The organism is Fibrobacter sp. UBA3629 (assembly GCF_002374005.1).
In the GTDB taxonomy this organism is placed as follows: domain Bacteria; phylum Fibrobacterota; class Fibrobacteria; order Fibrobacterales; family Fibrobacteraceae; genus Fibrobacter.
In genome coordinates, this window is sequence record NZ_DFLC01000004.1 from 1 (window position 1) to 56,974 (window position 56,974).

Sequence of the window (56,974 nt, forward strand, 5' to 3'; positions counted from 1 at the left end):
TCCAACTTTCGGGGTTCACATCACATGTCCGGGGGCTTTTGCTTTAATGAAGGAGTGGGTTAAAGTTCGCTAGGGGATTCCTTGGCCTTTTCCGCTGCGATCTTTCGGGCTTTTTCGATTAGGTCGGCTGGCGCACCAAGTGACTCTAGAATATCGATTGCCTCAGCACGGCCCTCGGCCAACCCTTCGGCACGGGCGTGCTTCTTTTCCACGTACATTTCGTATAGGCGGTCGCTCATGTTCATTGCCTCGCTTACCAGGAACTCTTCGGTAAATATACTCAATTTGGCCTTCTCCTGCAAGCGGGCGAACAGCGAACCTTCGGGCACGGGAACGGGATTTTCTTCGTTCAGGCCGTCGATCACCCGGAGCCACTGTGCCAGCATGCTGCTGTCGGAACTGTAGCCCCCCTTCAGGAACTTGGGGATTTCCACAAGGGTGATGGTCTGCTTCTTGAAAAATTCGTCGTTCTCCTGGTTCTTGAGCCGGATGCTGTGCCGGTAGTTCCTGGATTCGGGGAACCCGTCGAACATCTGGAGACTGATGAGGTTCAGGTTCCGCAGCCAGTAGCTTTCGCCGTGGGCCTTGCTTGCCACGGTATGCTTTGCGACATAGTACACGAGCCTGTCGCTGTAGGTGTCGTCTTCCTTGTGCTGTACTTCTAGCACGATGCGCTCGAGGTATTCGTTTTCGATGACCACGTCCGAGATGACCTTCTTGCTCAGGGCGCCTTCTACTGCCGTATTTACGAAGGTGAGTTTGTCAATGCAGTCGCCTCCGTCCAGCTTGAGTATGGCGTTGAGGAAGCTTGCCGTGAACTCCATGTTTTCGGGGGTGCCGAATAGGAGCTTGAATATGGTGTCGTTGTAGATGTAGGCGAATTTGTATCGCTTTCGGTATTTGGCGATGCAAGCGGCAGTGTCGCCTCCGGTCTTGTGGGTCTCGCTGATGTCGTGCAGCATTTCGGCATACTGTTCTTTGGTCATTTCGTATTTCTCTTGTTTCCGGGAACGCGCCCGCGATGGCAGATAGAGAGAAAATCCCCTATCTATATACAAGAACGGTCGAAACTGGCAAATGTTCCAAAATGAGCCAAATAAATTTTGTTTACGTGCATTTTTTACATTGCGGAAACAAAAAGATCCCCGACCAGGTCGGGGATGACAATAGAGCTACGCTGTGGCCAGTTCTTTCGCGGCTTGCCGTTTCAGCTTGACCACTTCCTGCTTTGGGAGCTTGGTAACACGGACAATTTTGTCAACAGAATCGCCTTCGGCAAGCATCGCGAGGGCTATTTCGTTTGCCTTGTCTTCGCCGCCCTGCAAGTAGGAACCCTGTTTTTCGTAGATAATGTTCGTCATCCCGTCAACCTCGTTCAGGAGAATTTCGTCGGTGTACCCCACTAAAGATACATCTTTCATAAAGTCCTTGTCAAGCAGTTTCTTCAGCTTTTCCTCAGGGATGTCCTTTTCTTCAAGAACATCGCGGAACAAACGCAGCATCTCGGCCCTATCGGTCGCTTCGCGCTTGCACGGTGAGGTGCGCCTGTCGATGGCGAAGAACTTCTCGATTTCGACCAGATAGATATCCAGCTTATTGTAGAAAATGCACCGGTTGCGCACGATTTGCGCATGGTGCAGGTAGGTGTCCGGTTCCTTCGGGAACTGGTTCTCGGTCAAAAGCGAGAGCACGTAGATGTGCGGCAACTTGTAGTTCTGCGACTTCTTGACAGTCCGCGAGTTATGCGTCCGGCGAGTCGATTTCCTTCTTGAGTTCAAGGACGGTAGACTGGGGAAGACCCGTATTGCGGGCCACCATTTCGATAGGAAGTCCGTCCAGAAGGAAGTTCTTTGCGACTTCCTTCTTCGCTTTCCGGGCCGCACCGTATTCCCAGTACGACTTGTCGATGTCTTTCATGATGTTGCTGAGCATATACCTTGCACTAAAATTACACAATTTTACCTCGTTTTGCAATACCCTGAACACGGGGTCACCAGCGAATTCGCTGAAATCAGCCTCGCGATTGAGGGTGTCGATGGCGCGGAGCCACTGGGCGATGCGACTGCGGTCGCCGGCGAATTGCTCAGCATGCTTCAGGAACTTGTTCACCTCGATGAGTGTCACGGTTTGCCGTTCGAAATACACGCGCTGTTCCTGATTGCGCAACTGTACCGTGTGGAGGTAGTTCGGCGAACCCTTGAAAGCGTCAAAGAACTGAAAACTTACTACGTGCAGGTTCTCTAGAGGGGTAAAGTCGCCCGGTTTCTCCATGCTGCCTGTAAGGCGCGCCACGTAGAGAACTAGGCGGTCGCTGTACAGCGAATCGTTGTTCTCGTGCTGGACGTCGATGGAAATGCGGTCGCGGGGCACGCCGTTACCGCGGTCGTTGGTCAAAAGCAAATCGGGCTCGATGCCGCGGTACCCAAGTTCGCCAGGGACATACGGGTTCATGAGTTGCGGATTTTCGATGCGGTCCGAACCCACGAGATTCAGCGCCGCGTTGATGAGGTCGGTAGTGAGCGTCAAGTTCTTCTCGCTGGCGAGAATCTTCTTAATGCATCCGTCGTTGTAGAAATAGACGTTGCGGTGTTCGTATTCCTTGACGATTGTATCGACATCCTGTCCGTTGTCGTTTGCGGCCTTGAGTTTCTTGAGAAAGATTGCGAATTCCTCTCTTGTCATTTTATTCCGTTAAATGCGGGAACGCCCCCGCGATGGCGGATAGAGACTCCCCTATCTATATACAAGAACGATTGAAACCGGAAAATGTTCCAAAATGAGCGAAAATTTTTTTCTTTACATGCGCAAGCCTTTTCTGGGAATAAAAAAACGGCATCCGTGAGGATGCCGCAAACTCGCAGAGAATCTAAGTATTAGAGTCTTGTCTTGAAAGTCCTGTTTCCGACCTTCACGATGTACACGCCCTTCGCGCCGGTGTACACTTTCTGGACATAGCCGAGACCACGCGTTTCGCGGACCTTGTGGCCGAGGCTGTTGAATACGGAGATTTCCAGGCCCTGTGCGCCAGAAACTTCGATGTAGTTGTCGGCGGTCCTGTAGACGGCGACTGCGGCGAGGCTTGCCGGATCGGCAGCGATTGCTGTGGTAGAGGAAGAACTCTGCGTCCACGGTCCCCAGTGATGGCCCGAAGACGAGGAGGATTCCGGATTGGCGGCGCTGCTGGAAGATGCCGGCGGTTCGACGCTAGAAGAAGACGGCGGGGGAGTTGCGCCTCCGGAAATCACGATTTCGCCTGCGTTCGGCACGGCGTCGAAGTACACATAGCCGCCGTCAATCTTGGATTCAAGCTTGGCGCCCGCCTGTGTCACCTCGGCCTTGGAGCCGTCGTACTTGACCTTCAGGCTAAGAGGGTAGTCGTACTTGGAAATGTTGTCGGCGATGCTGTGGGTGAGCTTGACGGTGATGTTTCCACCGCTGCTGCTAGCTTCGGCCTTCGATGCCTTGCGTTCCTTGAGATACATGGCGACATGGCCCATCGGGGCTACCCAGATGTCCTTATCGTTCTGCTGGGCCCACTTGAGGGCTCCATCGATGGCGTTGATATCCGTCGGCGAGTAGTTGGCGTTGCCATTTTGCTTGCCCTGGAAACCGTGGGTGAGGAATGCCGCCCAGCCGTTGCTTTGGATAACTTTCTGCATTCTGCCGGTAAAGTCGTTCGTGCTCTTGAGCTGGCCTTCGGCACCGGTCATGGTGGCGGGAACCTGAGCCCAGTTGGAGGGACCGTCCTTGCCCATTTCATCGGCCATGCCCTTCCAGCTGCCGTTGCAGATACGGCCAACGATGTAGTTCTGGAGAACGGCGCTTTCGTTAGGCACGTTGCAGTTCGGGTAGGCGACCGTGATGACGCCGTACTTTTGGTTGATTTTGCCTTCGATGGACTTTTTCGAAGAGGCTTCTTCGCCGCTCATGTTATTGCCGTGGCTATTGCTGTGGCTTGCAATTTCGTGCCCTTCGTCGGCCAGGCCCTGGAATCCGCTCCAGTTGGGGTTCCAGTTCACCACCACGTTGAAGGTAGCCTTGTAGCCATACTTCTTGAACATCGGACCAGCGTCGGTCACGTGGCTCGGAGCGCCATCATCGAAAGTAAACGAAGCGGCGCCCTTGCGGAAGCCCGACCAGGTTGCGATTTCGACACTCTGCGCGAACGCGGAACCCACCGCGAACAACCCAACCGCAGATGCGGCAAAGAGAACCTTTTTCATAAAATATACTCCATAATCATGTTTTATACCATTAAATTATCTTTTTGCCGGGTTGATTGCTTATGGGGCGGGGTGTTTCCGTTGTATAGGTTAGCAACGCGAAAATGGCGAATTTAGGCCGGAAAAAGCGTTTTTTGAGGGTGTTGTTAAAATTTTACAGGGGGTGCGGGGTGGTTCGCCTCGCGTTTTCTATCATTATGCACATGATTTTCGACGATATTGTGAACGACGCCTACGAGGAACGCGAATACCCGGCCCTTTTGGCCCTGGCGCGCGAATGGGAGGTCGCGCGCCCTTTTGACGGTCTGCGCGTGCTGGTGGCGACACCGGTTTTTAGGAATACGCTGCTACAGTACCGTGCGCTTATCGCGGGCGGCGCGGATCTTGTCGTGGGTGTGGCAGGCGGGATGCCCTGCGACCCGGGTATCGTGGAAGTCTTGCGCGGGAACGGGATTCCCGTAATCGGGTTGCAAGAGGCCCTCGAGATGGAGGCCCGTTGCGCGGAGTCGGGTGATTGCGCGTTCGACCTGATTCTGGATTGTGCGGGCCAGTTTTCGGCATGCCACCCGCGGTTCGGGTTTGTGGAACTCACGCGCAGTGGAGTGCAGTTTTACGAGAAGTGCGAACATCCGGTGTATGTGGCCGATAGCGGTGTGGTAAAACGCATCGAGACCTGCCTCGGGACGGGCGAGGGCTACGTGCGGGCGCTCGCGCAACTCGGGTACGATTTTTACGACGGCAAGAAGTTTGTCGTGTTCGGGAGCGGAAAGGTGGGGCAGGGAATTGTGCTGCAGTTGCTGCGCTCCGGTGCCAATGTCCATGTGGTCACTGACTGCTCGCGAGGTGCAAACCCGTTCCTGGATGCAAACGAAGTTTCGGTCACGGACTGCAACGACCTCGATGCGGTGGCGTCGCTCGTGCGCGGTGCCGACTTCGTGGTGACAGCGACCGGCGTGAAGGGCGCGCTTGACCGCCCGCAGGTCGTGGAAGCTTTGCTCGCCTCGGGCGCCGTGCTTGCCAACATGGGCGTTGAGGACGAATACGGGCCGGGCGTCCCGGCTAGTCGCGTGCTCGCCGAAAAGAAACCGCTGAATTTTATTCTGGAAGAGCCGACGCATCTCAAGTACATCGATGCGTCGCTCGCGCTGCATGCCGCCCTCGGGGAACAGCTCGTGCGCGAAGCCGCCGCAAATAAAAACGCGGGCCCCATGGACCCGCCAAGCGAATTGGAACAGCGCATCCTCTCCATGACCATGCAGGATGGCCTCATCGGCGCCGAAATCGCCGAGATGATGGGCTGGTAGATATTACTTCTCTTTTTCGAGTTTGATGAAGAACTTCTTTGTCTCGCGGGCGACGATGCCGCTAAGCAAAACCAGCGCCACGAGGTTCGGGAATGCCATGAGCCCGTTGAAGATGTCGGCGCTAGTCCACACGGCGCTCACCGTGAGGTAGGGCCCGATGAACACCGCGGCCACGTAAACCCAGCGGTAGGCGAGGATGGCGTTCTTCTTGCCGCGCCCGATGAGGTATTCCAGGCAGCGCTCGGAGTAGTATGCCCACCCGAGGATGGTGGTGAACGCGAAGAACACGAGTGCCACGGTAAGGATGTACGGGGCGATGGTCGAGCCGCCCGGGAAGTTCGTAAGCCCGCGGCAGAACGCTTCCATGGTGATGTTCACGCCCTGTAGCCCAAGTTCCGGAGTCCAAGCGCCGGTGACTACGATGGCAAGGCCCGTCATGGAGCAGATGACGATCGTGTCGATGAACGTGCCCGTCATGCTTACGAGACCCTGGCGCACCGGTTCCTTTGTCTTGGCCGCTGCGGCTGCAATCGGGGCCGAGCCGAGGCCCGCCTCGTTACTGAAGATGCCGCGGGCGATACCCTTTTGCATTGCGATGAAGATGGTGCCTACCACGCCGCCCGTGACGGCGCTCGGGTTGAATGCCGCCTGGATGATGGTCTCGATGGCGCCCGAAATCTTCGAGAAGTTGAAGCCCAGGATGAGCAGGCAGAAGAGAATGTAGAAGATGGCCATGAACGGCACGATGTAGAGGGAAACCTTCGCGATGCGCTTGAGCCCGCCGATGATGACGCAGGCGGTGAAGCCCGCACAGAGCAGGCCCGCGATGGCCGTGGAGTAAGAGACCGAGTTGCCGGCGAGGTTGATGAATTCGCCGGTGGGGATGACTGTCGCGACCGCCGAGGTAATGCCGTTCACCTGTGTGATGGTGCCGATGCCGAGCAGGCCCGCAAGCACGCCGAACACCGCGAACAGCACGGCGAGCCACTTGAAGTTGAGTCCGAAACGTTCCTTGATACCCGTCTCGATGTAGTAGAAGGGGCCGCCCAATACCTTGCCGTCGGTATCGACCTTGCGGTACTTGACCGCGAGCAGGCCTTCGGAGTATTTTGTGGCCATGCCGAAAAAGGCGGCAACTTCCATCCAGAAGAGAGCGCCCGGGCCGCCGGTACCGATGGCGGTCGCGACACCCACGATGTTACCCGTGCCGACGGTGGCCGCAAGAGCCGTGCAGAGCGCCGCGAAGCTCGAGACTTCGCCTTCGCCTTCCTTTTCGCTGTGGAGCATGTATCGCAGCGCGTTGCCGAGGTTTGTCACCTGCAAAACGCCGAGGCGGCTGGTGAGCAAAATTCCCACGAACAGGATTACGGCGATGAGCGGGATACCCCACACGTAACCGTCGATGGTATCGAGAATAGCGTTTAAAGTTTCCATCTGAAACTCCCTAATGTTGAATGGCTTGTACGCAAGTCGCGTGCCGTAACTCGTTGATGGGCAAAAAGATATAAAATTTCCCGCCTGTTGACATTCTATCCATGCTAACTGTCGTGCGTATACGCCTTTTCGGTTCATCAAAAGATATTTTATAGGTGTTGTTGGTGGGATACAACAAGGAGTATGAAGATGTTTGGTTATGGTTTCAGGCGTGTAGCCTGTTCTGTTCTTGCTGCAACCGCACTTTCGGCAGTGAGTTCCTTCGCCGTCACGAGCCAGTTCCGCGGTGTAAACTGGGCGGACAAGCGTGACAATTTCGTGTCTGACGTGCTTGTGCTTTCGGGCATGAGCCTTTCGGACAATTACCAGTCTGCATCGGTTGTTGCTGACCGCGTTATTGGGCAGTTCCAGGAACTGTTCGGTACCAACAGCGTGCGCATCCCGGTGAACGAGCCCACGGTTCTCAAGTTCTGGGATACCTACACGGGCGTTATCGACATGGGCCTTTCCAAGGGCCGTATCGTGATGGGTTACTGGGGCCCCGCACAGCCTTCGGGCCCGAAAAATATGAATGATTGGTGGAGCATGTGGGCAAAAATCGTCGAAAAATACGGCGACCACCCGAATGCCTATTTCGAGATTTTCAACGAACCGCATATGTACAGCAAAACGGAACTGCGCGACCTTTACGCCCAGTGGCTGAGCAAGTTCCCGAATGTGCCGCGCGACCATATTCTGCTCGACGGCTCGGGCCTTGCATGGAACGTGCCTGACATTGCCGACGACCCGCGTTTCGAGGGCTGCCTTTTCGCGGTGCACGAATACACGTTCTGGAACATGAGCATCACCACCGAGCAGGGCTGGAAAAACAGCTTCAAGGGCAAGGTGGGCAAGTACGCCGACCGCACCGTGTGTACAGAATGGGGCGGTGCCATGAGCCCTGGCGACAAGGCTGGCGTGCATTACGACTACATGGACTACAATTCCACCCCGACCAACTACTTCATGGCCTACATTCGCGGCATGTCCGACCAATTGCGCGAATGGGAGATGGGTAGCTTCTACTGGCCGGGGCTTCGCGACGGCGACTGGTACAGCATGACCAAGCGCACCGGCGAAGGCGCGAACATCAAGCTCGAAATCGTGAACCAGTCGGGCGTGGACCGTATGAAGATGGCTTGGGCTGATACGGTCGAGACGACTCCGCTCGTGCGCGAAGCGTATAACGGCGAACCTGCGGCGATTCCGGGTATAATCGAGGCGGAGAATTACGACAAGGGCGGCAACCGCTTCAGTTTCTATGACAAGGATGCAGCCAACAAGGGCGAAACCTACCGCGAAGACGCCGTGGATGTCGTTACCCTCGATGGCGCAACCTGTGGCGGCGAGGCCTGCAAGGGCTATGCCGTCGGGTACACGGAAGCGGGCGAGTGGCTCGAATACAGCGTGAAGGTCGCCACGAGTGGCAAGTATGCAATTCGCGCGAACGTGGCGACCGCGTCCGAGACCTCGAAAATCCAGCTGTTTGTCGATGGCGAGGCGATTGGCGATACGGTGACTTTCGAGAAGGTCGATACCACGTGGAATGTGTACAAGGAAGTCGATGTCGGTGTTGCGAACCTTACTGCGGGCGAACACATCCTGAAACTTGCCATTGCGGGTAGCTACGTGAACGTGGACTGGCTCAAGTTCTGCGAAGGCGAGGCCTGCGAGGCGACTACGGGAATCCGCGAAATTATGCCCGCCTCCGTTACCAAGGCTTCGGCCCCGCGCCTCCGCAAGCAGGGCGGCCAGCTGTTTGTCGAAAGGAACGGCATGCGCTTTGACTTGACCGGACACCGCATCAAGTAAGGGACGGGCTTGCTCCCGCTTTTCAATCGGATCGGCGTGATGTAATTTTTTCTATCTTTGTATTCGTATGAATACGAAGATTTATTACACGCTTACTGACGAGTCGCCGTTCCTGGCGACTCAATCCCTGCTCCCCATCGTTCGCGGTTTTGCAAAGGCCGCCGATATCGATGTGGAAACCAAGAACATCTCGCTGCCGGGCCGCATTCTGGCCGCTTTTGGCAAGGCGAGCGACGACCTAGACTTTTTGGGTAAGCTTACGCTTGAACCGGATGCAAACATCATCAAGCTCCCGAACATTTCGGCTTCTGTGCCGCAGCTCAAGGCCGCCATCGCGGAACTCCAGAATAACGGCTTTGACGTGCCCGACTATCCGGACGCTCCGGCTACTGAAGAAGAAAAGGCAATCCGCGCCAAGTACGACAAGGTGAAGGGTTCCGCCGTGAACCCGGTGCTTCGCCAGGGCAACTCCGACCGCCGCGCTCCCAAGGCAGTGAAGAACTTTGCCCGCAACAACCCGCATAGCAACGGCAACTGGAACACCTCCGTAAAGACCCACGTGGCAAGCATGCAGGCCGACGACTTTTACGGCAACGAAAAGTCCATCACCATGGCCGACGCCGACACGTTCAAGATTGAATTTGTCAATGAAGCAGGCGAAGTTACGGAACTCCGCGCCGCAAAGCCGCTCCTGAAGGGCGAAATCATCGACGCTACCGTAATGCGCATGGCGTCGCTCGAAAAGTTCATCGCCAATGCCATGGCCGAAGCGAAGGCGAAGGGCCTGCTGTTCTCGGTGCACCTGAAGGCTACCATGATGAAGGTCTCTGACCCGGTGCTGTTCGGTGCGTTCGTGCGCGTGTTCTTCAAGGACGTATTCACGAAGTACGCCGACCTGTTCAAGGAACTCGGCATCGATGCCAACAACGGTCTGGGTGATTTGTACAAGCGCCTCGAAGGCAACGCAAAGGAAGCAGAAGTCAAGGCCGCTATCGATGCAGCGCTCGCTGCGGGCCCGGATCTCGCCATGGTGGATTCTGCCAAGGGCGTTACAAATCTGCATGTGCCGAGCGACGTGATTATCGACGCCTCGATGCCTGCGATGATCCGCAATTCCGGCTGCATGTGGAACAAGGAAGGCAAGTTGCAAGAAGTTGTCGCTTGCATTCCGGACCGCTGCTACGCAGGCATTTACGATGAAACGATTGAATTCTGCAAGCAGAACGGCGCCTTCGACCCGAAGACGATGGGCACTGTGCCGAACGTGGGCCTCATGGCTCAGGGCGCCGAAGAATACGGTAGCCACGACAAGACCTTTGTCGCAAAGGGCAAGGGCGTCATTCGCGCCGTGAATAGCAAGGGCGAAGTGCTTTTGCAGCAGAATGTAGAAGCGGGTGACATTTTCCGCATGTGCCAAGCCAAGGACGCTCCGGTGCGCGACTGGGTGAAGCTCGCCGTCACGCGCGCCCGCCTCAGCAACACGCCTGCGATTTTCTGGCTTGACCCGGAACGCGCTCATGACCGCGAAATCCAGAAGAAGGTGGAAGCCTACTTGCCGGAACACGACTTGAACGGCCTCGACATCAAGATTATGAGCCCGCGCAAGGCGATTGTGGAAACCATGAAGCGCGCGAAGGCCGGCCTCGATACCATCGGCGTCACTGGCAACGTGATGCGCGACTACCTCACCGACCTCTTCCCGATTCTTGAAGTCGGAACGTCTGCAAAGATGCTCAGCATCGTGCCCTTGATGGCGGGCGGCGGCCTCTACGAAACGGGTGCAGGTGGATCTGCCCCCAAGCAGGTGCAGCAGTTCCTCGCCGAAAACTACCTCCGCTGGGATTCCCTCGGTGAATACTTCGCACTGGTGCCCGCCTTCGAGCAAGTCGCGCTGAAGGACGGCAACAAGAAGGCGAAAGTCCTCGCCGACACGCTCGACGAAGCGAACGGCAAGATTCTCGAATTCAACCGCACGCCGGCCCGCAAGATTGGCGAACTCGACAACCGCGGCTCACACTTCTACCTGGCCCTCTACTGGTCGCAGGCTCTCGCCGCCCAGAAGGACGACGCGGAACTTGCCAAGAAGTTCGCCCCGGTTGCGAAGGCCCTCGCTGAAAACGAGCAGAAGATTGTCGCCGCATTTGCCGCCGAACAGGGCAAGCCTGCCGATATCGGTGGTTACTACCTGCCGAAGGCCGAACTTCTCAAGAAGTGGATGCGCCCTGTCACAGAATTTAACGAAGTCATTGACGGCCTGTAGTCCACGGACGCAAAAAAATATATGTTTAGCCTTAGAACCGGAGGCTGGATATGAAAGCTCTGTTGAAAAATTCGCTGTCGGCTGCGGCCACTGCCGCTGCAGTTCTGTTCTTTGTCTCTTGCACGTCTGACTTGCCTCCGCAGGTCATTACGGCGAACGGGGACTCCTATTCCGAAAAGGAGTTCGAGTCGCTCAAGGATGCCGGGCTTGTCGACGAGATGGGGAATGTCATCGATACGACGCTCACCAGGAAAGTATCCAGTTCTTCGACTGCAACAGAGGCGAAATCTTCAGGATCCAAAGATTTCAGCTCCTCGGCTGCGGCAAGTTCCGCATCTGAAAACGTGAGCTCCTCATCCGGGGATGTGAGCTCGGATTCCGAACCCGTAGAATCCAGTTCGTCCGAAGAAGAGGAGGATGACGAAGAATCCTCTTCCTCGGTTGCCGAGGAAAGTTCCAGTTCGTATGAGGCCGTTTTTGGTTCCGGCGTGGTCGGTGAATCGATAATCGCGAAAGACGGGGTCATCAGCATCGGGACCGATGCCATGGTCGAGGTCGACGATGAAAACAAGGATGCGCTGGATGCTGCGAGGGCAGCCCTTGACGAAGGGGAGGACTTGCCGGATGGTTTCGGCAACCTGGGTGTCGAAACGACCTTCGAGGATTTCAATTACGAAGCTTTCATCGAAAATGCCTTTTTCTGCTTGACCGAGGACGATTCCTGGCTCGAAATTTCGAGGTCGGAACTGGCCAAAAATATCCCGCATTTCAAAAATGGGGCGGATTTGGGCCCGCTGGAGGGCTTCGCCGTCCGGTTTGCGGATGCCTGCAAGGCAGTTGTTTCGCTAGGGGAATAGTGGACGGGTGGGGCCGGTCGGCCTGTTTCCCCCGAAAAAAGATGATTTGACGCTCCATTTTTTGTTCCGGGGCGTTTTTTCTATGTATATTAAAATAGTAGTCTATTCGGCTGTTTTTTGTAAGTTGGAATGGAAATGAATACGATGGTATTGAACATCTTTGTGGCCGTATCCTTGGTTCTCTTGTGTATGAACATCTGGACGACCAACAGGCTGTTGCGTCGCGATGCCACGGCGAGGTGGCTGGGGGCTAGCGGAGTTTTTGCCACCGTTTGTGTTGTCACCTACTTTGTGACAGTCTTTACGGATTCGGTTTCGGTCTTCGCCTGGATGACGACCGTGCATCTGATTGCCGTTGCCATTGGTTTGTTCTGCGCATGGGTGTTCTCGTACCGCTATGTGAGGCTTGAATCTTTCCGTATTATAAAGATTATTTCCAGAATCCTTGTTGCGCTGGTTGCGGTAGACATCATCGTTCTGTTGATAAATCCCTTCAAGAATATTGTCTTGGAGTTTGCGCTCCGCACTCCGGAATCCCTTTTTTCCAAGTTTATCTATGCGGCGCAATATCCGCTGTACTACATGCACATGGCGATCGCCTACCTGCTTATCGTCGGTGTCCTGCTTCTCCTTGGACATGGGCTTGCCATGGTCCCGAAGGAGTTCGGGAGGCAGTTCCTGTACACGATGATTGCGCTGGCTTTTGTCCTCGTGTTTAATATTGTATCGGTCTTTGTCCAGGACAACAAGAACTTCTTGAATTATTCCATAGGCCTTTATTCCATCCTTCCGGTTATCATGTATGTGTTCGCGTATAAGTTCTCGGACTATATCAAGATTGACTACTTCAAGGATAGCGTGTTCGAGAATGTATCGCAATCCATTGTCCTGTTCGATTTCCGCGGCGAGATGGTGATGTGCAATTCCAAGGCCGTCCGGCTATTTTCGATGATTGACTTCTCGAAGAAGCCGTTGCGCAAGGAGTTCGAAAAGATCTGCAACATAGTGATTGTGGGCGAAAAGGATATCGATACGGCGTCACTGCAGTGTTTTGTGCGTCAGTCTTCGGGACGGATTCCGCTGCGTTGCGATTTCCGCAGGCTCAAGAACGAACACGGCGCACTTGTCGGCTACCTGTATGTGTTTGCGGATATCGGCCTCGAAACGGATCCCGTGACGGGCTATCAGGAATGGGATGGATTCAAAAACTTTGTCTTGGAAAATTCAGAGACGTTTGCCCTGCCCCTGACTGTCATCGTTTCCGACATCAATAACCTTTCGGTGGTCAACAGTGTCGGTGGCCGCACCCGTGGTGACCAGATGCTCAAGGCTTTCGCCCATCTCCTGCGAAAAGAATTTGTCGAAAATTCTTACTTTGTCCGTGGCGAGGGGGCGAATCTTGTTGTTCTTGCCTATAACCGTTCGAAGGAAACGGTCGCCAAGGCCATGGAATCCGTGAGTGCCGCATTCGGGGGGCAATTCCTCTATGCGACGGAACAGGTCCTGGATTTTCAGACAGGAATCCTGCAGGCTATCGAGACGGCGTCCAAAGTCCTGAGGCAAAAGAAGCTTCTGGATACGGATTCCAAGCATTCCGAGATCCTGGAAACGCTCAAGCAGGCTTTGCTCAAGAACGACAGCCGTTTCGAAGAGCATGTCGCGAAGATGCAAAAATTCTGCGATGCGCTGGCGCCTCGTCTCGACCTGACCGAAAGGCAGCTGAGTGACTTGAAGCTACTTTGCACCTTGCACGATGTGGGCAAGGTGGCCATCCCTGTCGAAATCCTGCAGAAACCCGCGAAGCTGACTCGCGAGGAATATCGCCTGGTGCAGTCGCATGTGGAAAAGGGCTACCAGATTGCCAAGAGTTCCAAGGAATTTGTCGGCATTGCCGACTATGTGCGGCACCATCATGAACGCTGGGACGGAACCGGCTATCCTGACGGCATCAGCCGCGAAAGCATTCCGCTCCTTTCAAGGATTATCGCGGTTCTCGATTCCTATGATGCTATGACGAGTCCGCGCCCCTACCGTGCCGTGATGCCGAAGGAATACGCGCTCAACGAGCTGCGCTCCTGTGCGGGAACCCAGTTCGATCCGACAGTTGTTGCCGAGTTCCTGCAGGTGCTTTCGGAAGAAACCGAGGATGCCGGGACTGAAAAGAAAGCGGCCGAGTCTTCGCAGGTGCCGTCGGCTTCCAATGTCCATGTGCCTTCCGCAGAGGCGCTCGCTTCGATGAAGGATGTCGTGCAGAAGATGGACAAGCGGGCCCCCTGCATTCACCGCGTGCAGTTCTGCCGTTGCATTGTCGATGCTGGCAACAAGATTGTGTCGGTAGACGAAAACTTCGAGGGCATGACTGGGTATTCTCGCGAGGATATCCGTCAGATGAATTTGAGCCTGGAATCCCTGATTCCGCCGGAAGATTTGACGGAATACCTTTGTGCGACTGCCGATCTTGCCGCGAAGGAACAGGTCGCCTATTTCGAACACCGCCTGCGCTGTAGAAACGGTTCTGTCCTGTTCGTGTTCGGTGCGTACAAGGTGTTTTACGATTCCGCTTCGCGAGAGAACCGTTGCGAGGTGATTATAGCCGATAGCTCCAGCACGACTGCCATGACGATGATGGCCCGTGACGAACAGGTGAAGGCGGCTCGACAGTTGCGCCAGTGGGAAGATACCTATCGCAAGGATTCCCTGACGGGGCTGTTGAACCGGTCGGCCTTCCAGAGCGATGTGGAAGAAAAGTTGCTCGACAGCGAGACCAAGGTGATGCTCCTGATGATAGATGTCGATAATTTCAAGAAGTACAACGACACCTATGGCCACCGCGCGGGAGACGAATACCTTGTCTTTGTGGCAAATACGGTCCGCGGTTCCTTGCGCGATAGCGACCTGGCTTGCCGTATGGGCGGTGACGAGTTTGCCGCAGCGCTCTTCTTCAAGAAGGAGAACGATACGGAATTCATGCATTCGCGCGCTCGCCAGATTTTTGACCGGATATCGAATAAGTTGGCGGCGGCAGAACACCCGACCGGGCTTTCGATGGGCGCGGTTGTTACTGAGCACGAAAATATGACGTTCAAGCAGGTCTACGAGGCTTCCGACAAGGCCCTGTACAAGTCGAAGAAGGATGGCCGCGGCAGGCTGTCTGTCGAATCCGCGACCCTGTCGTAAGTCAAAATTCATAGTCCAAGTTGGAATGTAGGCGCGTCTAATTTTGCGCCTTTTTCGCGGGTTGCTTGTGATATACGGCAAAAAACGCTTTTTGGGGCGGCATGGACGATGAAAAAAAACGAATTTTTTATTTATTTTAGCACGAAAAAAGGTGGCAATATGAAGAATATACGTACGAAGTTTGCCCTAGTCGCTGCGCTCGCCTTGGTGGTGGGCGCGGGACAGTCGTTTGCCGCATGGGACGGCAAGTCCATGGAAAAACCGGAAATCCAGAAGATTGACGGCAAGGTTTTTTACCTTATCGGTAACGAGGCGAACCTTGCATGGTTTGCTGATTCCGTTAACAAAAATAAGGGGACTATTGCATTGAACGCGAAATTGGTCCAGTCGCTTGACCTGGCCGAAAAACTCTTTATGCCGATTGCCGCAGGGAAGGGCGATACGCAATTTGGCGGCGTGTTCGATGGTGACGGATTCACGATATCCAATCTTTATATTGATGCGGCGAAAATAGGCGAAATCCCTAATCCGAACTGCGATACCTCGAAATCGTACTGTAACTCTCAAAATCCTGGGTTTATTGCCGTGCTAGGCGGAGGTGGCGTTGTCAAAAATTTGAATCTGGAAAACGTGTATATTACGGCATCGACCAATGCAGGCGAAATATTGGATGTCGCAAACCCGATTTCGGTGGGAGGAATAGTAGGCTGGCAGACGGGTGGTTCCATCGAGGGATGCTTTGTTTCGGGCAAGATCTTTACAAGTGGAGCTGGCAATGCCGTTGGTGGTGTTGTAGGAACAGCGCGAGGAGGCTCGATTAGAAATACTTTGAGTACGGTTTCTGTGTATGCTAGCGGGAATTCGACATATGTGGGAGGCATAGTAGGGTTTGTCAGAGGGGCGACAAGTATCGAATACAGTGCGTACGATGGAGCCGCGCTCATAAATAACGGTGACGGAAAGCGGGGAGGCATCCTGGGCAATTTTGAAATTGGAACGGCTAAGGTCGAGATTGCCTATTTCGATGGAGATGTTGTCTCGGAGGGTATTGGTGCCAAGACGGATTCGCTCGAGGTGGATGGCACGACGGTGAGTGAAGAAGAACTGAATGTCGGCAAGGTTACGTGCGCGTTGAACGGTGGCGAACTTAAGGATGGTGCCTGCGATAAGGATGGCGTGTGGTCGGTTGGCGAAACCCACATTGTCGTGAACGGCGTGTCGCGTAACGAGAGCGGTGCGCTCATGTTCGAAGTCAAGTTCGATGCTAATGGCGGCGTGTTCCGCGATGGCGACAAGACAAGCAAGCTTTTGAAGGTCGGCGACAAGATTACGGCCACAGAAATTATCCCGCCGACCCGCGGCGATACCGTATTTGCGGGCTGGGCTCTTGCCAAGGATGCTGAAACTCCGGACGAGGACCTTGGCGCTGCCGACAGGGCGAAAACGGTTTATGCCGTGTGGAAGAAAATGTTTACCGTCAAGTTCGATGCGAACGGAGGGACCTTCCCGGATGAATCTACGGAAAAGTCGAAGGTTGTCGCGGATGGCGCTGCCATAGACGTGAGTGGTTTCGATGTCCCACAGACCTACACCTCCGAAGAAGAAGTCAAGTACTACTTCTCGGGCTGGGCTCTCGAAGCCGATGCCGAGGCTGCCCTCGAAACGCTTGGCTCTGCAACCGATAACGTGACGCTTTATGCGGTATGGACGGAAGCTCCGACATTCACGGTCACCTACGATACGCGCGGATTCGGCGTGACTGTCGATTACGTGCAGGAAGGTGAAACGACGACTCTGCCCGAGACTCCGAAGGCGGATGGCTACAAGTTTGTCGGCTGGTTTACCGATTCCACATTTGCGGAAGGTTCCGAATTCGACTCCGAAACGCCGATTGCAGAAAATGTTGTCGCATATGCCAAGTGGGACATCGTTGAATATGAAATTGTCTATATCATGGGCAAGGGCGCGAACAACGAGGCGAACCCGGTTTCTTATACGGTCGAAACGCCGACCATCAAGTTGCAGCCGCCCACCAAGAAGGGCTACCACTTTGACGGCTGGTACTACGATGCGGATTTTGTGAATACGGCGACGCAGATTACCGAAGGCTCCACGGGAAAGGTGAAGTTGTATGCAAAGTGGGAAATCAAGACGTTTACGGTCACCTACATGGCTGGCGAATTTGCCCTGGAAATCGTGGAGCCCGATGTCAAGGCCTACGGCGATACGATCAAGCTCAAGGAAGCCTCGTTTACCCGCTACGGCTACCTGCAGGACGGCTGGTCCACGAAGGATGGCGGCAAGAAGAAATACGACCTTGGTGCCGAATATGCCGCCGATGCGGATGTCGCCCTTTTCCCGCACTGGGTAAAGGACCCGACTGCTATTCCTGTCGTAGCGAAGGCGGCCGCACGCTTCGGTGTCGTGGCGAACGGAAGGACTCTTGAACTTTCCGGCGTGCGCTCCGGTACGCCTGTCGCCGTGTTCGATATGCGCGGGCATGTCGTGGCGAAGGCTACGGCAAGTGCGGGCTCGTTCAGCATGGGGACGTTTGTGCCGGGAATGTACCTGGTTCGCGTGGGTAGCGAAAGCCGTCGCGTGCTAGTGCGCTAGCTTGAATTTGAAATACCCTGCAATCTGTAGCGGATGGTTGAATGTGCCATCCGCCATTTTCTTTTGCAGATCCTCGTCGGAGAGTTCGAGAGACTCGATGTCCTCGGTGCTGTCGAAATGCGTGCTGCCGCTCTTGACGACGCCGTCAATGAATACCACGTGAAATACGCCGCGGTGCCTGTCCGGATTCACCGGGAACTTGCCGAGGTAGCGGATTGCCTTGCCTTCGTCATCCTCGCTATACGATACTTGGCAACTTGTTGCCATAGTAGAGTTATCCTCTTTGGGGAGCAGGCGAGGATCTATGCAGTACCCGCATTCTTCCTGCAGTTCGCGGAGCGCGGCCTGTTCCGGCGTTTCGCCCTTGTCGATGATGCCCGCGGGGAATTCGAGCGCGATTTTTCCGGTGCCGTGGCGGTACTGTTCTGTCATGACCCACTTGCCTTCTGCGGTACGCGCGAGAATCAGCACCCAGTCGGGTTGCCATAGCGTGTAGAAGTCGTCGATGACCTTGCCGTTCGGGAGTTCGCAGGTTTCCTTCGCGACCTTGAGCCAGGGGGCGTCTACCAGGTATTCCGTCTTGAGCAGTTTCCAGGGGTTCATCGCTATCCTTCCAGCTTGTTCTTCAGGTAGTGCCTTGCGGTCCACGTGAAATATAATATGTCGGCGATTACAAGTGCGACGGCGCAGGTGAAAAATACCTGCTGGTGCATGCCGAAATGCCCCGCCATGGAGCCGCCCGCTAAAATGCCCGCCCCGATACCGATGTCCCAGCCGCTCAGGTACGTGCTGTTCGCGGTACCGCGCTGGTCGTGGCGGGCGAGGTTCACGCACATCGTCTGGTAGCCGGGGAAAATTAGCCCGAGGCTTGTACCGATGAGGAATGCCGATGCGAAGAAGGTGACAGGCGAGTGGCTGAAGGCGAGCAAAAAGTAGGCGACGATATTGAGCGTCATGCCGGTGCCTACCAGGTGAATCAGGTAGCCGCGGTCAATCAGGCGCCCGGTCATTACGCGGTTCAAGATGAGCCCTGCCGCGATGAGCGCATAGAACCAACCGGAACCTCCGATACCCAGTTCCTTCGCGTAGAGTGCGATGTAGTTCGTGACGGGCCCGTAGGCGAACCCCACGAAGATGAAGTTCACGAACTGCGGGATGGCGCGCGTGAGGAAGAACCGGTCGAGCGAAAGCGGTGCGTGCGGCTTTTTCTCCTTGCGGGGAACGTTCAAGGTCTGCACGAGAACGAGCCCGATGATGCAGAGCGCGATGGAAATGATAAACACGATGGTGTCGCCGAAGGCCTCGTACAGGAACATGCCCGTCATCGGGCCGGTCGCGAACGCGAGATTCACGCTAATCCCGAAATAACCGATGCCTTCCCCGCGGCGGCTTGCGGGGAGCGCGTCGATGGCCACCGTGTTGCTCGCGGTACTCGAAATCCCGAAGAAGAGACCGTGGGCAAAGCGCACTGCGGCAAGAATCGGCAAAAAGGCCACCGTCTTGTAGCCCAAGAAACATGCGGTGAACGCGAAGAACGTCCAGAAGTAAAGCGGCTTGCGGGAAAGCGTATCCACGAGGAAACCCGCGAAGGGCCTGCAGGCGAGTGCTCCGATGGTGTAGAGCGAGATGATGAACCCTGCAGTTGCGTTGTCGGTTTGGAACTTCTCGATAATGTAGAGCGGCAGAATCGGCAACAGCTGGTAAAAGCTGAAGAACAGCAAGAAGTTCGCGGCGGCGACCGTCACGAAGTTGCGTGTCCAGAGTGCTGGCTTTTGGGTTGCATCCGTCATATCAAATATCCCGGAGGCCAAAGATAGAAATTACTTCCCGAATAAAATCTTTCTTAAAAACGGCTGGTCCGGATTATTTCGTAAATCATTTGTCAAGGTCCGCCCACATCTCGTTCATATCCGTATAGCGCTTGGTCTTCGGGTCTGCTTCTAGTCGCTTTGCTTCTTCGATTGTGTCTAGGAGTTCGCCGGAACGTTTCGGGTATTTCACTTCAAAGGGGAGGCCTTGCTGTAGCACCACCTGCCGCAGGAACATAGAAATCGCCTGAGACATAGAAAGCCCCAGCCCCTCAAGGAGCTTGTTGGCCTGGCTGCTCAGCTCGGAGTCGATGCGGAAATTTTTAGCTATGGTGCTCATGAACATAAATATACCTCATTTTGATTGCAAAAGCAAGTGAATGATTGTGTATTCTTGCGAATGCTATCAGAGTTGTGCTTTCTGAAGTCTTTTATGCTACACATTTGTGCATTATAATATAATTTTAGGAGTGGGATTTGTCAATAGGCTTGAGTATTTTTTTGAGGAAAAGGTTATATTCAGATTAGAGGTATTTTATGGGACTTTTAGATTCGTTCTTAAATAAGCGTATTGGACCGGTATTCTTAAAAGAATCTAGTGACGCTGAAAATTTCATTGTGAAAATGAATTCGTTACTGGCGAATGCTACCGGTGGTATTAAAGAAAAAATTGAAGAACAAATAAAATATGCCGAAGCTGGTTTGCTTGGTGAAAAGCAGATTGCTTTTGAGTTGAAGAACAGTGGAATAGACATGTATGTTCTTCACGATATCTATCTTGAAAAGGGTGATTTGTCGGCGCAGATTGATTTTTTGCTGATTACAAGACGGCATCTCTATGTTATAGAATGTAAGAATCTATTTGGAAATATTGAAATTGATGCAAAAGGCAATTTTATTCGCCAATTACGCAAAATCAGCGCCACTTGAATGTTTTGAAAGAAGTCCGTCGAGAGGTGAAAACTGGTAGTTTTTTGGGCTTATCTGAAAAAATATTTGATAATACTTTTGCAGAAAATTATCAGTCAATTGTTGTCCTTGCGAATCCTAAGACGGTGTTGAACAATAAGAACGCGCCCAAAGAAATTAAGAGCAGGGTTATTCGTGCCGATCAGCTAGTAGCTTTTATCAAAGCGAAAGATGACGCTTCGAAGGATGTTTGTTGGACTGATGCTGATATGCGTGAAACGATTCAGTATTTCCTTGACAAGAGCCTTCCCAATAAATCGGATTATTCGAAAAAGTACGAAGAGATGCTTGCTGAATGCAAAACTCAAGAGGCAAAGCGCGTTCTAGAAAAGAAAACTGAATCTGCCGAAAAAGATGGGACGTCAAAGACTTGTCCTCGTTGTGGAAAAGCCTTGGTTTTGCGGATTGCTAAAAAAGGGGAGAACGCTGGCAACCAATTCTGGGGATGCAGCGGTTATCCAAAATGCAGGTTTATTGAAAAAGCGTGATTCACTCCTCAGGATGACGCTTCGAGCTATTTCCTCTCCAGCATCACGATGGTTTCGAGGTGCGGTGTTCTCGTACATATTGGCTCCGACAAGGGCGGTCAATGGGTACTTGCCTAGAATCCCAAAAGGATTAATTAGTTTTTTTTCTTGATTCCTTTGCTTGATTATATACTAAGAGCGGCCAAAATAAGCTGCCGGTATGTAAACGGCAAAATGCGTTTCTCTCTGTTACATACCAGAATGTGGAAAATTGCATTTTGGTATGTAATAACGGGACGTAAATCGGATTGGAAAGCGGGGAAACGGCCTAGTTGTATGCCTTGGAGTGCGAAATCTGCCTTGGTAGGGCTTTTTTAGTGGCAGGTTTACATACCAAATGTCCCCCAAAGGCTTTCTAGTATGTAAGGCCCAAAAAGCATTTTGCTCAATTACATACTAAAAGAGGTGGAAAGGCCTGTTTGGTATGTAATTTAGGAACAAAATATTGCCGAAAGCCCGCTATAGGCGATTGATTCGGCGTTCCACGCCTCAGGATGACGCTTTGCGTCACTTTCTCTCCAGCATCACGATGGTTTCGAGGTGCGGGGTGCCGGGGAACAGGTCGAGCGGCTGCACTTCGCGCACGCGGTAGCCGTAGCGTTCCCATTCCTTGAGCGAGGCGGGAATTTCGTCGGTGCCGCAGAACACGTGGCATACGCGGATTGGCTTTCTCATCGCGAGTGCGTGAATCACGCCCGGTTCGCAGCCCTTGCGCGGCGGGTCCAGCAGGATTTTTTCCGGTTCGTTCACGATCGGCCGCGGCAGTCGCGTCTGCACGAACATCTCGTCGATCTTGCCCGCGATAAAGCGGTAGTTTTTCTTCAGGTGCTTTGCGGAAGCCTTCGCGCAGTCGATGGACGGGCCTTCCCATTCCACGCCCAGAACGTCCTTGGCGGCTTCGCCGAGCGCAAAACTGAACAGGCCGTAACCGCAGTACAAATCCAGGAAGTGGTCTTCCTTGCCGAGGCTGAGCATGCGGCTCGCCGCCTTGATGAGGTTGTGAATCTGGCTTTCGTTAATTTGGCTGAATCCCGTGACGGGGTAACGCAGGCTAAAGTGCCCGAGATTCAGGCTAAGTTCGCGCGGGCCGTAGAGTTGCTTGAAGTTCAGGCCTTCGGTGGGGCGCTTGGCTTCGAGGTAGTAATCCGATTCGGTCGTGTCCACGTAGGCATGCGCCGCGGTCACGTGGAAGGGCGATTTTTGCAGTGCGTCGGCAATCAGCTTGAGCTTGCGCACGATGCTCGCGTCAATCTTCTTGATGTTGAAAATCACCACGCGGTACTGGTACGTGCCGCGGATAATTATCCAGTTGAGCGCGTAGGCGAGCGGCTTGTACGCGGGCGTAATCAGCTTCTCGAACAGGAAGTCGTAAATCTTGTTGTGTTCCTCGGGCTCGAGCATGGATTCCTGGCGGTCAAACTGCAGATTGCCCGGCTGCATGTACACGCGGCGCTTGCTCGTGGTGCGGTACCCGCGGGGCATGGGGCTTGCAATTATCTTCTGCGGGTTGCCGGCAAGGCGGTTCACGTCCCAGAATTCCTGGATGGCGTCGTTCTTGACCTTCAGCTCGTCCCTGTAGTCAAGCATGGCGAGCGATTCGCCGTGGAGGGAGTCGGCCTCCTTGGTGTAGCCCGGAATCTGGTGTGCGATGGCTTGTTCGAAAAACATGATTGCCTCCATGTCGGCCGTTTTTACAGGGGCAAATTTAGAAAAAATAGAATCCCTAATCATCGTCTTTTCGGCAACGGACGGGGCGCCCGGTATTCTTACTATTACCATGGATAAAATATTTATGGAGACATTTCCTGTACTCGGCTTGCTGCTCCTCTTGCACCTCTTGTTTGGGCTCCTCTAGCTTGGATCGACAGGCCCATGATATCGGATAGGCTTCCACGGCGTAATAGAGAGTATCGCCCGTTAATGCTGATTTGATGGACTCTTCAGTGCTGCTCCAAAAACTCACTAAATCTCTGAAAACCGCGTCATAAAAGTCACCTATTGCATTTTGGCATCGAACATCGACATCGCAGTCAGTGGTATCTTGTGGATACGCTTTGGCGATGTCTTCCCGCCGGATTATCTGGAATTCCGCGTAAAGGTCTGGTGTTATGAGTGATTTGATTAGGGAAACAAATTCTTCTTCGTTGGGCACGTGCCATCCATCAGGACAAATCCCCTGCACCACGTCAGGTAACTTACCCCTGCAACTGTTGTTTTCGCCACAGTCCAACGGGTTATCCACATCGGTTGCGAATTTTACGGAATCGATCGCTGCAGTCCATTTGTAAAAGCAGCCGAACGCGTAATCACTTCTGCACCCAAATTTGCCCCTCATGCTCGGATAGCTTACGGAATCTTTGTAGGCAAGGTTCTCGGCCATCCATATCTGCGAGTTTATTTCGATGGTTCTGTAAACATGCCCGTCCCGAGGGTCGGTCATGGATCCGACCAAATCCTTTGGCGTCTTCCATTTGCCTGACCTGCAGATAAAATAGCGGTCGTAATTGCGTATATTGTCGTGGAAATCTATCTGGGAGGAATCCTCGAGAATGTTGATTACCCGGACGGTATCTTCGAGAGCCTTGACGCATCGGCCCAATTCCTTTTCGGTGGGCGAGAGCGGGCGCCAAATGGTCTCGTCAAAAATATAGAGGCTGTCGGTGATATCACCCTTCTTTATCGCCCCATCGGTAGTATCCTTCCAGCCGTAGGTATCCTTCTCGAAGTCGTTCGCTATGTTCCATACGCCACTTCTGCATATAAAGTATACGGCGGCGTTTTTGCTCTTCTTGTTTGCGTTTTTCTGTACTTCGCCTTCACGCTTTGCGTTGCAGCTGCCGAGCCTAAAGTTATTGTACCAGAAGTTGTTTACGTACTTTTCGAATGCGGGGATGTCGGCCGATATTTCCCAACCGGCGATGTTTTTGCCGATGGCCTTGAGGCTGTCGTTCTTGTTTGTTTCGAAGGCCCAGTCCGCAATGACGGTTGCAGCCGCGCTGTCATTCCAGGAGCCGTCTTCTTCAATGTCAGATGCGTAGTTGGCCAGGCGCTCGCTGAAGTCGGCTTCATCAAGGTCTCCCTGCATCAGCACGCTAATTGCGAGGAGCGCGGCGCTGCCGTCGCTCTCCCCGAAAATGTTCAGGTCTTCGGAGTTGGCGAATTCACCCTCGATTCCGAACGATGCCAGTACTTCCCGCTCTGCCCGTTCCTTTGCGGTGGCGACATCCATGGAATCGGTCGCTGCCAGGTAGACGGAGCGCTCGTATTCCAGGTGCGTAAGCAGGTTTACGTTCGCCACCTCGCGTTTACTCAGATCTATAATGGCGTAAAGGGTAATCGGCGATTGCGATTTTTTGCCGGAGACTTCGTTCCGGTAGAACCCGTTTGCCTTCAGGAGCGCAAATGGGGATGCCTGCTTCGCGACCTTTACCGAGAATTCGCCCTTGTCGTTCTTTGTCTTGCCCTCGTAGCTGTTGCCTGTCTGGGAAAGAGTCTTTTCGTCGAGCTCCTGTATCGTGATGCTGGAGCCGTGCAGGAACGGCCCCTTTTGCGTTACGCCCGAGATAGTCTTGTCGGTGATGGCGATGACTTCCTGGTCCTCGACGGAACCGCCGGCCGATTTTTCGGCGTTGCTACAGGCAGCAAGGAAGTATGCGGGTAGGAATGCCGTGGCGAGAATTGTGCAGAGTCTATTCATCTTTTACTCCCTTGCTGGAGGGTGGATCCTGTATAAAACCTTCTTTGTGCATGTCGCTTAGCGGGAACAGCTGCATGTTCAGGCGGTAAACTTCTTCGGTCCTTGCGCTCTCGGTAGCGATTGCCACGATGCGTCTGCGGCACTCGGCCAGCTCCTCTACAATCTGGTCGTACGCCTCGCGGGTGATGCCCAGCGTGAGGCCCGTGATGTTGCGGCCCTGTGCGGGGTCGTTCTTGAGTGCGTCTGTGGCGAGTTCCGCCATTTGCACCTGCAGGTCGTGCGCGATTGCCTTCTGCACGGTCTTGCGCGCGCTGTTGCCGTCTGCCTTTCCCATGCGGAGCGAACGGTCGACCTGCCGGTAGTTCCCTTGCGCGTCCTGGGTGAGGTAGCCCGCCTCCTGCAGGAATTCCAGAATCTCGCGGACTTCGCCAGTTTTTACGCGGTAGCGGGTGGCCTTCGAAATCTCCTTCGGGTTCGCGCCGTCCATGCAGGGCGCAAGTTCGCGGATAAGCGAGTTCTTCCAGGACTTGAAAAACTGGTATTCCTCCGCGGTAATCGGCTTTACCTTGTGGACGCGCGCCAGTTCGGCGATGCTCTCGAGAATTTCTTTCTTGTCGCTTTCACTTTTCGCGTTATCCAGGGCCACCAGCTTACAGAAGAACGTGGATTCGAATCCGGCGAGCCCCATGGCTTGTGCCACCTGCGGAGCCGTGCGTTCGCCCAGGTTTTTCTTGCCTTCGCAGACGTATTGCAAGAATACGGGGGACTTGATGCCGGCGCTCTCGGCAAAGGAGGCCCACGAGAGGGCCTTGCGGGCCTTCTGCTCTTCGTAGAAATCTCGGATGCATTCCCGGTAACTGATGTACTCGATGACGGGTCTCATGGTTTCAAATATACACTGTGAAAAGTTATTTTGCAATAGTTAGAATATAAAAAACTTTAAAATTTTTAGAAAATCACAATATTGTCCATATTTTGATAAAAATTTCTATTAAATTGGAATATATATCGCTGCGAAGGCTGGCTTTGGAAACAAAAAAAGACCCCTCGAACGAGGGGTCTAAGAGCGGCGGACCGGGATCGAACCGGCAACCATTAGCTTGGAAGGCTAAGGCTCTACCATTGAGCTACCGCCGCGAGCAAGTCCAATTATACAAAAATCGGGCATTTTTTAAAGGGTTTTGTCGAAAGATATTTGAAATTTACATAAAACTTGCTAAATTTTCGCCCACATTAACAATCATACCCAAGGAGTATACTTGTTCCCTAATCCGCGCGATCGCCGCATGCCCAACCGTCCCAGCGATGGGACCCGTACCAACGAAGATATCCATATCTCCCCGATTCGTCTTGTGAAGGAAGATGGCGAGGCCATTATTATCGAGACGAGCAAGGCATTGCAGATGGCAAAGGACGCCGGACTGGACCTGGTGGAAGTGTCTCCGAATGCAAAACCGCCCGTATGCCGCATCATCAACTACGGCAAGTACAAGTTCGAGCAGGTCAAGAAGGCCAAGGCCGCTAAGGCCAAGCAGCACGTGGTGAAGCTGAAAGAAATCAAGATGCACCCGAAGACTGCCGAGAACGACTACCAGTACAGGATCAAGCAGGCGGCCGAGTTCTTGCAGGACGGTATGAAGGTCAAGCTTATCATGCAGTTCCGTGGGCGCGAGATGGCGCACATGGACTACGGCAAGCGCCTGATGGAACGCGCCAAGGAAGACCTGGCTCCATTCGGCGATTTGGAAATGGACTCCAGGGTGGAAGGCAACACAATGCTTTCTATCTACGGTCCTAAACGTGGTGCGGGTTCTGCCAAAAAGCAGGACCAGGCGCCAAAGCCCGCAACCGAGCCAAAGGCAGCAGGTGAGGCTTCAACTTAATAACCGAAGAGGTAAAAATGCCTAAGATGAAAACACACAGCGGTGCTAAGAAGCGCTTCCGCGTGACGGGTTCCGGCCACGTCAAGTTCAAGCGCGCTGGTATGCGCCACATTCAAGCCAAGATGACCACTAAGCGTAAGCGCAACCTTCGTAAGGGTGCACTCGTCAAGAAGGTCGATACCTATCACGTCAAGCGTCTGCTTGTAGTAGCATAAGGAGAGTAAGAATGCCACGCGCTAAAACCAGAGTTCCTTCCCGCGAACGCCGCAAAAACATCCTCAAGGCCGCCAAGGGTTTCTATGGCCGTCGCAAGTCGAACCTTCGCCTTGCCATTGACGCCGTAGCCCACGCCGGTCAGTATGCCTACGCCCACCGCCGTGACAAGAAGGGTGACTTCCGCTCTCTGTGGATCACTCGCTTGAACGCAGCAGTCCGCGAACATGGCATCAGCTACAGCCAGTTTATCTTCAAGCTTTCCAAGTCGGGCATCCAGCTGAACCGCAAGGTCCTCGCTGACATGGCCGTCGCCGATCCTGAAGCTTTCGCCAAGGTCGTGGAAGTCGTGAAGGCTGCCTAATAGCTGCATCTTTACGCGAGAAATTCGCCCTGCTCCTAACCGAGCGGGGCGTTTTTTTAGTGCCGGAACATTTCCCTTTGCAGGAGCTTCATCTGGTTTTTCAGCTGGGTCCATTCCGCGTTCCACTGTTGTTGCAGCAGGGCGCACTTTTTTTCGAGCCTTTCGATGACGATGGCCTGCGCCGCGGCTGGGCCGGCGAATTGCGGGTGGGCGGAGGCGACAATCTGGTAACAGCGCGTGGCGGTTTGCTTATATTGGTTCATCAGCGTGGCGATGTTTCGTATCCTAACGGCTGCGCTGTTGCTTAGCAGGCGACTGCTCCGTTGCCAGAGAATCTCTATCTTGTCTATCAGGTTCCCGAAAAAGAGCACGGAACTTTGGGCGTTTTCCGTTTTCAGCTGCACGGCGAGGATTGACGAGGCGTATTGGTCTGCTTCCAGGATGCAGCCTGCGAACGCTTCCAGTTCTTGAAACAATATCCATGCGGATTGTCGCTTGTTGCAGTCCTGCTCGAATTCCTTTAGGAGCTTGTCCCTTTGCTGGTCGTGGCTTTGCTGGTCTTTTGCCAGCTTTTTCCTCATGCGCCAAATCAATAGCCCGGCGACAATTCCTCCTGCCACCGCTCCGACGAGCGCCGCCGAAAAAAGATTCCATATGATTTCGTTCGTAGCCAAAAAAGCTTGCATTCCATAACGCCAAATTGTTAATTTGGTCGCAAATATAGATAAAGGTAAATTCCGGTGTCAATTCTTTTGGAGGCTATAACAAAAAGGTATTTGTTTGTAAGAATCTTGACATCTGTTTTTAATGCCGTGTCTGGATGTCCTGGCCCAAATCTAATCCCGGAATCTGAATTTCCAGTTCCCTGGCCTGTGCCATGCGCTTTTTCGCGAATTCCGTTGCGATGTCGGAATCCGCGTTCATGATGCGGTGGTTTGCCATCTTCATGAATTTTTCGACGCGGGCGATGTCTGCTCGGGTCCTTTCGCTGCAGTAGGTTTCTGCCATGCGTTCGAAGATATATTCTTCTGCGGCTTTGGACAGGTGGATCATGTCATCGGCATAAAAGCGGTAGTCGCGCAGTTCGTCCATCACGATTTCGTAACTCGGGAAGTAACTGACTGAATTCGCGGACGCCTGCATGCCGGCTATTGCCTTTTCTACCGCGAGTTGCAGCGTCGCCTTCGAAAGGGTGTTGCCGTGCGCGCCGTCGCCCGTGTGCCTGAGCGGCGATACGGTTAATACGATATGCGGGTTGCGCCCCGCAATCGTGCGTAAACTCACGACAATCCCGCGAATCGATTCTGCCGCTTCTTCTACCGTAATCATCCTGTGTTCGAAGATGCGCGGGTCCTGCCGGTGGCAGTTTGAGACTGCGCAGCCGCGGATGTTCCCGCTACCTGAGAGGGCGTCCTTGAGGAAGTACACGAGCGCGGTGCCGAGCGTGATAAATACGACATCGGCCTTTTGCAGAAACTCGCGCGTGCGGGTTGCGGCCTCGTTCATCTTCGCGATGCATTCTTCGCGTGTCGCGCCCGAGAGCGAACCGTGCGCATCCCAGCTGTGCCAAAGCTTGTCGCTACGGGTGTCCTGGAAAACATCCCCTTCTCCGAAAACTTTTCCTTCGGCGATGGCCTTGATTTGCCGCTCGATGGATGCCGGGTTGTAGACTGTCCCGAACGGGTTCGCGAATACGTCAAACTTGCGTGCCGCAAACTGTGCCGATATTTTGTCTGCGAAGCACGACCCGAAAAAAGCCAAGTGGCTCGTGTAGTCGATGTTGAAGCTTGCTGCGGGGGTGTCTACTTTGGTGAAGAAGTCCATGGTGATAATATAGTCATTAGTCGCGGGATGCCCGGTGACCCGGAATAGATCGCGAATATAAAATGAAATATATTGTGTAAAAATGCATATTTTTGTTTGATTTTAAAAATTTGCTTAATTTTTGCGTAAAAATGCAAAAAAATATTGTAAAACTATTGACTTTTTTAGAAATGGAGTGTATATTTGGATTATGACGGCAATTGCGGCTGAAAACGGAGCGATTGCTGCCAGTTAGGAGGAATACATGAAGGATATACTTGAATACACGGACTACCGCCTGTATATTGCGGACTATTACGCCGACAGAAAGGCAAAATCCGCGTTCACCTGGCCGGAGTTCGCGAATGCGGCGGGGTTCTCTTCGCCGGTCTACCTGAAATACGTAAGCGAGGGACGCTACAACTTGAGTGACGAGGCAGCAGTTCGCGTTGCACAGGCGATGAAGCTTGCGGATTTCGAACAGGGATATTTTTGCGAGATGGTCAAGTTCGACCATGCGAAGAATGACGCCGAGAAAAAGGCCGCGTTCAACAGGATGCTCGCGATTGCCGATGCCCACAAGGCGAAAATTTTGGAGGGGGATTCCTTCCGCTTCTTCAGTGACTGGAAGAATCCGGTCATCCGCGAACTTGCTCCCGCCATGCCGGGGGCCAAGCCCTTGGCACTTGCGCATGCATGCCGCCCGAAGGTAAGTGCCGCCGAGGTGAGCGAGACTCTCAAGTTCCTCGTGAGCGCGGATCTGCTCCGGAAAGACGAAGACGGAAATTACCTGCAAACCGAGAAGTCCGTGACGACGGGCCCGATGAATGCGATTCCGGTTGCCGTGCGTGGACTGCACCGCCAGATGGGTGAAATCGCTCTCGAGGCCATCGAGGGCGTGTCTCAGGACAATCGGAACTTTTCGGGCCTCACGCTCGGTGTCACGCGCGGCGCCTACGAAGAAATTGTCAAGGAAATCGCGGAATTCCGCAAGAGGGTTGTCGCGATTGCTACGCGGGATGACGAAACGGATGAAGTCTATCGTATGAACATCCAGTTCTTCCCGATGACGAATAAAGGTTTAAATAAAAAAGGTTAGGAGGATACCATGAATTACGTAAAAATGAGCAGAAAGTTTGTCTGCAGCGTGGCGATGCCGCTCGCCTTGATGTTCGCGGCATGCTCCGGCGACAAGCCGACGGCGGGTGGTTCTGCCGAAGAGACGGGAATCTATGCTTTCGAGGGTCGGTGTCTGGCCGTGCGGCGCGTCTTGCGCAGATGCCTGAAAATACGGATTTGCTCGAATGGACTAGTGGCGCCGAAGATGGCGCTGTCATTAGGTTGTCTGAACTGGATTCGGTGACCCTGGATACGACGGGCACGTTCTATTACACTCTCTGTATGAACTCGTCGGGAGAATTCAGTTTTGACAGCGTCGCGCTGCGTAGTCCGTATGTGATGCTTGAGCTTGCCCCGTATGTGGAAAGCGAATGGTGGCAATGGGATGGAAACTGGTCGTTTGCAGAATATGATTCGCTCGGCGAGCGCTACACGGTTACGTATAGCGTAATTGTGGACTTGCGGAAAGCGAAAAATATCGACATCAACGTGATGACTTATCTAGAATCATCGCGCATACGGAACCTGGTAAATCAGGGTAAGACATTTGAAACTGCGAAACAGCAGGCAGATGGCGAAATCCTTGAGACGCTCGGCATGTATGGAGAACCGTTTGTGTTCGACAAGAGTGATTATGTCGAAAGTCGGAATAGTCTGATCGCCATGAATTTCCTGAGTGACTTTATGTGGGATTGGAACTGCGTTGCGCCCCCGTCCGAAATGGCAAATGCCTTTGCGGCGACGGGGACGCTCTCCCAGGTCGATTCGGTGCGCGACTTTTTCGCGAACGAGATTTACAACTGGAGTAAGTATGGCCGAACGAGCGATAGCGAGGGGGCTCTCCTGGGTGAATTTATGGCTGGCCTTTATGAACTGGGTGAATGTACCGAAGAACGCGAAGGCTTTATGGAGCGGGTGACAGTCAACGATGCCGATATGAATATTTCCTGTGGTTCTGGCAGATGGACATACAAGAAAATTTTTATGCAATCGAACGCTGTGAATGCGGCCTTTGACGTGATGACGGATGCTCGTGACGGGCGGACGTACAAGACTGTTACCTATAGCCTCAAGTATGAAGACCAGACTTGGCTGGCGGAAGATCTTGTCTTCAATTCTACTGACGGGCTCTACGCCTTGGCCCAGGCGTTTGACTTGCCGGATTCTGTTGTGATGCTTACGCCCGAAGAATGCAGAGAAACGTATGACAATCATGCCTATTGCGATGCGGTTGGTATAAGCGACTACGCCATAGACTATAAACGGCTTGGCCAGGCGATAGATTCTGTCATGGCCGCGACGGGGACATCCCAGTATCGGGGAATATGTCCGGAGGGGTGGCATCTCCCGTGGGGTGATGAATGGAGCAATCTGTTGGAATGGATAAACGAAAAATTGGGTGAAGAAGACAGGGACTATATGTGGGGTGACGACTATTTGGCGAGGGCCGGATTCGAGGGAACCTATTCTGGAGAAAAAAGAGAATATGTGGTCAGGCTTGATTCTCGCTATGACGATTACTATAGGGAATGGGAATATGAAAAGGATGAAAAATGGGCGACCTTGATAAGCTTCGGAGTAGGCGGCTGGAATATCATGTCGAATTCTCCGGATCGTTCGTTCCGAGTCCGTTGCGTGAAGGACTAGGCACTCTCTTGTTAGGAGGAAAGGGGAGGAGAACAGGAAGGCAGGCGAAAGCCCGCCTTTTTGTGTTATATATCACGCGCGGGTGTCGTTTTGGGGCGAAATGCGTTCCAAGTTGGAATAAAAATGGGGTCGCAATCGGGCCTGCCCTATACTATATTGAATAAGATGTTCCCATTATTTCTACTAGTTGCATTCCTCGTGCCTGCCGCCTTCGCACAGGACGTGTTCATTACCGTCGACCAGTTCGGGTACCGCCCCGATGCAAAGAAGGTCGCCGTATTGCGTAGCCCCGAGGTGGGGTATGACGCTTCGCTCTCGTACACTCCGGGCGATGTGATGGAAGTCGTGGACAGCGCAACTGCACAGGTCGTTTTCTCCGACGCTCCGGTCGCCTTCCAGGAAGGTGCAATCGATACTGCGTCGGGCGATAAAATCTGGTGGTTCGACTTCTCGCAGCTCAATACGCCGGGTACTTACTTTATCCGTGACAAGGCGGATAACCTGAAGCAGTCTTTTTACTTCCGCATCCGGGACGACGTGTACAACGATATCTTGAAGGCGGCAATGCGCATGATGTTCTACCAGCGCGTAGGCATGGCGAAAGAGGAAAAGTATGCGGGCAAGGACTGGGCCGATGCCGTGAACCACGCACAGGACAAGGCCGCCCGCCTGTTCACCGACAGCACGAATGCCGCGACGGAACGTGACGTGAGCGGCGGGTGGTTCGATGCGGGCGACTTCAACAAGTACACCATCTGGAACGGCAACTACATCGAGACGCTCCTGCGCGCCTACATGGACGTGCCCCGTGCATTTACCGACGATTACAATATTCCCGAATCGGGTAACGGGATTCCCGATATTCTCGACGAGGTGAAATGGGGTATGGATCACCTGCTCCGCATGCAGAATGCTGATGGCTCGGTGCTCTCGGTGGTTGACGAGGACCACGTATCGCCCCCTTCGGCGGCGACGGGCCGCAGTTACTACGGCGCCCCCAACGCGATGTCCGCCTATTCTGCGGCGAAGGCGTTCGCGCTCGGTTCCATAGTTGCACAAAAGCGCGGGAACACCGAATACGCGGCGACGCTCAAGGATGCCGCCCAGCGTGCCTACAAGTGGGCCGAGGCTCACCCCGATTCCATGTTCTACAACAACAAGGCGGAATACGGCACCAAGGACCTTGCGGCGGGCCAGCAGGAAATCGATACCAGCTACACGACGGGTGCACGCTTCGCGGTGAAGGTGGCTTCGGACTTCGCGATGTACGAACTCACCGGCGATGCGAAATACCTCGGGCGTTTCGAGGCGACTCCCGATAGTTTACCCCTGATGCGGCAGTACGGCAGTTGGGCACTTGACCAGTACCGCGTTGCGCACGACCTGCTCTACCTGCAGTACCTGGGCTACAAGGATGCGGATGCCGACGTGAAGGGAATCGTGCAGGAGCGCTTCGTCTCGATTTTTGGACAAAGTAAATATATCGCGGCGGGCCTGGAGCACGACGGGTATCGTTCCTATATCCGCGACTACAACTGGGGCTCCAATTCGGCGAAGGCTTCGAGCGGGCTTTTGTTCGGCAAGATGGCGGCCTACGAAGGCGCGACTTCTGCAGAGGCGCTCACATGGCGCGATGCCGCGGAAGAATACCTGCACTACCTGCATGGCGTGAATCCGTTCGGTGTGGTCTACCTCTCGAATATGGGTGGCTACGGCGCAAGCAAGAGCGTCACGAAGTTCTATCACGGATGGTTTACAGGTGATAATCCCGCTCCGGGCTACGTGACGGGTGGCGCGAACTCCCGCTATGCGTGGGCAGACTGCTGCAAGCAATACGATGCCGACAATAGCGCTAAGGGCTGCGGGAGCGCGAGCAACAATGCGCTGTGCTATGCGGTCTCGCTCCCGGTCGGGGAGCCGCACGCGAAGATGTATGCGAACATCAACGAGGGCTGGCCCATCGATTCCTGGGAACTCACGGAACCCTCTCTCGGGTACCAGACGGCGTATATCCGGCTCATCTCGCGATTCGTGAAGCAGAAGGGCGTGGATATCGGAGAAAAGTTCGGAAGCGACTCGACGGATGCCGTGAAGCCTGTCTCCGCGCCGGCACTGAGCCTGAATGTAGTGCTCGCGGGCAATAGCCTTGAGGTCGTGAGCTCGGGCGACATTCGCGAAATCCGCCTGTTCGACGTGAACAACCGCGAAACCCTGCGCTGGAATGGGAATGCCCGCCGCGTTTCGCTGGATATTTCCACGCTGAAGCCGGGAGTGTATGCCGTGAGGGCGGTTTCGGGCGCAAAAACGGTGACTCGCCTGGTACTCAGGCGGTAGCCGCGCCGAAATATTGTATCTTTATGGGACATGTTCCGCTTGTGAACGAAGGAATTGATTATGAAACCTGGTAAGACCGAACTTCGCCTGAACGCTGAAATCGAGAAACGCGGTGCGCTTTTTGCCGTACTGCTCGACCCCGATACATCCGACGAGGCCGCGTTCGTGAAGGCGGGCGCGATGGCCGCGGAGAACGGTGCCGACCTGCTCCTGGTGGGCGGTTCTTATCTGGGTAACTTCACGCTCCCTAAGCAGGTGGCGGCCCTCAAGGCCAACGTGGACCTGCCCGTGGTTCTTTTCCCGGGTGGCGCTTCGCAGGTGGTTCCCGGTTTCGACGCGATGCTCTTCATGACCCTCGTGAGCGGTCGTAACCCGAACTACCTGATTGACGAGCAGGTGCGCGGTGGCGCGCTCGTGCGTGCACTCAACATGGAAGCCATCCCGACGGCATACCAGCTCATCAACAGCGGCAAGCGTACCACCGTGGAATACATCAGCGGGACCATGCCTGTGCCCGCGAACAAGCCCAAGCTCAGCATGGTGAACTCCATCGCGGCAGAACTCATGGGCATGCGCTACGTGTACCTGGAAGCGGGCAGCGGCGCCGAGGAGCCCGTACCCGTGGAACACATCGCCTACACCCGCAAGGCGACCGAGATGACCATCATTACCGGCGGTGGAATCAAGGACCCGCAGACTGCGGCAGTTCGCGTGGCCGCAGGCGCGAATATCATTGTGACCGGCACGCTGTGGGAAAAGGTCGAAGACCCGAAGTTGTTGAAAGAATTCGCCTCGGCGATTCACGTGAAGGGCTAAAAACTTCGCAATACCTGAAATTCGTCGCAAAATCGACGCGCAAATCATCCATCTTGACGCGTAAATCCCGCGGATATAGATTTGTCGCATGACCTACTACTTTGTCAGCGACTTGCATGTCGATTTCTATGCGCCGGTAACCCGTATTGTCGCCATACTACGCAAACATTTCGAAGACTACTTTGAACGCCGCTTCTTGCCGGCAGACGCCTGCTGCATCGCGGGCGATATCGCGAACGACTACTTTACTTATGTGGAGTTCCTGAAGTTCATTGCTGAAAAGTACAGCGCGGTTTATGTGTGCTTCGGAAACCACGACATTATCACTGAGCATCTGGGGCGCTTCGGAGCGGACAAGGAATTTGCTACATCCGAAAGTAAAATAAAGTACTTCCTTGCCGAGGCTGGAAAAATCCCGAACATTCAGTTGCTTGAAAACCGCATCGCAGAAGGCGTTGCGGGCTGCATGGGCATGTGCGATTTCAAGTACAAGCATTCGCCTGCCGCATCCGAGATGGCGAACAAAATCCTGTGGGCAACGCGCTGGTTCGACGCTCGTCACTGGAAATATATGCAGAACAACGCCGACAAACTCTGGCGACATTATGACATCGTATTTCGTGAACTTACTGCACAACGCCCGAAAATCATGATGTCGCACTTTCTGCCGCTGGAATTCGAAATGGCGGAACGGTACCGGCAAGACCCCTGCTCGAACTTTTTTTATTTCCACGGGGCGGATTATCTCGAGAACCTGGATGACGGGAGTATTTGGCAGGCAGGCCACACGCACACCGCCATCAAGCGCGAATACACCGACAAGTTCGGCAAAAAACACCTGTTGCTATGCAATCCTGTGGGTTATCCCGACGAGAATCCTTATGCGGAATATGGGCTAAAACGGGAAGATTTCTTGGTGGATGTGGAGTGAAATATGGAAAATAGATTTTCAAACCTGTACAAAACAACTACAAATATTCAAAATTGTAGTCGTTTTCTTGATAATTTTTCAAAGAAATTCGGAATATCTAAACATTTTCCGTATTTCGTTGAAATTTTTCTGGAAAAATGAATCTTTTATGGGTTTTCCTTAACCCGATATAATTCGCTCTTTTAGTTGTTCTTGAAACTTCTGCAAAGTTTTTTGCATTACCTCATAGTCTTCGCTAAAGAAAAACAGCGCATCTTTGATAACATTGCATTTTGCTGTTAAATTATCATAGGCTTTTTTGCACGATTCTTCGTTACTCAAGTCGTAATCTTTTGCAAAACAGTGAACGAGATAATTACGAGTCTCGATAAACTTATTAAATTTAGTCTTTGCTCGACGGTAGCGCCCTTTTGACTGAATTTTATAGTCAAGTTTCAATGCGAACAGATTCTTTTCCTCTGCATTTTCTATATCTTTGTTGCAGCGAGGCGTATAAATTGCATCAAGCATTTCCAGACCAATAGGGCCAAGGGGAGCCTTATCCCCTTTCTGTGGTTGTTCAGAAACTTTCTTTATTTTACCTAAAAGTTCTTCAAGCGTTTTGCCTGCCCAAAAACCACCGATACGTTTATGCATCCAACGGAGTCTAACCTCAATGATGTTGCACACATAAAGCGTTCTACCCAACAATTCAAAAATTTGAGATTGCGTGGGAGTATTTGTTTTTGAAGAATTTTTAGGCATATTACCAACGATTTATTAAATGAGCACTTCAGGATTCATCCAACTGATAATTTCCTGTTCTAGCTTGACCTTATTGTTTAGCATATATGTTGCAATATCAACATATTTTTCAAGTGCAATTAAAGACTCCGCCTTTTTGAAGTCATTTGATTCAAAAGGCTTGGCGTAATTCCGATATTTTTCCAAATTCTCAACATCCATACAATAGGGCTTAAAATCTATTCCCGTCTTTTTCCTAAGATTTTCAAGAATATAAAACCCATCAGGATCAATATCCCCAAAATGGTAATATGAAACATTTTTGCGTTGATTTTGATCAAATATTTTCTTCAATAATATCTGTTTGACACTATTATGATAACCACTCAAATACAAGAAGAATACTTCTGTTCCACATACTCGATTAAAAGAAGTCAAGTTTTCGACAGTCATCACTGATTTGTTGAAAATTTCAATTTTTTCAATATCGCAAACTTCTGTTGAAGGCAAAGCCAAAGCCTTATTTTGCATCACATCTAATATTCGACCGTCAGCAAATTTTATTTTCGCACTTCCTTTGAAATAGATGTAAGAAGGATTTTTATAAACATTTATGATTTCCAAAATTGTGTTATAAATTTCCTTCGCATCCTCTAAACCATCAACAGTTTCATTAAATCTTCTGCTTTCATAGAGAATTTTGCAGACTTTTGTTCGATATGATTTTTCCCACAATTTTGAATCGTGAAGAACTTCAATGGAAAGTTCGCGTTCTAGAATTTCTGGATGATCCGAAAGGATGTAATCAAGCAAATTTATGATATTAGCCGATTCTTCCAAAGGGTATGCGGCCTTTTTATCCGCCTCGATACGACTGATTTGCGTTTTGCAGAAATCGACAATAACAGAATTCTTTGAGAGAAAACTTCTGAAAAAATTAAGCTCTTCTTGTTGTTGAAGTTTTCTTTCTTTTACACCCAGAATATTGCGCACTTTTGGCCAATAATCATCGGTCGTATTGGCTATAATTTTTACAATATGCCGGTCCCTGCTTTCTGTAGAAATCAGGTTTTCAGATTCAAGATTCTTTAATTCTTTTTCAAAATCCTCTATTAAATTTACATCTTCAAAATCATCGTTATATTTGGGATAAACATCTGTCGGCAATATGGAAAACGTCTGACGAACAGAATTTTCGCCTTTATAGGTTTTGCTAGACTCATACTTATGCAAAAGCTTTTCAAGAATCAGTTTTTGGCGACTATTTAAATTCATACTACAGCCTTTTTCAGCCCTTCTTCAGCAATGGTATATTTTCCATCAGAATACAGAGCAACCGTATTATCAATATGGCTGCCAATGCTATCTATTTTTTCAGGTGGAGCGGCATAGAATACCTGGAAGTGATTTTCCTCTAGGAATCGGACCATTTGTTCAATACGTTCCTTAGACAATGCGGAGAACGCTTCGTCTATAAAAGCCAATCGAGCGCAATTTTTATCCTTTGGATAGAATTGCATCAAACTGGCGGCAAGAATGATGAAATAAGGAGTTTGCTTTTCACCTCCACTTGCAGAGCCCTGTTTTTGGGAAAGATTCATTTCTTCACCAGTTTTACGACGAATACTCATATCGTAAACAAAATAATTTCTATAGTCAGAATATTCCATTTCGTCGGAACCCTGTTGCAGAATATCATCTAGAAATTTCTGCACATCCGCATGGAACTTTTCTTGAGAAACCTTTTGTGGGTTGAAAATATCAATGTTGATATAGCTTTCAAGATTGTTGCAAATATCAAAGAAAATCTTTCGATCAGGCCGTTCTTCCATTTTGAATTGGTAATAGTCAATACCAAAAGGAATTTTTTTCAATTCCCTATTGATGATATCGATTTCTTCTTTGGCTTTTTCAATATTTTCTTTTAATTCTGCGATAAAATCGTGGAGAAAAGCAATGCGAAGCTTTTTAGACGCTTCGTCCAGTTTATTCTTTGCCTCATCAAGTTTTGCATTAGCAATGTCAAGATATTCTTCTCGATAAAACGAGATAAAGGCAACGCCACGTTCATTCAGATCCTTTCCAACTAACTTATTGTATTCAAGCTGGATATTCTCTAAAAACTTTTCTTTATCATTCAATTCAAAACCGGCATTTTTTACCGTCTTTTCTGCAATAACGAGTGCATTATTTTGCTGTTTCGTTAACTGATTATACAAATCAAGCATTTCCTGCTCAAGTTCAAAATTCGCATGCACTAATCCGTTATACTCATCCGTTCGACTTTCTATGCTTTGATTCAGATTTTGAATCGACGAATTATTTGTTTCTTGAGCGGTTTCGTTCTTTCCCAATTCTCTGTCAATCCGAGAAAAAGTTTGTTCGAGGGTTTTGACTTTTTCCTCCGCCATTTCAATTTCTTGAATGGCACGAAGCATTTCAGGGCTATTCTTCAAAATATCAATTTCATTGGTTATCTTTCCGAGTAATTCCTTTTGTTGTTGTATTTTTTCAATAGCTTCAAAATCGTATTCTTCGGGGGCCCATTCAATGTTGTCACACAATTGTAGCAAATCTCCCAACACATTTATGTGATCGATAAATTTTTGCAGTTCTTTTTCAGTTTGTTTCCAATTTTGCTGTTTCAACGCAAGCTGCATTTCAATTGCATTTTTACCCAAGTAAGGCACAACATCACTAACTTTCATCATTGTCGCCGCATAGCTTTTGGTCAACATGCCATCCACCATCAAACCGCCTTTAGGATGCTCATGAAGTTCCTCGATACTATTACAAAGATATATCCCATTCAGCAAATAATTCGCATATTTTCGTGCAGCCTTATTTTTTATTTCGAGAATTTCAGCTGCAGAATTTTTTTCAATCTCACTTTCTGGGATTTTATCCGACAAAACTACGTTAGCATTGATAGGATTCTTTTCTTTCAAAATCCTTAAGGCCAATCCGCAATATTCATCGTCAACAATTAAATAAAAACGTTTACGCCCAAGGAAAGTTTCTATGGCCTTACGCCAACTTTCGTCCTTGATTTCTTCCACTAGTTCTGCAAAAAAACGAACATCAGCGTTTATGGAGCGATTTTCAAACTCCGCCTGAATGATGTGTTTGGCGTTTTCTGCATCATGTGGAAATATGATTTTCTTTGCTGATAATTTCTTAATATCACTTTCGATATCCGCAAGATTTTCTCTGCATTTGTCTCGTTTGTCTTCTAAACGAACTTTATCTGCGGCATATCGCGTGCGAACTATTTTGATTTGATTTCCGAATTCAATAAAACGGCTCTGCTTTTCAGAAGGAGCTACGCCCTTTTCGGCTAGATTTTTAAGTACTTTTTGAGACTCGTTTGAAATCTGAATCTCGTCTTCTGTTTGAAGAATTAATTGCGTTATGGCAATCTGAAGTTCTTTTAATTTTCCAATAGAAGTTTCGCATTTTTTGATTTCATCGTTACACTTATTCAATTCTTCATTTTTATCTTTTAGCGAATCACTAAGCGTCCTGTTGGATTCCTTAACTTTTGTAAAATTGTCACGAGCCGCTTCTAATTCTGGTTTGACCTTTTCTTGTTTTTTTTCTAAGTTTCTCTTTTCAAGTTTAAGCGTTTCGGAACGAATCATACGTTGTTCCAAATCCTGCTTGTCTTTTTGAAGGAACTGATAGGAATACATCATCTTACGAATTTTCATGTATTTCAGTTGTTTTTCGTAGGCAGATGTTGCTGCTTCAATTCTTTCCAAAAGTTCCTTACGCTTTTGGTTATTTTCAAGCATCAGAAGAGCTTCGTTATAATGATTTTTTTGTTCTCTCAAAGATTGCAAAGAATTTACATCATTCTGTACAAGTACGGAATCCTTCACAAATTTTTCCACATTCTTTTCAGGCTTAAAGGCCATCATCTTTAAGATTTTTTCAACATATTTTTTAAAGTCGCTATCACCAACACGAAGCCCCAAAGCTCTTACAATCTGAGGTTTTGCTTTATCACGTCCCAGCATTTCTGAAGCTTTTACAGGAACACCCTTTCTAGTGAGATTTCTTCCGCTGGCAACACTTAACTTTCCATTTTCAATAGACCTGAAATTAAAATCATCAATCTTTGCATTCTGGAAGATAAACCATTTAGATTCGGCAGAATCCTGCGCGGAACGAGATTCAATGTTCACGCCAACAACAAAATCGCCTTCTGTAGGGGAATTAAATTCCATTACAATATAACTGACAACCGCATCTTTTCGAAGGTATCGATCAGAACCATTTGTCTTGCGGTCGCCATGAATATACGCATTTACCGTTCTTTCCTTGTCATCTGCAGCACGGTTAAATTGCGTATTAGCAAACAGCAAATAAGACATCGCATCAAGTATTGTAGTTTTCCCAGTACCATTGACTCCCGTAAATAAAGTAGAACTTCCCAATTCAATACAAACATTTTGGAAGCAAGACCAGTTTATCAACAGAAGTTTCTTTGCGGTTTTACGGTATTCCATTATTATTCCTCCTCGCCTTCCGCATCAAAGGCTTCGTCAGTCACATCCTCGCTTTGAGGGCCTGCATTCATCATTCTTTCTCGCACACTCGTAACAAACGTGGCAAATTCAGATTCATCTAAAGCAAATTGAATAGACGGATAAAGAACAATCAAGCGTTCATTGTCAGGTGCATTCCAATTGACAAAGATTAGGTTGTATCTTGCAAAAAGTTGTAACGCAGTTTTTAGATTACTTTTAACGTCAAAAGCGCCCTTGAATTCAAATTTTTCCAATTCAGCATTCAATTCCGGAAAAGTCGTCGTGATTTGCTTGGATAAGGAGCCTGATTGAACCTTATCCATATACAAGGTCCACAAGCAACAGAGAATGATGCTTTGGAATTTATTGAATCTCTGCTTGGAAACAACAACATCGGCACTGTTATTCTGAAGCATCACAACTCCATTGTCCTTCACAACAACATCAAAGCCCATCAAGTTCAAATAATCCGAAAAAAGCCCTTCGTTTGATTTAACAAAGAAGAACATCTTGCGATTATCATCGTCTATGTCTCGAACAATGAAGGTTTCTTTCAAAAGTCGGCGGCAACACTTTTTAAACACCAACTGTTCAGAAGCAGTGAGATCGTCCCACATCTCATTAATTGTTGACATCTTTTTTTGCCCTCCAATGCCGAATCTTAAATTCGTCTGATTCGACAAAATCTTCATCAATTTCTATTAGGTATCCGTTTTCGCGAGCGTATGTTACTGCAGCCATAGACGCAAGAACATCTTTTTTTTCGTTCAGACTAAGATTTAAACTATCTATCTTGCCATTAACGGATTGACTATCCAAGAATTTTTTCATCAGTTCTTTGGAATACGGATTATATGATTCATTCTGCAATTGGCGTTTTTGACGTTCTCGCTCTTCAACGCTCATCTCGATTACATCAGCCTCGATATTCGATTGAATACTTTGGTTTTTGTGAGGATATTGCAAAGATGTTCTATCTACAAATTCATAATCATGAATATGGAAAAGATATTGGATTTCTTCGTCTATCTTATTCAACTTATCTTCATCAAAATTTTGGACTAGATATCGTATAGTTTCTTCTACATTTCCACGGTTATCCTTACCCTTATTTCGAAGAATACGTTCTCGTGCAACCGCAATTTTAATATACGCATTAATTTGATCCTTAATACGTTTCATAATCTTATTGTAATCGTCATGGATAAAGCGTCTGGTACTATCCAGCATCCTTACAACTTTATCTTCTGCTGCGCTTCTGGAACAGCCTTCCTCATCCATAACGCTTTGCGTAAGGGATCCAAAAAATCCGATTCCTTTGAATTCCTCTAATCGCCTAGATATCTTTTCACGATATAGATGGATATTTTGTTGCTGAACAAGGCGCGAATACTCTTTGATAAAGTCACCGTCACAATATTTGATGATATTCTCCGTCAAACTGACCAAGGAACCTTCTCGGAGCATGCCCTCAATGATTTTTTTGATAGAGGTGGCAAGTTTCTTCAGTGCCGAGGAAAGTTTGCGGGCTTCATCATACACTGGCGTCAGAATCAACTTGTAGGGATTCTGTTCCCCCTGGGCCCAATGTTCTAATGTGTTAAAAATAGTATTGATAGAAACGGAAAATTCCAATCGTGTTGGACGCTTCAGTTTTTCAATAAATTGGGCCAATGCTATGCCGTTATCAGGCATAACTATTGTCTTTTCAAGCGTAGTATCATCCGTTTCTTCTTCTAACCATCCAGCTTGAACAAAACGCCTAATAATAAAATTCGCCTTTATATTCCAATCAGACTCTAAACCTAACTCCGTCGCATCTTCGCCTTGAATTTCAATATGATTCTCCAGTAAATACGCGGCTATCGTATCACGAACAATATCTCGAAGGATTCTATATGAAATTTCATTATCAAATAGGTTATAAATTTTCAATAGCAATTCTGAATATACGGCTTGATTTCGGTTCTTGCTACCAAGAATCGTGAAAAAGTCGCCTGGAATTACATTAAAGACACTGTGCATGTTTCTAATATAATCTCTCTTGGCGACAAATAGTGTCATCTGTGGTAGTTTTTACTGGCAGCATTTTACGATTTCTGTAAAATATTTTAGAAAATTGTCTTAAAAACGTGAATTATCCGTTTTCCCAACCATTTTTTATGCGCTTTTGTCTGTTTTTCCAATTTTCCTAATATTTTTGTATATCATGACTAGCACCAGGGATGGTAGCAAAATGTCCCTGTAAATTCTCCATTCCCCGCATTTTGGGGCTGAATCCCCGCTTTTTTGCCTTTTTTACGAAAATTTCCGCGATTGTCATCTTTTGACACTCGAAGAATGTATCTTTATTCGCAGGTACACTCTTTCCAGGAGGCATAATATGAAAAAGAAGCTTTTTCTTCTGATTGTGGCGATATTCCCCGCCCTTGCTATGGCATCGCCTTTCGGTCTAAAGATGGGCATGACGATTAAGGATATTGCCAAGGAGTGCGAAGGCAAACCCGAGTTCGTAAAAAATGATGCCTACCTGATCAAACCAAAGAAAAGTCATCCGTCATTTGAGCATTATATTGTATATGTTGACAAAAATAAGGGCTTATACCAGATTAAAGCAATTTCTTCAGATATCAATACGAATGACTACGGAACGGAATTGCAGACTTCCTTCAACGCCACAAAGGACCGTATTGCAAAGAAATACGGGGAACCTACGATTCGCGATGAAATCGACCCGGGTTCTGTTTTTCATGATGCGAGCTACTGGATGTACACCTTAAAGGGCGGCGCGCGTACTCTGGCTGCCATTTGGGGGCAAGGAGAAAAACTCGATGATAGTCTTGACATGGTTGTCCTTGAATGTTCCGCAAGTGAGCGATCCACCCGCCAGGGCTATTTAGTCCTTTATTATTACTTCAAGAACGCGGAAAAGATTGAAGACGAACAGGATTCGGTGTTCTAGGAAAAGCAATTTGGCAAACAGTGCTTGCCTGATTTGATGAGGCACCAGGAATTAGGGAAAGAGACGCGACTTGCTATTGGAATGCAAAAAATATATATTGTCTTTAAAACAGGAGAATATGTAATGAGAACGCCAAGTAAAGAATTTATGGGGTGCCTAGAAAATAGTGCTGCCTACCAGTATATTCTCCACACGAAAAAGCCTGATTTTTCGAAATTAAACGATATGTGCAAGGAGTTTGAAAAGTCTATCCTTGAAGCGCAAGAAATTGACCGAAAAAAAATAGAGGAGGCTCTCGGCAAATGATCGTTGAGTTTTCCGTTTATGATACTCCAGCTTTTTCCGTAGAACATTTATTTGAGTCCCCAGAAAACCAGATCCTTATAGAAAAATTTAATGTTTCGAACGATGCTCTAGGGCTGGAGGTCTATTTAAAGAAACAGTCTGTCGTGGATGAAACTAACAAGATGAGTAGGACTTATCTTGTCAAGGACAAGGTTACGGGGGAGCTGGTTGGTTATTTTTCGCTCAAAACTGGATTGATAACACTGCAGGTTTTCGAGGATGCTTTTGAATCAATCCCGGCGATTGAACTTGCGAATTTTGCTGTGAATGATGCTTACCGAAGGAACCACCCGGGAATTAAGCGCATAGGGTATTATATTTTTCTCTCTTTTGTTCGCCCCTTGGCAGAATCTGTCGGCAAGCTCATAGGTGTTAATGCCTTGTATATTTATGCGTTGCCTCAAGAGAAATTGATACAGCACTATACGACTATGGGCTTTTCAAGGCTGCCTCCGGAGCAGGAGGCGTTCGTTCAGAACCACGTTAAGCCCAAATACGACGAAAACTGCATTTTCATGTACCAGACATTGTAGTCTTTTTCCCCTTTCCCCTCCTTGTAGAAATGTAAACTTTTTTCTATATTTGCGTTCCTACGGAACGCATTTAGTGCGGCTCGGCAATGCCAACACAAGTGTTGGCGCTGCACTCGCCTTTTACTAAATTTGTGCCCCGAAAATTAAGTTCCGCGCGGTAATGGCCGGCGGAAAGGAGCCAAGATGAGCAAGGATTTGAAGGAAAAAGCTCTCGAATACCATTCCATGGGCAAGCCCGGCAAGATCGAAATCGTGCCGACCAAGCCGCACAGCACCCAGACCGACCTGGGCCTCGCTTACACTCCGGGCGTGGCTGTGCCCTGCCTCGAAATTGAGAAGGACAACAACCTGGCCTACGAATACACGGGCAAGGGCAACCTGGTCGCGGTGATTTCTAACGGCACTGCGGTGCTCGGGCTCGGTGACATCGGCGCTCTCGCGGGCAAGCCGGTGATGGAAGGCAAGGCGCTCCTGTTCAAGATTTACGCGGGCATCGACGTCTTCGACATCGAAATCAACGAGAAGGACCCGAAGAAGTTTATCGAAATCGTGAAGGGTATCGCCCCGACGTTCGGCGGCATCAACCTGGAAGATATCAAGGCTCCGGAATGCTTCGAGATCGAGGACACGCTGAAGGCGGAACTCGACATCCCCGTGATGCACGATGACCAGCACGGTACGGCCATCATTTCTTCGGCGGGTCTCCTGAATGCCATCGAGGTTGCGGGCAAGAGCATCCGCGACGTGAAGATGGTGGTGAACGGTGCCGGCGCTGCCGCCTGCGCCTGCACCCGCTTGTACTTGTCGCTCGGCCTCAGGAAAGAAAACCTGGTGATGTGCGACAGCAAGGGCGTTATCCGCAAGGACCGCAAGGGCTTAACCGAGGCGAAGGCATTCTTTGCCACCGACCGCACCGACATCGAGACTCTTGAAGATGCCATGAAGGGCGCCGACGTGTTCGTTGGTCTTTCCAAGGGCAACATTCTGACCCGCGAGATGGTGCGCAGCATGGCCGACCAGCCGATTGTCTTCGCGCTGGCGAACCCGACTCCCGAAATCAGCTATGAAGAGGCGATGGCGAGCCGTGGCGACCTGATTTTTGCGACGGGCCGCAGCGACTACCCGAACCAGGTGAACAACGTCATCGGTTTCCCGTACATTTTCCGCGGGGCGCTGGACGTGCGCGCGACCTGCATCAACGAGCACATGAAGCATGCGGCCGTGCGTGCGATTGCCGCTCTTGCGCACCAGCCGGTGCCCGACGTGGTGAACATTGCCTACAACGCGCAGCGCTTTACCTTCGGCAAGGAATACTTGATTCCGAAGCCGCTTGACCCGCGCCTGCTTACGGAAGTTTCTATCGCCGTCGCGAAGGCTGCCATCGAGAGCGGTGTGGCCCGCAAGCCGATTACCGACTGGGACGCTTACTACGACAGGCTCCGCGACATGATGGGCTACGACAACAAGCTTATCCGCCAGTTCAGCGATACCGCCCGCAGCAACCCGAAGCGCGTGGTGTTCGCCGAGAGCAACCTGAACATGCTCAAGGCTGCCGTGCAGGCAAAGGTGGAAGGCGTTGCATACCCGATTGTGCTCGGCAACCCGGAACGCATCCAGATTATCGCCCAGCGCGAACAGCTCGACCTTACGGGCATCAAGATTGTGAACCCGCGCTCGCCCGAGGAATTCGAACGCCGCCGCAAGTACGCGACGATTTACGCCGAGGAGAACGGCCGCAACGGCGTGACGCTCGACGAGGCCCGCGACGACATGTTCGAACCGAACCACTTCGGCATGATGATGGTCAAGACGGGCGATGCCGACGCGTTCATTACGGGCGGCTACTCCAAGTACAGCGAGACGATTGAACTTGCGAAGGAAATCATCGGCATCCGCGAGGAATACAAGCACTTCGGTGCAATGCATATCCTGAGCACGCGCAAGGGAACGTTCTTCCTGGCCGATACGCTCGTGAACCGCGACCCCGATGCCGAAACGCTCGTGGATGTCGTGAAGCTCACGCACGACGCGGTGCGGTTCTTCGCTCACGAGCCGGTGATGGCGATGCTCAGCTACGCGAACTTCGGCAGTGACAAGGAAGCGGCCCGCGGTACGGCAAACAAGGCCCGCGATGCGGTGAAGATGATTCACGAGCAGTTCCCGGACTACATGATCGATGGCGAAATGCAGGTGAACGTGGCGCTCGACAAGCAGCTGCGCGATACCAAGTACCCGTTCAACAAGCTCAAGGGCCAGACGGTCAACACGCTTATTTTCCCGTGCCTCTCTTCTGCAAATACGACCTGCAAGATGCTCCTCGAGATGGGCGTGGGCGAATCCATCGGCCCCGTGCAGATGGGCCTGAACAAGCCGGTGCATTTCACCGACTCTGACGCCTCCGTGCACGATATCTTCAACCTGACGGTCGCCGCCGTAATCGACGCGATTGTGCAGGAGAAGAAGGACGAGGAAAAGAGCCGCAAGAAGTTCGACAAGATGTGGTAATCACGTCTTGTAATGCTGAAAATACGACAAAAGGCGCCGCGAGTGAATCGCGGCGTCTGTCTTTTTGTGAATAGAATGATTGCGGGTGGGGTGATAAAGCGTTTTTGCAAACGAAATTGGCAAGTGTAATGATATTAAATTGTTTGTAAAATTAAACATAAGCAGATGTGTTGTTGAGGTCGTTTTATTCTTAATAAATTGTATAAAGCGTTATAAACAAAATAACGTAACGGTTGATGTTTTGTGAATAAACTATGGAATGGTGATTTTTTGCATTTACTTTTTTATTACTTTTTTGTGTTTTTTTAATAAATTATTTAGACAAATTTGTATGTAAGAACTATATTTCGGGGTTGAGTGATATAATTGGGTTTAGATGCCGTTGTATTACTTTTATTTAAATTGTTTCTCTCAAAAAAGAAGGATAAGTATGAGAACAACAAAATTGAATGGCATAATGCTTGCTATGGTGCTTGCTGGGCAGGTGCATGCTATTTCGGTAGATTTCTATGACGAACAGCAAAATAACTCGTCTATGACGGGGATTCGTCTTAGGGTTAACAATGATTCGAACGCTCCGATTGCGAATGCAAAGGTCCGTTACTACTTCCACAGGTCTTCTTCGGCTCCGTATGCTGTTGATAGCTACTATATTGCCGGTGCAACAATGACTGTGAACGACGTGAATTCCGAACTCGCGTACGTTGAACTGTCGGTGCCGTCTGTTCCTGTGGGATACTATCCGGATATGGCCGGTTTTAGTTTGGCACTCCATGATGAATCCTGGGGTGCCTGGAATAAGGGCTTGGATTACAGCTATCAGCTGACATCAACGATGCTCGAGAATGCTAAGGTTGTCCTGCTTTCGGGCGACGATGTGATTTTCGGTGAGGCACCCGATGCAGTTGTTGTCCCTGAAACGGGAAAACTCAAGATTTCTGGCATCAGGTTCTCTGAAAATGCTTGGATTGAAATCAAGAACGTCGGTAATGTAGATGCTGTTCTGGCTGATCACCAACTTGTCAATACGAACGGTGATGTGTTTGCGCTTGGAACAGGAACCCTTGCTGCAGGCGAAGTCCTTCGTGTTTGCGAAAATCAGGCCGCATGTGCTAACTTCACAAACGCTCTTGTTGTCCCGAATTTCGGCTGGGATGACGTTGGTGAAGCTATCCTGAAGAAGGATGCTTCTATGGTTTCGTATGTCGCTTGGGGTGAAGCTGGCGCAAACGCCTCCGATGCTAGCAATGCTGGCCTGTGGAATGACCCGATGGATTATTTCCACGCCGAGGAACAGGCGCAGGTTTATGGGGTGAGCTATACCAAAAATACGTTCTTCCGTCTCAAGGCCAAAAAGTCTGGAGCAAAGATAGAAGACTGGTTTAGCTTTACGAGCAACGACAACCCTGTGGAATCGGCTTCGTCTCCGAATCCCATCAAGCTGTCTGCCAATAAGCCAGTTATTAAGTATATCCCTGGTGATAACGGTATCCTCTTTAGCTGGGTGCCTGTAGAGAATACGGAATCGTACAGAATTGTCATTTTCGATGCGAATCAGAATGTTGTTTACGATGAAGTGACTCAGGAAACCGCAGTGTCCGTGCCTCTTGCTCAAGGTAATTATTCATGGGCTGTCTATGGCAGTGATTCGTTTGATGATGATTCTCGTTGCCCTGAAGTGAATGGAGCGATTAGTTGCCATATCTTAGAACATATAGGGATCGAACAAGCTAATATCAATACCAACATTTATAAAAAGTTGGATGTCGAAAAAATTGCTGCAAGGCGTGATACGAGGTTGCTTGATTTGGCTTGGTTGAATGATACTCCCAAACATTCTTGGGATAAGCCTAATCTTGATGCAGTGAATTACGATACCCATGAAGCGAATAGGTGCTGGGCTGTCGCGATTGAGCTGATGAACCACTACTATGGTGGAAATCTGACTCAAGACGAAATTGTTTTCAAGGCGAAATTTAAGAAAGATGAACCATTGCTGTCTGCTCTTGATATGGATGGTGGCAAAATGGCTGTTGATCCTGTAACGAAGCAATTGATTCTTGATCCGGTGAGCGGAGATCCGATTGGTGATCTCCCTGAAACAATGAAGTGGGCTTTGAAGGTGAATCGTTTGAACTATGGTGCAGGAGCCCCGTCCTATGCGACTGTGAAAAATGCGATTGATAATAACAAATTAGTCTATGTTGGTATTCCTCAACATGCGATGGTAATCTATGGTTATGTTGGGGATGCAAGTAACTATGCGTTCTATTATGCATTTGTTTCGAATAATGGAGACTTTGGTAATTCCTTGTACAAGGATACCCCGATTACGGAATACTTTATCCCGGATGTCCAATATGGAAATGTGCAAATGTCCGATTACCGCGTCGGCTATGATTCTGACGGCGATGGTATCACGAATTTTGATGAAGCGGTGAGGTTTGAGACGGATCCGAGCAGCGCTGATACGGATAATGACGGTATCGAAGACAAGAGGGAAATATTCAAATATACGTGGAAGGCGAATGACTATTGCTCCAATTGTGGTCCTTTGAGTGATATTCAAGCCACGGCAGACAAGAACAAGAATGATGTTCGTGCAGAGCGTGATCCGGACGATGATGGCGACGGGATTGAAGATGGCCTGAAGGGTAAAGATATGGTGATTACGATGGACGTTCCGGGTGATTACACCATTTTCGGACGCGAATACGTGACCATCAATGACAATGCAAAGTGCTATGATACCCCGTACGAGAGTAATTCTTATTGCAGTCTGGCTTCTGGCGACGAGAATAAGTTTGCGTACAATATCTCGTACAGGCCGATTACCATTGGCGCTCGCGCTCATGTCGGCAATGTTGATTTCTATAATATGCCGTTCAACTCGGCGTTCCCGGGAGAACACAGGACGTCTATGTTGCGCAATTCCTCTGTTGTTCATGGTGACGTGAACATATATGGCGTATCTATCGAGTATCTGAATCAGCATAGGGAGGAATATAAGGCTATTGGCGATATGGATGCATTCCTCAATACGGTTGATCCGACGGAATACCTTTCCAGGCAGAATAATGCTGTGGTTGAAGGCTCCGTGAATATGAAGAAGCAAAGTGATTGGAAGCAAGAATACACCTACGCATATTCTAGCGATATGCCCGAGATTCCTGATTCTAAGGTGAAGGTTGTCCGTAATGGCGAAACCTACCACCTGAAGGATGGCGACGAGTTCTACACCCTCCGTGTGGAAAGCGGTGCTACCCTGATTGTCGAACCGGGTGAAATGTTTGTTTCCCACTTGCTCCAGATTGAACCGAATTCTAACATCCGTTTTGCCGAGCCGGGCAAGGGCACCGTTCTCCATACGAACGGAAGCATCATCTGGCGCAGCTACAACAGCGAGCCCGCAAGCAATACCCAGTACTGGACGAACGTGGCCAAGGGCTTCAAACTGGCTCACCATTCTTCTAAGGCTGTTTATTTTGAAGGCATGTGGGCCGGAACCATCTTTGCTCCGAAGTCAAAGATTATCATGGGCCAGACTGTCAAGACTATTTATGGCCGTATCCTTGGTCGTGATGTTGTTGTCCATCAGTTTGCGAAAATCTTCCGCGTTGATTTTGCTCCGACTGACGTGATGCAGATTGCTTACCTTGCGGATTAATTATAGGAGGAATTTATCATGAATACATTAGTAAAAATTGCTACCGTATCGTCCTTTCTCGCCGCAGCCGCTTTTGCGGAAGAATCCTTTGGCGGCATCGGCGTGGTTTACCGCCTTGCAGGTGACGGAGCCGAAATCCAGGAAGTGATTCCGGGCTCTCCTGCCGCAGAGACCAAGATTCAGGCTGGAGATGTGATTGTCGCTGTTGATGGCGAATCTATTGCCGGCAAGAAGTCTGCAGCGGTCAAGGCTGCCCTTCGCGGAATAGAGAACAAGCCCGTTGTGCTCACCTACGTAAGCGAAGGCGACACGCTCATGGAAACGCTCCGTCGCGTGAAGCTCACGGTCAAGGATCTGAATTCTGTGGCCGAAGCGGAACAGGCCGACAAGAAACTGCTCGCTGTCCTCGAAAACGGCAAGGTAATCGGTGATTCGGATGCCACTTCGGATGCGATCCTCGAAGGTGTCTATGTCGATAACCTTCAGATTCCTGCCCAGAGCGAGGACAAGCAGGTGAAAGAAGGGACGGCCAAGCTTAGCTACTTTACGCGTAGCGTAATCCGCGTCAAGCTTGAATACGCCGGAGCCTTCACGGTGTCTGTGGCAGATTCAAAGGGCAATGTTCTCTGGTCGTCCGAAGAGACGGCTGGCCACGCTGGCGTAAATACCATCGTCTGGGACGGCTCCCTGATTCCGGATGGTCGTTACGTTGTTTCCGTCGAACATAACGGAACGGTCAGCGGCAAGAACATCTTGCTTAAGTAGTTGTTTATTCCATTGGGGTTAGTAAATATCCCCCGCGGCGTTCGCTGCGGGGGATTTCCACACATCCAAAGGATTTTTGCCTGGCTAGAACACTCCAACCTTGCCAGGCAATAAATTTACTTCAGAATGACCTTCTGCACGAGCTGCTGGCTGCCCTGGCGAACGATGAGCATCGCCACGCCGCGGTAGGTGCTGCGCAGTTCAACTGCGTTCGCGCCCTTGCTTGTGCTGAAGCTCTGCTGAGCGATGACTTCGCCCTTGGTGTTCAGGAGCATCGCCTTGGCCATGCCGGCGGAGGTGGTGCTGAACGAGGCGGTCACGAGGCCCGGCTGCACGTTCACGAACATCTTGGACGTTGCGGCGACTGCTACGGGCTTGATGGCGCTGGTGCCGCTGATGGGGACGACCTTGGCGGTTGCGATACCTTCGGCCTGCGGCTTCTTGTCGAAGTCGTCAATGATTTCGGTAGAACCGTCGGCCTTGATGCCCTTGATGTAGTCAAAGACGATGGTGCCGGTGACCTGCGTGCCGTAGAGGTTCAGGCCGATGGCGTTTGCGGAGTTGAGGTCGGTCGGCTTGGTGCGGAAGTCATCCCACTTGATCTGGAAGGTCTGGAACTTGGATCCGTCGAGTTCCTTGTCGGCCTGTTCCATAACAGGCGCGTCGAACCATGCCCAGCTGCTGCCGGTCATCATGAAGAGGTCCATGGAGGTCCAGCCGTATTCGCCGCAGCCGTCGCTTGCGCCGGTGCAACCGCCCGCGGTGGTGACGGAGCCCTTCAGGCTGATTTCGATGCCGACATACTTGGAAAGGTCGGTGTTCGAACCGGAAAGGTTGATACGGAGCGTACCCACTTCGCTGGAGTCGGAGGTTAAGGTTTTGTAGGTGAGCTCGGCACCCTTGCCTTCGCCTTCAGGAATGTCGGGGTTCTGGGTGACAATGGAATCAATGCTGTTGCCCGGGAGAGCTGCCAGGCCGTATGCTTCACGCATGGCGTTCAAAGTTTCAAAGTCGGTAATGTCGCCCACGTTGCCGCCGAACTTGTTCACCTGGCGGCGGATAATGGTGAAGTTGCCGTCGCCTTCGTCACCGGTATCCCACACGCAAGGAACGAGACCGTTCTTCTTGGCTGCGGCGACTGTGTAGCCGTACCAGGCGGCACGTGCCTTCAGGTGGGCCTTCAGGTTGTCGCCGGTGAGGGAGAAACGCTTGACTGCGCCCATTTCGCCAATCACGACCGGGATTCCCTTGTCGTAGAAACGGCTCTTGAGTCCGCCGAACAGCTGGTCGATGGAACTCTTGGAGCCGAGTGCGGAGCCGGAACAGGTGTGTGCTGCGTCATTGCCCGGAGTCTGGTCTTCCCAGTAGTAGAACATCTTGCCCCAGTCTTCGTCACCGCCGGTCATCAGGGAGAACTGATACGGGTAGAAGTGGACTTCGGCCATGGTGTAGCCGTCGCCTGCCGGGTCGGTCGGATATATGGATGCGAGAAGCGGAGACTTGTCAATTTCGGTACGCGGGGCCTGCACGACCACGATACGGGTGGCGTTGTTGCCGCCGGTAGAGCGCACGGCCTTGAGGCATGCTTCGTGATAGCTCTTGAGAACCTGCATACGGGTTTCGTCAAATGCCCACTGGCCGTTGTCCGCACCGCCGTTCCACGGGTCGTTCACGCCCGGTTCGTTGGCAGAGGCAAAAATCAGGTGTTCGTCGTAGGCGGCGAATTTGGTGGCGATCTGCTTCCAGTAGCTTTCCTGCTTGGCGGCAACTGTTGCTGCAGAAATAGTCACTTCGCCAGTCTTGTCGAAGCCCTTGCCGTCGAACACGTGGTCTTCGAGCCAGCCGCCATCCCAGTGGCTGTTCAAGATGGCGTACATGCCGTTGTTGATGACGAGGTCGACGACGGTCTTGACGGAATCGAGCCAGCCGGCGTTAATGGTGCCGTTAGAAGCGTGGCTGTCCCACGCGCAGGGGATGCGCACGGTATTGAAACCGGCATCCTTGATGGCCTTCACGTAGGCGGCGTCCGGGAAGGGGTTGCCCCAGTCGGTCGGGTTCTTGGGTACTTCCATGGTATTGCCGATGTTGTAGCCGAGACCCATGTCGGGGTAAATCTCGGTCGCCTTGGGGAGGGCGAACGCTGCCGTGCTGGCGAGAGAGAGCGCGCCGAACACGATTCCAAACTTTCCGATACCAAACATTTTGACTCCTTATATGGTATGTGCGGGCATGGCTTGCCCAGCTATTGTTTTCCTTGAAATTAGATTCTGTGGGTGCGTTTTAAAAGAAAAATGTGCATCCGCACGTTTTTTGCGGTGTAGAACACTCAACGGGGCGTTCAAGGCTTAAATTGCCGTTTCTGGTCGAAAATCGGCAATTTTGCCAAAAAAATTATTTCACCTGCACACGGAGTGTCTGCGAACCGCTACGGGCGATATACACGCCCTGACGGAGCCCGCGCAGGTCCATTTCGCTATGGCCACTTGCGATTTTCGCGCTGGACACACGCACCATGTTGCCGTTCAGGTCGAACAGGCGGATGGCTGCGTTCGAGCGGAGCGTGCTTCCGTCGCGTACGAGATTCGCGTTGACGTGACTGCCCGCGAGAACGTCTGGCGATATTCCTGTCCAGCCGCATTCCGGAATCATCGCATCGCAGGGGGGGATTCCCGAACTGCTCGAAACAGGCGCGATTGCGGAACTGCTCGACGGCGGAGTGACTGTGCTGCTGCTCGATGTCGGCACCGTGCCACCGCCGGTAATGAAGTCTTCCACGTGCGTCACGCCCGTGTTCACATAGTTGCCGAGGTTATACACGCTGCGCATCGCGTTGATGACGTCGGTTTCGAGCACCTTGCCCACAGGGCTGCTCTGGCGACGGATGTATGCCATGTTGTCGTAGCCGGAATTGCTCTCGTTGCCCATGTCCCAAAGAATCGGAGTAAGGCCGTACTGCTTTGCTGCAGAAACCACGTCCTTGTGCCACTGCACGCGGCCCTGTTTGTGGAGGTTCAAGTCTGAACCGCTAAGTTCCGGAGAACGAACGTTTGCACCGAATTCACCGACAATCACCGGATAGCCCTTGTCCACGTAATTCGTCTTCATCTTGGCGAACTGTTCCTGCGGATGGGTGATGCTTGCAAGTTTGGAATCGATGGTGCCTGCCCACGCATTGTAGCCCGCGTTGCGCTTGGGCTCGCTTGCCTTCTGGTAATTACCGTAGTAGTACTGCGGCATAATGGGCTCGCTCGCACCCCAGTTCTGTTCGCTGGTCATGAGCGTGTACTGGTACGGGTCGTAGTAGTGTACCTCGAACATCAGGTAGCCCGTTACTTTGTCCTTAGGGAACGTGCTTACGGGAGCGTTCGCGACGGACTTGTCGATGTCGGTGTTCAGGCCCTGAATAATCAAGGTGCGTGTTTCGTTGTTCCCGCCGGTGGCGCGCACTGCGTCGATAAACGTCTGGTAGTAGTGCATCAGCGTGCTTACGTGCTGGGCCGTCCAGGGGTCCACATTCGGGCCGGGTTCGTTTGCGCCCGCGAAAATCAAGCGCTCGTTGTAGTTCTTGAATTTGTTCGCAATCTGCGTCCAGTACGTCTTCATCTTGTTGTCAACAGTCGAGTTGACGCTCGTGCCGATGTTTGTCTGGAACCAGCCGCCTTCACCCTCGTGGTGGATGTTCAAAATCGTGTAGAGGCCCGCGCGCATCGCATAGTCGACGACCGTCTTCACGGAATCGAGCCAGGTTTCTGTGACCTTGCCGCCGCTCGTGTGGCTGTCCCAGGCGCAGGGAATGCGTACCGTGTTGAAGCCTGCCGCCTTGACGGAATCAAGCAATGCCTGCGTGGGGAAGGGGTTGCCCCATGCGGTCGGGTTGTTCGGCACTTCCATTGAGTTGCCGATGTTGAACCCCATGCCCATGTTGGCCTGGACCTGCTTTGCGGTGGGGAGCGCCGCCGTTGCAGAGATTGCGCCCGCGATGGCGAAAATGGCTGTTTTTGCGAGAATTTGCTTCATTTGGATTCCTCTGAAAGTAACCCTAATACCACTACACGCCTCAAATGTATATTGAAAATGGCAGGAGTGCGCGAAAAATTGACGGCCCTGCCCAAATACTATTGAACGATTTGCAACAAAGTGTAAATGGAAATTTACGGTTGCAGGTGAAAAATTGGTTTTTTTCGCTCAAAAAGCGATATTTCAACTTGGAGCGGCGGGCTGCAACTTCTATATTATCCCCAAATAATTGGAGAATCGCATGAAACGATCCATTGTCATTACCGGCGGCGCTGGCTTTATCGGAAGCCACGTGGTTCGCCTGTTCGTGAACAAGTACCCGGAATACAAGATTATCAACCTCGATAAGCTTACCTATGCGGGCAACCTCGCGAACCTCAAGGATATCGAGAACAAGCCGAACTACAAGTTCGTGAAGATGGACATCTGCGACTTCGACGCGTTCTACAAGCTTATGCAGGACGAACATGTAGACGGTATCATCCACCTGGCGGCAGAAAGCCACGTGGACCGCTCCATCAAGGACCCGTTCACGTTTGCCAAGACGAACGTCATGGGAACTTTGAGCCTGCTTCAGGCTGCGAAGCTCTACTGGGAATCATTGCCCGAAAAGTACGAGGGCAAGCGCTTCTACCACATTTCGACCGATGAAGTCTATGGCGCCCTCAAGATGAACCACCCCGAAGGCATCACGCCCCCGTTCACCACGACGGCCTCCAGCTCGGAACACCACCTGGCCTATGGCGATGACTTCTTCTACGAAACCACGAAGTACACGCCGCACTCTCCGTATTCCGCTAGTAAGGCCGGTTCCGACCATTTTGTTCGCGCCTTCCACGACACTTACGGCATGCCGACGATTGTCACGAACTGCAGCAACAACTACGGTCCGTACCAGTTCCCCGAAAAGCTCATCCCGCTGTTCATCAATAACATCCGCCACAAAAAGCCGCTTCCGGTTTACGGCAAGGGCGAGAACGTGCGCGACTGGCTCTTCGTGGAAGACCACGCCCGCGCTATCGACGTGATTTTCCATAACGGGAAGATTGCCGAGACGTACAACATCGGCGGTTTCAACGAATGGAAGAACATCGA

General features: G+C 51.0%; 43 protein-coding genes and 1 tRNA gene. 23 read left to right on the forward strand and 21 right to left on the reverse strand.

Annotated elements, in window-relative coordinates:
- Positions 1-59: 59 nt before the first annotated feature.
- From B2310_RS00480 to B2310_RS00495, 4 genes are all read right to left on the reverse strand, one after another.
- Positions 60-986: an Rpn family recombination-promoting nuclease/putative transposase gene (locus B2310_RS00480; RefSeq protein WP_290727884.1), complete on the reverse strand. Its 927-nt coding sequence runs from the start codon at positions 984-986 to the stop codon at positions 60-62.
- 186 nt (positions 987-1,172) lie between these two features.
- A complete protein-coding gene (locus B2310_RS00485; RefSeq protein WP_290727885.1) occupies positions 1,173-1,778 on the reverse strand; it encodes a hypothetical protein in 606 nt (201 codons plus the stop codon).
- On the reverse strand, positions 1,741-2,682 hold the full coding sequence (locus B2310_RS00490; RefSeq protein WP_290727887.1) for a PD-(D/E)XK nuclease family transposase: 942 nt from the start codon (positions 2,680-2,682) through the stop codon (positions 1,741-1,743). Before B2310_RS00490 ends, B2310_RS00485 begins: the two co-directional genes overlap by 38 nt.
- 191 nt (positions 2,683-2,873) lie before the next feature.
- Entirely contained in the window at positions 2,874-4,223 is a 1,350-nt protein-coding gene (locus B2310_RS00495; protein ID WP_290727889.1) for a polysaccharide deacetylase family protein, read from the reverse strand.
- A gap of 203 nt (positions 4,224-4,426) precedes the next feature.
- Between B2310_RS00495 and B2310_RS00500 the strand changes: the two genes are divergently transcribed.
- On the forward strand, positions 4,427-5,527 hold the full coding sequence (locus B2310_RS00500) for an NAD(P)-dependent oxidoreductase (protein ID WP_290727891.1): 1,101 nt from the start codon (positions 4,427-4,429) through the stop codon (positions 5,525-5,527).
- A 3-nt stretch (positions 5,528-5,530) separates the two neighbouring features.
- Here the strand turns inward: B2310_RS00500 and B2310_RS00505 are convergent, their stop codons facing one another.
- A complete protein-coding gene (locus tag B2310_RS00505) occupies positions 5,531-6,961 on the reverse strand; it encodes an alanine/glycine:cation symporter family protein (RefSeq protein ID WP_290727893.1) in 1,431 nt (476 codons plus the stop codon).
- Positions 6,962-7,144: 183 nt separating this feature from the next.
- On the opposite strand from B2310_RS00505, the gene B2310_RS00510 reads away from it, so the two are divergent.
- The 5 genes from B2310_RS00510 to B2310_RS00530 all read left to right on the forward strand — a co-directional run bounded on the left by B2310_RS00510 (position 7,145) and on the right by B2310_RS00530 (position 17,719).
- On the forward strand, positions 7,145-8,812 hold the full coding sequence (locus B2310_RS00510) for a cellulase family glycosylhydrolase (RefSeq protein WP_290727895.1): 1,668 nt from the start codon (positions 7,145-7,147) through the stop codon (positions 8,810-8,812).
- A gap of 67 nt (positions 8,813-8,879) precedes the next feature.
- Positions 8,880-11,072 carry an NADP-dependent isocitrate dehydrogenase gene (locus tag B2310_RS00515; protein WP_290727897.1) on the forward strand — a complete coding sequence of 731 codons (2,193 nt, stop codon included), beginning with the start codon at positions 8,880-8,882 and terminating at the stop codon, positions 11,070-11,072.
- A gap of 50 nt (positions 11,073-11,122) precedes the next feature.
- Positions 11,123-11,929, forward strand: coding sequence for a hypothetical protein (locus tag B2310_RS00520; RefSeq protein WP_290727899.1), 807 nt, complete (start codon positions 11,123-11,125; stop codon positions 11,927-11,929).
- Positions 11,930-12,064: 135 nt separating this feature from the next.
- The gene (locus B2310_RS00525) at positions 12,065-15,106 is read left to right on the forward strand and encodes a diguanylate cyclase domain-containing protein (protein ID WP_290727901.1); all 3,042 of its coding nucleotides are present in this window, start codon (positions 12,065-12,067) and stop codon (positions 15,104-15,106) included.
- Between the two features lie 159 nt (positions 15,107-15,265).
- Complete coding sequence (locus tag B2310_RS00530; RefSeq protein WP_290727903.1) at positions 15,266-17,719, forward strand: InlB B-repeat-containing protein; 2,454 nt, start codon at positions 15,266-15,268, stop codon at positions 17,717-17,719.
- Here B2310_RS00530 and B2310_RS00535 read toward each other — a convergent pair.
- From B2310_RS00535 to B2310_RS00545, 3 genes are all read right to left on the reverse strand, one after another.
- Entirely contained in the window at positions 17,708-18,322 is a 615-nt protein-coding gene (locus B2310_RS00535) for an NUDIX hydrolase (RefSeq protein WP_173381245.1), read from the reverse strand. The genes B2310_RS00530 and B2310_RS00535 overlap by 12 nt on opposite strands.
- A 2-nt stretch (positions 18,323-18,324) precedes the next feature.
- Positions 18,325-19,509 carry an MFS transporter gene (locus B2310_RS00540; protein WP_290725073.1) on the reverse strand — a complete coding sequence of 395 codons (1,185 nt, stop codon included), beginning with the start codon at positions 19,507-19,509 and terminating at the stop codon, positions 18,325-18,327.
- A gap of 85 nt (positions 19,510-19,594) precedes the next feature.
- Positions 19,595-19,867 (reverse strand): type II toxin-antitoxin system RelB/DinJ family antitoxin, encoded by a 273-nt coding sequence (locus tag B2310_RS00545; RefSeq protein ID WP_290725075.1) that lies wholly within the window; start codon positions 19,865-19,867, stop codon positions 19,595-19,597.
- A gap of 197 nt (positions 19,868-20,064) precedes the next feature.
- Here B2310_RS00545 and B2310_RS00550 point away from each other — a divergent pair, with 197 nt between their 5' ends.
- On the forward strand, positions 20,065-20,457 hold the full coding sequence (locus tag B2310_RS00550; RefSeq protein WP_290727906.1) for a nuclease-related domain-containing protein: 393 nt from the start codon (positions 20,065-20,067) through the stop codon (positions 20,455-20,457).
- Between the two features lie 5 nt (positions 20,458-20,462).
- Complete coding sequence (locus B2310_RS00555) at positions 20,463-20,984, forward strand: topoisomerase DNA-binding C4 zinc finger domain-containing protein (RefSeq protein WP_290727908.1); 522 nt, start codon at positions 20,463-20,465, stop codon at positions 20,982-20,984.
- 546 nt (positions 20,985-21,530) lie between these two features.
- Here the strand turns inward: B2310_RS00555 and B2310_RS00560 are convergent.
- The 4 genes from B2310_RS00560 to B2310_RS00575 all read right to left on the reverse strand — a co-directional run bounded on the left by B2310_RS00560 (position 21,531) and on the right by B2310_RS00575 (position 25,857).
- Positions 21,531-22,691, reverse strand: a complete 1,161-nt coding sequence (locus B2310_RS00560) for a class I SAM-dependent RNA methyltransferase (RefSeq protein WP_290727910.1) — start codon at positions 22,689-22,691, stop codon at positions 21,531-21,533.
- Between the two features lie 55 nt (positions 22,692-22,746).
- Positions 22,747-24,720 (reverse strand): FISUMP domain-containing protein, encoded by a 1,974-nt coding sequence (locus B2310_RS00565; RefSeq protein ID WP_290727912.1) that lies wholly within the window; start codon positions 24,718-24,720, stop codon positions 22,747-22,749.
- Complete coding sequence (locus B2310_RS00570; RefSeq protein ID WP_290727914.1) at positions 24,713-25,603, reverse strand: TIGR02147 family protein; 891 nt, start codon at positions 25,601-25,603, stop codon at positions 24,713-24,715. Before B2310_RS00570 ends, B2310_RS00565 begins: the two co-directional genes overlap by 8 nt.
- 182 nt (positions 25,604-25,785) lie before the next feature.
- Positions 25,786-25,857, reverse strand: a tRNA-Gly gene (locus B2310_RS00575).
- Positions 25,858-25,979: 122 nt separating this feature from the next.
- On the opposite strand from B2310_RS00575, the gene infC reads away from it, so the two are divergent.
- Genes infC through rplT form a run of 3 tightly spaced genes read left to right on the forward strand, consistent with a single transcriptional unit; the run spans position 25,980 to position 27,180 of the window.
- A complete protein-coding gene (infC, locus tag B2310_RS00580) occupies positions 25,980-26,603 on the forward strand; it encodes a translation initiation factor IF-3 (protein ID WP_290725086.1) in 624 nt (207 codons plus the stop codon).
- A gap of 17 nt (positions 26,604-26,620) precedes the next feature.
- Entirely contained in the window at positions 26,621-26,818 is a 198-nt protein-coding gene (gene rpmI, locus B2310_RS00585; RefSeq protein ID WP_072812865.1) for a 50S ribosomal protein L35, read from the forward strand.
- Between the two features lie 11 nt (positions 26,819-26,829).
- Positions 26,830-27,180 (forward strand): 50S ribosomal protein L20, encoded by a 351-nt coding sequence (gene rplT / locus B2310_RS00590; RefSeq protein WP_173365268.1) that lies wholly within the window; start codon positions 26,830-26,832, stop codon positions 27,178-27,180.
- Positions 27,181-27,236: 56 nt separating this feature from the next.
- Here the strand turns inward: rplT and B2310_RS00595 are convergent, their stop codons facing one another.
- Both B2310_RS00595 and B2310_RS00600 read right to left on the reverse strand, forming a co-directional pair.
- Entirely contained in the window at positions 27,237-27,854 is a 618-nt protein-coding gene (locus tag B2310_RS00595) for a hypothetical protein (protein WP_290727916.1), read from the reverse strand.
- Positions 27,855-27,984: 130 nt separating this feature from the next.
- On the reverse strand, positions 27,985-29,004 hold the full coding sequence (locus B2310_RS00600; protein ID WP_290727918.1) for a GSCFA domain-containing protein: 1,020 nt from the start codon (positions 29,002-29,004) through the stop codon (positions 27,985-27,987).
- Between the two features lie 244 nt (positions 29,005-29,248).
- Between B2310_RS00600 and B2310_RS00605 the strand changes: the two genes are divergently transcribed.
- From B2310_RS00605 to B2310_RS00625, 5 genes are all read left to right on the forward strand, one after another.
- Positions 29,249-30,082, forward strand: coding sequence for a TIGR02147 family protein (locus tag B2310_RS00605; RefSeq protein WP_290727920.1), 834 nt, complete (start codon positions 29,249-29,251; stop codon positions 30,080-30,082).
- Between the two features lie 179 nt (positions 30,083-30,261).
- Positions 30,262-31,749: an FISUMP domain-containing protein gene (locus B2310_RS00610; RefSeq protein ID WP_290727922.1), complete on the forward strand. Its 1,488-nt coding sequence runs from the start codon at positions 30,262-30,264 to the stop codon at positions 31,747-31,749.
- Positions 31,750-31,914: 165 nt separating this feature from the next.
- Positions 31,915-34,083 (forward strand): glycoside hydrolase family 9 protein, encoded by a 2,169-nt coding sequence (locus B2310_RS00615; RefSeq protein WP_290727924.1) that lies wholly within the window; start codon positions 31,915-31,917, stop codon positions 34,081-34,083.
- Positions 34,084-34,143: 60 nt separating this feature from the next.
- Positions 34,144-34,899: a geranylgeranylglyceryl/heptaprenylglyceryl phosphate synthase gene (locus B2310_RS00620; RefSeq protein WP_173382160.1), complete on the forward strand. Its 756-nt coding sequence runs from the start codon at positions 34,144-34,146 to the stop codon at positions 34,897-34,899.
- 88 nt (positions 34,900-34,987) lie between these two features.
- On the forward strand, positions 34,988-35,830 hold the full coding sequence (locus B2310_RS00625) for a metallophosphoesterase (protein ID WP_290727926.1): 843 nt from the start codon (positions 34,988-34,990) through the stop codon (positions 35,828-35,830).
- A 159-nt stretch (positions 35,831-35,989) separates the two neighbouring features.
- On the opposite strand, the gene B2310_RS00630 is transcribed toward B2310_RS00625, so the two are convergent.
- From B2310_RS00630 to B2310_RS00650, 5 genes are read right to left on the reverse strand one after another with little or no spacing between them, the layout of a single operon-like run.
- Entirely contained in the window at positions 35,990-36,574 is a 585-nt protein-coding gene (locus B2310_RS00630; protein WP_290727928.1) for a hypothetical protein, read from the reverse strand.
- 15 nt (positions 36,575-36,589) lie between these two features.
- The gene (locus tag B2310_RS00635) at positions 36,590-37,828 is read right to left on the reverse strand and encodes a Wadjet anti-phage system protein JetD domain-containing protein (RefSeq protein ID WP_290727930.1); all 1,239 of its coding nucleotides are present in this window, start codon (positions 37,826-37,828) and stop codon (positions 36,590-36,592) included.
- Positions 37,825-41,064: an SbcC/MukB-like Walker B domain-containing protein gene (locus B2310_RS00640; protein ID WP_290727932.1), complete on the reverse strand. Its 3,240-nt coding sequence runs from the start codon at positions 41,062-41,064 to the stop codon at positions 37,825-37,827. Before B2310_RS00640 ends, B2310_RS00635 begins: the two co-directional genes overlap by 4 nt.
- Positions 41,065-41,066: 2 nt before the next feature.
- Positions 41,067-41,720: a DUF4194 domain-containing protein gene (locus tag B2310_RS00645; RefSeq protein ID WP_290727934.1), complete on the reverse strand. Its 654-nt coding sequence runs from the start codon at positions 41,718-41,720 to the stop codon at positions 41,067-41,069.
- Positions 41,707-43,110 carry a Wadjet anti-phage system protein JetA family protein gene (locus tag B2310_RS00650; protein WP_290727936.1) on the reverse strand — a complete coding sequence of 468 codons (1,404 nt, stop codon included), beginning with the start codon at positions 43,108-43,110 and terminating at the stop codon, positions 41,707-41,709. Before B2310_RS00650 ends, B2310_RS00645 begins: the two co-directional genes overlap by 14 nt.
- A gap of 358 nt (positions 43,111-43,468) precedes the next feature.
- Between B2310_RS00650 and B2310_RS00655 the strand changes: the two genes are divergently transcribed.
- The 6 genes from B2310_RS00655 to B2310_RS00680 all read left to right on the forward strand — a co-directional run bounded on the left by B2310_RS00655 (position 43,469) and on the right by B2310_RS00680 (position 51,862).
- Positions 43,469-44,047: a hypothetical protein gene (locus tag B2310_RS00655; protein WP_290727938.1), complete on the forward strand. Its 579-nt coding sequence runs from the start codon at positions 43,469-43,471 to the stop codon at positions 44,045-44,047.
- Between the two features lie 24 nt (positions 44,048-44,071).
- Positions 44,072-44,353, forward strand: a complete 282-nt coding sequence (locus B2310_RS00660) for a hypothetical protein (protein WP_290727940.1) — start codon at positions 44,072-44,074, stop codon at positions 44,351-44,353.
- On the forward strand, positions 44,350-44,925 hold the full coding sequence (locus B2310_RS00665) for a hypothetical protein (protein ID WP_290725125.1): 576 nt from the start codon (positions 44,350-44,352) through the stop codon (positions 44,923-44,925). The genes B2310_RS00660 and B2310_RS00665 overlap by 4 nt, the downstream gene beginning before the upstream one ends.
- A 183-nt stretch (positions 44,926-45,108) precedes the next feature.
- Complete coding sequence (locus tag B2310_RS00670) at positions 45,109-47,430, forward strand: NADP-dependent malic enzyme (RefSeq protein WP_290727942.1); 2,322 nt, start codon at positions 45,109-45,111, stop codon at positions 47,428-47,430.
- A 430-nt stretch (positions 47,431-47,860) separates the two neighbouring features.
- Positions 47,861-51,097, forward strand: a complete 3,237-nt coding sequence (locus tag B2310_RS00675) for a hypothetical protein (protein WP_290727944.1) — start codon at positions 47,861-47,863, stop codon at positions 51,095-51,097.
- An 18-nt stretch (positions 51,098-51,115) separates the two neighbouring features.
- Positions 51,116-51,862, forward strand: a complete 747-nt coding sequence (locus B2310_RS00680; protein WP_173382170.1) for a PDZ domain-containing protein — start codon at positions 51,116-51,118, stop codon at positions 51,860-51,862.
- A 116-nt stretch (positions 51,863-51,978) separates the two neighbouring features.
- Here the strand turns inward: B2310_RS00680 and B2310_RS00685 are convergent, their stop codons facing one another.
- Positions 51,979-54,063, reverse strand: coding sequence for a glycoside hydrolase family 5 protein (locus tag B2310_RS00685; RefSeq protein ID WP_290727947.1), 2,085 nt, complete (start codon positions 54,061-54,063; stop codon positions 51,979-51,981).
- Between the two features lie 190 nt (positions 54,064-54,253).
- Positions 54,254-55,879, reverse strand: a complete 1,626-nt coding sequence (locus B2310_RS00690; protein WP_290727949.1) for a cellulase family glycosylhydrolase — start codon at positions 55,877-55,879, stop codon at positions 54,254-54,256.
- Positions 55,880-56,120: 241 nt separating this feature from the next.
- On the opposite strand from B2310_RS00690, the gene B2310_RS00695 reads away from it, so the two are divergent.
- Positions 56,121-56,974, forward strand: an 854-nt coding sequence (locus tag B2310_RS00695; RefSeq protein WP_290727950.1) for a dTDP-glucose 4,6-dehydratase, incomplete at its 3' end; no start/stop codon positions are given.

Excerpts from the sequence above, each read along its gene's own strand:
- B2310_RS00480 (WP_290727884.1), bottom strand. The coding sequence starts at position 986 with ATGACCAAAGAACAGTATGCCGAAATGCTGCACGACATCAGCGAGACC.
- B2310_RS00490 (WP_290727887.1), bottom strand. The coding sequence starts at position 2,682 with ATGACAAGAGAGGAATTCGCAATCTTTCTCAAGAAACTCAAGGCCGCA.
- B2310_RS00495 (WP_290727889.1), bottom strand. The coding sequence starts at position 4,223 with ATGAAAAAGGTTCTCTTTGCCGCATCTGCGGTTGGGTTGTTCGCGGTG.
- B2310_RS00500 (WP_290727891.1), top strand. The coding sequence starts at position 4,427 with ATGATTTTCGACGATATTGTGAACGACGCCTACGAGGAACGCGAATAC.
- B2310_RS00505 (WP_290727893.1), bottom strand. The coding sequence starts at position 6,961 with ATGGAAACTTTAAACGCTATTCTCGATACCATCGACGGTTACGTGTGG.
- B2310_RS00510 (WP_290727895.1), top strand. The coding sequence starts at position 7,145 with ATGAAGATGTTTGGTTATGGTTTCAGGCGTGTAGCCTGTTCTGTTCTT.
- B2310_RS00515 (WP_290727897.1), top strand. The coding sequence starts at position 8,880 with ATGAATACGAAGATTTATTACACGCTTACTGACGAGTCGCCGTTCCTG.
- B2310_RS00520 (WP_290727899.1), top strand. The coding sequence starts at position 11,123 with ATGAAAGCTCTGTTGAAAAATTCGCTGTCGGCTGCGGCCACTGCCGCT.
- B2310_RS00525 (WP_290727901.1), top strand. The coding sequence starts at position 12,065 with ATGAATACGATGGTATTGAACATCTTTGTGGCCGTATCCTTGGTTCTC.
- B2310_RS00530 (WP_290727903.1), top strand. The coding sequence starts at position 15,266 with ATGAAGAATATACGTACGAAGTTTGCCCTAGTCGCTGCGCTCGCCTTG.
- B2310_RS00535 (WP_173381245.1), bottom strand. The coding sequence starts at position 18,322 with ATGAACCCCTGGAAACTGCTCAAGACGGAATACCTGGTAGACGCCCCC.
- B2310_RS00540 (WP_290725073.1), bottom strand. The coding sequence starts at position 19,509 with ATGACGGATGCAACCCAAAAGCCAGCACTCTGGACACGCAACTTCGTG.
- B2310_RS00545 (WP_290725075.1), bottom strand. The coding sequence starts at position 19,867 with ATGAGCACCATAGCTAAAAATTTCCGCATCGACTCCGAGCTGAGCAGC.
- B2310_RS00550 (WP_290727906.1), top strand. The coding sequence starts at position 20,065 with ATGGGACTTTTAGATTCGTTCTTAAATAAGCGTATTGGACCGGTATTC.
- B2310_RS00560 (WP_290727910.1), bottom strand. The coding sequence starts at position 22,691 with ATGTTTTTCGAACAAGCCATCGCACACCAGATTCCGGGCTACACCAAG.
- B2310_RS00565 (WP_290727912.1), bottom strand. The coding sequence starts at position 24,720 with ATGAATAGACTCTGCACAATTCTCGCCACGGCATTCCTACCCGCATAC.
- B2310_RS00570 (WP_290727914.1), bottom strand. The coding sequence starts at position 25,603 with ATGAGACCCGTCATCGAGTACATCAGTTACCGGGAATGCATCCGAGAT.
- rpmI (WP_072812865.1), top strand. The coding sequence starts at position 26,621 with ATGCCTAAGATGAAAACACACAGCGGTGCTAAGAAGCGCTTCCGCGTG.
- rplT (WP_173365268.1), top strand. The coding sequence starts at position 26,830 with ATGCCACGCGCTAAAACCAGAGTTCCTTCCCGCGAACGCCGCAAAAAC.
- B2310_RS00600 (WP_290727918.1), bottom strand. The coding sequence starts at position 29,004 with ATGGACTTCTTCACCAAAGTAGACACCCCCGCAGCAAGCTTCAACATC.
- B2310_RS00605 (WP_290727920.1), top strand. The coding sequence starts at position 29,249 with ATGAAGGATATACTTGAATACACGGACTACCGCCTGTATATTGCGGAC.
- B2310_RS00610 (WP_290727922.1), top strand. The coding sequence starts at position 30,262 with ATGCCTGAAAATACGGATTTGCTCGAATGGACTAGTGGCGCCGAAGAT.
- B2310_RS00615 (WP_290727924.1), top strand. The coding sequence starts at position 31,915 with ATGTTCCCATTATTTCTACTAGTTGCATTCCTCGTGCCTGCCGCCTTC.
- B2310_RS00620 (WP_173382160.1), top strand. The coding sequence starts at position 34,144 with ATGAAACCTGGTAAGACCGAACTTCGCCTGAACGCTGAAATCGAGAAA.
- B2310_RS00625 (WP_290727926.1), top strand. The coding sequence starts at position 34,988 with ATGACCTACTACTTTGTCAGCGACTTGCATGTCGATTTCTATGCGCCG.
- B2310_RS00630 (WP_290727928.1), bottom strand. The coding sequence starts at position 36,574 with ATGCCTAAAAATTCTTCAAAAACAAATACTCCCACGCAATCTCAAATT.
- B2310_RS00635 (WP_290727930.1), bottom strand. The coding sequence starts at position 37,828 with ATGAATTTAAATAGTCGCCAAAAACTGATTCTTGAAAAGCTTTTGCAT.
- B2310_RS00640 (WP_290727932.1), bottom strand. The coding sequence starts at position 41,064 with ATGGAATACCGTAAAACCGCAAAGAAACTTCTGTTGATAAACTGGTCT.
- B2310_RS00645 (WP_290727934.1), bottom strand. The coding sequence starts at position 41,720 with ATGTCAACAATTAATGAGATGTGGGACGATCTCACTGCTTCTGAACAG.
- B2310_RS00650 (WP_290727936.1), bottom strand. The coding sequence starts at position 43,110 with ATGCACAGTGTCTTTAATGTAATTCCAGGCGACTTTTTCACGATTCTT.
- B2310_RS00655 (WP_290727938.1), top strand. The coding sequence starts at position 43,469 with ATGAAAAAGAAGCTTTTTCTTCTGATTGTGGCGATATTCCCCGCCCTT.
- B2310_RS00665 (WP_290725125.1), top strand. The coding sequence starts at position 44,350 with ATGATCGTTGAGTTTTCCGTTTATGATACTCCAGCTTTTTCCGTAGAA.
- B2310_RS00670 (WP_290727942.1), top strand. The coding sequence starts at position 45,109 with ATGAGCAAGGATTTGAAGGAAAAAGCTCTCGAATACCATTCCATGGGC.
- B2310_RS00675 (WP_290727944.1), top strand. The coding sequence starts at position 47,861 with ATGAGAACAACAAAATTGAATGGCATAATGCTTGCTATGGTGCTTGCT.
- B2310_RS00680 (WP_173382170.1), top strand. The coding sequence starts at position 51,116 with ATGAATACATTAGTAAAAATTGCTACCGTATCGTCCTTTCTCGCCGCA.
- B2310_RS00685 (WP_290727947.1), bottom strand. The coding sequence starts at position 54,063 with ATGTTTGGTATCGGAAAGTTTGGAATCGTGTTCGGCGCGCTCTCTCTC.
- B2310_RS00690 (WP_290727949.1), bottom strand. The coding sequence starts at position 55,879 with ATGAAGCAAATTCTCGCAAAAACAGCCATTTTCGCCATCGCGGGCGCA.